This window comes from Pedobacter alpinus, assembly GCF_042684645.1.
In the GTDB taxonomy this organism is placed as follows: domain Bacteria; phylum Bacteroidota; class Bacteroidia; order Sphingobacteriales; family Sphingobacteriaceae; genus Pseudopedobacter; species Pseudopedobacter alpinus.
In genome coordinates this window covers 1-57671 of sequence record NZ_JBHULV010000017.1, presented here as the reverse complement: position 1 = coordinate 57671, position 57671 = coordinate 1, and the positions used below count along the sequence as shown (strand labels likewise).

Below are 57671 nucleotides of genomic sequence, written 5' to 3'. Positions count from 1 at the left end.
TTTATGTTAAATGCCAGTCTGAAATTTATCGGTATCTATCAAATTCACCATCTGGCAACTCTTTGGAGCTTATCGATATAGCTCATCTTTCGGCAGATATAATTAAAAAACTGAATATCGAAAAGTCTACGCAAACTTTCAGTACAAATAATACTGCACAACTTACTGATAAACATGGTTTTAAATGGACCGGAACAGCTGATGGACTAAAAGTTTTTGACCCTTTAACTCGTAAGCAACGCACTTTATATACCAAAGACGGACTGTCTAACAATTTTGTTCAGGCGATTATACAGGATCGTTCTCAAAACATTTGGATAACAACCAGCTATGGTATAAACAAGCTTCGCACAATGCCTAAAAGTGGAAAAATTTATATTACCAGCTTTGGTGCTAATTCTGGAACATTAGAAGGCGAGTATGTACAGGGCGCTGCTTTTGAAAGCAGTGATGGGCGGCTTTTTTTTGGTGGTATCAATGGGTTCAGTATATTGGAACCCAATCTACCTTCGATAGATAAACTTCCTTTTAGGCCAATATTTACCAATCTTTTTTTACGTGGGCAAAAAGTTGAGTTAGGAACTAGTTATGATGGAAGTGTCATTTTGAGCAAGAGCGCTCCTTATATCAAACATATCGACTTGGCTTATAACCAGACCTTTTTAACTTTCGAGTTTTCTGCGCTCAATTATCAAAATCTTTCCCAAACCTATTATCGATATCAGTTGGAAGGGATAGATAAACAATGGAGAGAAATTTTCAGCTCTAGGGCAGAAGATCATTTAAATACATCGGGCATCCTTAGGATAGCCTATACCAATTTGCCTCCTGGAAAATATAGGCTTAAAGTGATGGCATCCAATAATAACTTGGAGTGGAAAGGGCATGTTGCCTTACTAAATTTCACTATTCATCCGCCTTGGTGGAAAACCACTTTAGCTTATGTAATTTTCGTAGCTGTTGCAGTTTTACTAACCGTAGTAATTATCTATAGCTATTTACACAATGTCAGAAAAAGACTAGAACAAACCCATAGGGAAGAAATTTTGTTGATCCGTATCCGTAATTTGATCAATCAGCAATATTTACTTCATTCAGAAGACAAACCTTGGCTTAAAATTACAGACCAAGAGTTTAAAAATATTGAGCCGAACAGTACAAGCGCAGATATCCATAACCAAGCTGAAGCTGCATTTATAACAAAAGCAATGTCACTAGTAGAGAAAAACCTTGATGTTGCTGATTATTCTGTGGAACAGCTTAGTCGTGATCTTAACATGGACAGAACCGGACTTTATCGTAAACTCATTACTTTAATGGATAAATCGCCATCACTATTTATCAGAAATATCCGTGTAGAAAAAGCAGCTGAAATGATACTAGAAGGAAAACTCAGTATTGCCGAAATTGCAGATAGGGTAGGCTTTAGCAGTTCAAGCTATTTGAGTAAATGTTTTCAGCAACGCTATGGTTGCAAGCCGTCAGAGTATGTTAATCTATATAAAAATCAACATAGTTGATGTTTTTTGCAACCTAGTTGTTGTCTGGCTTTTGATCGGTTTGGCTACTTTTGATCATCAAACTAAACCAAATATAAAAGAGCAGATATGAAATTTCAGGTTAAAACAATTCTCTTTATCGTAGTCGCCTCATTCTTTATGACTACAAATCTCTGTGCACAGACAATTCAGCAAACCACCAATGGTCTCAATTTTTCTGCACAGGAAATGGACATCAAAATAGAGTTTTACGCTGAGCACACGGTAAGGGTCTACAAAACCCCTAAAGGTAAACCTTATCAAAAAAATAGTCTTTCTGTAGTGGGCATTCCAAAAAAAACGCAACTTACTTATTTAACAAAGGGAGATAGAACCATTGTTAAAAGCAATGCAGTTCAGGTTGAGGTAAATGTTGAAACTGGCGGTATTTCATTTTATGATATTGCAGGAAACAAACTGCTCAAAGACAAAGATTATGGCACACAGTTTTCGCCAATAAATGATGCAGGCACTCCATCTTATAAAGTTAGAAATGGTTTTTTGTTAGATAAAGATGAAGCTATTTATGGAGTTGGGCAGGTTTTAGATAATAAGTTTAACCGACGAAACTCTTCGCACCACATGCAGAACGAAAATATGTCTACCTATTCTCCGTATTTTCTATCGGTAAAAGGCTATGCTGTATTTTGGGATAATTATTCCATTTCACAATTCAATGATAATCCACAAGAACTATCTTTTGAGGGCCTAGGTCATTGTTCTGATTATTATTTTATGTACGGACAAAATGCGGATGGAGTAATTTCGAAGGTACGGGAATTAACAGGCAAGGCACCTATGTTACCTTTGTGGGCCTATGGTTTTTTTCAGAGTAAAGAACGTTACCATAATCAAGATGAAAGTTTAAATGTGCTAAAAAAATACCGTGATTTAAGAGTGCCATTGGATGTGGTTATTCAGGATTGGCGTTATTGGCCAGAATATAATAAATCTGACAGTGCATGGAATTCTCAAAGTTTTGACAAAGAACGCTTTCCTGATCCTAAAAAATGGGTTGATGAAATTCACAAACTGAATGCGAAATTATTGATCGTAACATGGCCGGGTTTTGGCCCGCATACAGCACAACGTAAAGAGTTTGATGAAAAAAAGATGATTATTAATTTTGATACTTGGCCACCAAATAGTGGCGCAAGACCTTACGATGTATTTAATCCTAAGGCCCTTGATATTTATTGGAGATACCTAAACAAAGGAATTTTCAATTATATCGGAAATGATGGCTGGTGGCTAGATTCTACTGAGCCAGATCACATCAATTTTAAGCCGTCAGATTTTGATTTACCTACATATTTGGGTAGTTACCGAAGTGTTAAAAATGGCTATAGCTTAATGCACAATAAAGGAATTGCTACAAACCAAAGAGCAGTAAACGATAAAAAAAGGGGAGTAATATTAACCAGATCTGGTTTTATAGGACAACAGCTTTACGGTTCTAACACATGGAGTGGAGATGTGAATTCTACTTGGGAAATGCTCGAAAAGCAAATTCCTGCTGCATTAAATTATACCTTAATGGGCATACCAAATTGGAACAGCGATATTGGTGGTTTTTTTGCTGGAAGATGGCGTAAGGATGGTGGAAACAAGAATCCAGAATTTCAGGAACTTTATGTACGTTGGATGCAGTTTGGCGCCTTTAGTCCAATGATGCGCTCTCATGGTACAGATTTGCCTCGTGAAATTTGGAACTTTGGCGATCGTGGCAGCTGGTGTTTTGATGCACAAGAGAAATTTATCAAACTGCGCTATAGCCTGCTTCCTTATATCTACAGTACCTCTTGGGATGTAAGCAATAACCATGGCACATTTATGCGACCATTGATAATGGATTTTGTGGATGACAAAAAAACGCATGAAATAGGTAATGAGTATCTTTTCGGTCGTTCTATTTTAGTAGCACCAGTAACTAAATATAAGACAAACCAATGGCCAGTATATTTGCCAAAAGGTAGTAAATGGTACAACTTCTGGACAGATGAATATGTAGAAGGAGGACAAACAATTCATACCAATGCGCCAATTGATGTGGTTCCTTTATACATTAAGGCTGGATCAATTATCCCGATAGGTCCTGATGTGCAATATTCAACTGAAAAAAAATGGGATAACCTAACTATTAGAATTTACGTAGGAGCAGATGGCGAGTTTTCGCTTTATGAGGATGAAAATGATAATTACAATTATGAAAAGGGAATTTACTCGATCATTAAATTTAAATGGGATGATACCAAAAAAATACTAACAATTGAAGATAGAGAAGGAAGTTTTCCTACTATGCTCAAGTCTAGAAAGTTTAATTTCACTTTAATTGGGGGCAATAAATCTGCTATGGGTAACAAGTTGAAAAAAAGCGCTACGTTATTGTACACAGGGAAAAACACAAAACTTAAATTTTAGTATCAACATATCTAGTAATAATTAGTAATTCAGAGTAAATGAAACATTTATGAGTTTGGCGCATCCGGATCTTAAAAAAGTTTTTGTGTTCTATCGCTTTCAGCATTGATCTACTATATCAAAGAATGGAAATTTTTTTTAATAGTTGTGTTTAACTGATGAGGTTGTAGAATAAATGTCGTTATGACGTTTAAAAAAATTATGTATATTTAGATTATTAAGATATGTTATCAGATATAACTCTAAATTATTACTGCTATTCATTACTTTAAATAACCAGATATTGCTTTAAAGTTTGCTCAAATGCCCAGCGCATTCAAAATTTAATAATTTTTTGCACACCGATATGAATATGAACACTATTAAACGATTTTTTTGTGGAATTTCATTCCTACTGTTTTTTTCTAGCGCTTATTCGCAAGAATTTAGCCTATCAAGCCCAGATGAAAAGTTGACTGTTAAATTATCACTAGACCAAGGTAAGCTTTACTATCAAGTGCTTTTGCAAGGCAAACAAATGCTAGAGAAATCTACTCTAGGTTTAAGAGGTGCACAAATGGACCTGTCTTCGGGTCTTGAGCTTACAGGAAAAACAGCAAGGAGCATAGATGAAACTTATACCGAACCTAAAATTAAAAAGAGTACGGTGCGCTATCAGGCCAATGAGCTCATCTGTAAATTTCAGAATGCCAAAAAAAAACAATTAGAAGTAATTTTTCGCGTTAGTAACAATGATATTGCTTTTCGTTATAGAGTGCCCCAAACAGGAGAGCCTGCAAACTTTATTATTGAAGAAGAGATGAGCGGATACAGGTTTCCAACTGGTACTACAACTTTTTTAACCCCACAGGCTACTCCAATGATAGGTTGGATGAAAACTAAGCCCAGTTATGAAGAAGAATATGTTCCAGATGCGCCAATGGCTACACCTTCAAAATATGGCGTGGGTTATACCTTTCCAGCATTGTTCCGTCTTGGAGATAAAGGTTGGGTTTTGCTTTCAGAAACAGGGGTAAATGGTTTGTACTGTGGTTCGAAACTTAGTGAGGCAAGCAAGGATGGTTCTTACAAAATAGCCTTTCCAGAAGCTGGCGAAAATAATGGCATGGGCCGAGCAAACCCAACTATACCACTTCCAGGCTATACACCATGGCGTACCATTACAGTGGGTAATAATCTTAAGCCTATAGTAGAAACCACAATTTCATTTGATGTAGTGGAGCCCCAATATGAAGCCTCAAAAACCTATACTTTTGGTCGTTCTACTTGGAGTTGGCTACTTTGGCAAGACAATAGTGTTAATTTCGAAGACCAGAAAAAGTTTATCGATCTGGCCGCTTCTTTAGGATATGAATTTACTTTGATAGATGGTTTGTGGGATAAACAGATAGGTCGGGAGAAAATTGAACAATTAATTGAATATGCCAAACAAAAGAATGTTGGGGTTGCACTTTGGTACAATTCTAACGGTTTTTGGAACGATGCACCACAAGGCCCTAAAAATAGGATGAATAGTGCTGTGGTACGTAGAAAAGAAATGGCATGGATGCAAAAAATGGGCGTAAAAGGCATTAAAGTAGATTTTTTTGGTGGCGATAAGCAGGAAACCATGAAGTTGTACGAAGAAATTCTATCAGATGCAAATCTGTATGGCATTACGGTAATTTTTCATGGTTGTACACTGCCAAGGGGGTGGGAAAGGATGTATCCAAACTTTGTAGGTAGCGAAGCAGTGTTGGCTTCTGAAAATCTGGTGTTTAACCAACAAGCAAATGAAAATGAGGCCTTTAATGCAAGCCTACACCCTTTTATCCGAAATGCGGTAGGGGCAATGGATTTTGGTCCAGTATTGTTAAACAAACGCCATAATAAAGATAACAATGGTGGAACCATAAGAAAAACCACCGAGACTTTTCAACTGGCTACTTCGGTACTATTTCAAACTCCAGTACAGAACTTTGGTATCACGCCTAATAATTTACAGGATGTGCCTGCTCATGTAATCGATTTTATGAAAAATGTTCCAACAACTTGGGATGAAACGGTATTTATAGATGGCTATCCTGGAAAGTATTGTGTACTGGCCAGACGTCATAAAGAAACTTGGTATATAACGGCAATCAATGCAGAGAAGAATGAAAAAAATCTCACGGTTTCTCTACCTATGCTTTTAGAGAAGCAGGTAACTATTTACTCAGATAGTGAAAATAGACAGTCGCAAATAGATAAGTTAACCATGGGAAATAAAAATCAGATCAAGCTTAAACTGCTACCTAATGGTGGAGCTGTGCTTATCGGAAATTGAGCTATCATCAACTCTACTACATATTCTTAAATAAAAAATAATGAGGTTGTTGCTTATTGTATTAGCTTTTTGCTATACACTACCGGTTTTTGGGCAGACAGAAGAAGCGAAATATTTATCCTTGCAAGAAGGACTATCTAGCCAACAGGTAATTGATATAGCCAACGATAAATATGGTTTTTTATGGGTTGGAACCGAGTTGGGATTAAACCGATTTGCCAGTAATTCATTTAAGCAATATTACAAATCAAAAAATGCAGACGGTCTTTCGGTTAATAGCAATGAGATCAATACCCTTCTATGTGATCAGGATAAGCTTTACATCGGTACTCGGTCTAACGGACTGAACGTTCTAGACTTGAAAACAAACAGATTTTCCTACTACCTTCATGACCCAAATGATCCAACTTCTATAGCAACCAATGATATTACCGATATAATTAAATCAAAGAGTGGTAAGTTATGGATGGCTACCTATCATCGCGGTGTTCAAAGATTTGATCCCAAAAAAAAGAAATTTGAGCATTTTGATAAAGACAATCTACCTTCTTTGGCCGAAAATAGTATTTGGACACTCACAGAGGATCGTGATGGTTTACTCTATATCGGACATGTATCTAAAGGCGTGTCAATCTTTAATCCAAAAAATAGAAGTGTTACGATAATCAACACTGAAACCACAGCTGGGCAAATTGCTGATAATGAAGTGAAATCTCTTTTTTGCGATAGCAAGAACAATATTTGGATTGGTACCCGAAAGGGATTGGCTGTATATAACAACTTAACCAAAAAAACAAAGCGCATCAGCCTTTCTAATAAGTCTAAAAAAAGAGAGGAGCCATTTGTACATTCAATCAAAGAAATTAATGGAGCAATCTGGGTAGGTACGCAATCATCACAACTTTTCATTGTTCACCCAGTTTATCATCTCTCTGGAGAATTTCAAAAAACTTCTAACATAGAGGTTAATTACCTTAGTACTGGCAATCATGCTTCTGTTCAAAACATCAACCTAGACCATTTTGGCAATGTATGGCTAAGTATTTATGGTGGTGGACTAGCTTTTTTGTCTCATAATCAACCATTTTTCGAGATGGTAGCCACCAAAGATATCAATCCTGGTGAAAATAAACCTTCAACCGTTACAGGCATACTGCATGACAATTCCAGCATGTGGCTGGCTACTGCGGGTGATGGCATTTTAAAGGTAAATGCCAATAAAGAGGTAGTTAAAATGACCATGGATAACAGTGGTATTGGAGACGATTTTTTACTTTCTTGTTTTCAGGACAGTAAAAAAAATAAATGGTTTGGTATGCAAAGGGGCGGAGTTTCGTTTTTCGATGCCAAAACCAAAAACTGGAAAACTATTAATGGTGAAGAAAAAATGTCGTCTGTTAGGGCAATTATAGAAGATGTAAAAGGAAATATCTGTTTTGCAGCCCAAGAGGGAATATTTATATATAATCCTACAACTAATATTTCACAAAAAATAGTTACAAATAAGCCCATGCTGGGAGATTACGCCCCTCGTACACTCTTAGAAGACAAGCGTGGATATTTATGGGTTGGAACCTATGGTCAGGGACTTTATATATTTGATCGTCAAAGGAAATTAATTAAAAGAATTTCAGCTGAAGAGGGGCTCGTTAGCAATACCATTAATCATCTTCTTTTAGACCGCAATAATAATATCTGGATTGCCACAAACGAAGGTTTGGCTGTTCAAAAATTCAACAAAGCTATTGGTCAATTGGAAACGATTAATTTGCAACAATCTGATGGTTGGCAGAGTGTAAATGCGCTGGCTCAAGATCGTAGCGGAAACATTTGGTGTACAACCAGAATGGGTTTGTTGCGTTATTTGCCTGCAGAAAAACGTGTACTTAGCTATGGGCATGCCTTTGGTTTGCCCTTGGGCGGTTTTACCAATAATAGTGCTGCCATACACAATGACGGACGACTGTTTTTTGGAATGCCAGCTGGGCTTTGCTATTTCGACCCACAAAAAATCCCATTGAACCTGCCAAAATCACCAATACGTATTAGCCGATTTATTGTATTTAATAGCGGAGAAAGTCATGTACAGTCTGAAAAATATCCCAGCCTTACCCAACAGATTAGTCTTAAAAATGAAGAGAATAGCTTTCGTATAGAACTTGCCGTTATGGATTATGCCCTAGATGAGTTTGCAGAGTTTAGTTATAAATTGCATGGATTAGACAATAACTGGTTCTTTTTAGGAAGTGAAAAAAATATAGATTTTAGAAATGTTCCATACGGAAAGTACGAACTTCGGATCCGTACTCGTCAAAAAAACGAAAATTGGTCTGATGAATATGAACACCTTTTTATCAATATTTCACCACCCTTTTATTTGAGTACCCCAGCCTTGGTTATATATGTAATTGTAATTGCATCTACCTTTTTTACATTACTATTCTTTTATGTTAAAAAAGTTAATGCCGAAGCACAGTTAAACATGAAAAAGCTTCAGTTAGAGCAGAATGGCATTCTTCACATGGAAAGAATGAACTTTTATACCAACATTACTCATGAACTTCGCACCCCTTTAACACTAATTTTGGGTCCATTGGAAGATTTGCTGCATCAGGGCAAATTGTTGCCTAAAAACAGGGATTTAGTAGTTCTAGTGCAAAAGAATGCCAATAGGCTTTTTTCATTGGTTAATCAGTTATTAGAATTTCGAAAGGTGGAATCTCAATATAAGCCTCTTGTACTTGGAGAAGGATTTCTATCAGAGCTTGTGGCAGAAATTGTAGGTAAATATGTTGAAGCCAATCATATTGAAAAGGTAAACATCAGCTTTACTCCTCCACAAGGAGATATCAAGACAAATTTTGATGGTGAGATTGTACAAATCATACTAGATAATCTGCTTTCCAATGCCTGCAAATTTACTTCTGAGGGAAAAGTTGAGGTTCTCCTCCGGTATGAACAGGATACTTTGAGCACCCGAGCGTTTATAGTTGTAAGTGATACAGGTTGCGGTATTGCTCCAGAACATTTAGGTAAAATATTTGAAAAGTTTTACCAAGTGCCCCGCTCGGTAAGTCATGGAACTGGTGTAGGCCTAGCTCTGGTTAAAGAACTAGCTGCCATTCATCAAGGAAAAATTACGGTGAGCAGTGAACTGGGTAAGGGAAGTGAATTTGCTGTGTGCCTGCTTACCAATGCAGTGGTTAGTTCGCAAACTGAGAAAGTGAGCTTGCAAGATGTTAAAAATCAGCAGTATAGTGTGGTTGAAAACCAACGTCCGCTTTTATTATTAGTTGAGGATGATAGAGATGTTCGGGAATATTTAATCTCGATCTTAAGCTCAAAATACGAGGTGATAAAAGCCGAAAATGGGATTGAAGGGATGGAACTTGCGAAAAATCATATACCAGAGATAATCATCAGCGACCTAATAATGCCCGATATGGATGGATTTGATCTTCTTGAGGCGCTAAAAGCAGAACGTGAAACCAGTCATATCCCTATGGTGCTGCTAACGGCTAAAGATACTGATCTGGAAAAGGAACGCGGATATGCACTAGGTGCAGATTCTTTCCTTTCAAAGCCAATCAGTCCACAATTGTTACATCGCAGAATAGAGAATTTGCTGAATAAGCAAAAAAGTATTTACAGTGAAGTTCTGGCACAACTTTCTGCTCACAGTGAGGCATCAGACCAAACTGTGGCAATCAACAATCCAGACCTTTGGAGAGAAAATATTTTTGTACAGGATTTTGTAAACTTAGTAGAAGATTGTATTCAGGATGAAATTCTGGATGCGGCCACCTTGGCCGATAAGATGAATATGAGCCAATCTACCCTTTATAGGAAACTCAAAGGGCTAACAGGAAAAAACATCAATCAATTGGTAAGAAAAGTAAGAATACAGAAGGCAGCTCAGCTGCTCAAATCTGGACAGTACAATATCACAGAAGTAGCATTGATGGTAGGTATCAATAGTTCCATTTATTTTAGGCAATGTTTTAAGGAAGAGTTTGGAGTGTTGCCTTCCGAATTTCAAAAAATGAGGCAATAGCTGATAAATAAGCTGATATTGACGAATTTATAGCTCAAAATTGACGGATATGTGTATGCCTAATAAACAGAGTTTCTCCTATGTTTGACATTGAAAACCAAATATAAACCCAGTTGTCAGCTAATTTTGGAATATCATTTTATAATGTCCTAATTTTTTGACGACTTCCTAATGAACAATATCGGTGCGGCGCTGCCATCATCTTTGATCAGCGATCTTGAGCCTCGCTAAACTGTAATCTCAAAAGGAAAAAATAGGAATATACTTGGATTTTATTTTATTAAACAACTTAAACCAAATATTAAAATGAAAATCCTAAAAATTTTATTTCTTTGTGTGGTATTATGGGCAGTGCCCACTTATTCATTCGCGCAACGTAAGATTACAGGGCAAGTGTTTGACGAGAATAAACAACCTATACCAGGGGTTACCGTTCTTGTTGAAGGCATGCCAGCTGAAATCACTAGTACCAATGAACAAGGCCGCTTCCAACTTACAGCCAGTAAGTCTGTTCTAATTGTAAGTTATATTGGTTTTAAAAACCAACGCATATCAATCGGCGACAAATCAGACCTGACTATTTATTTAGAAATTAATGATCAAAATCTAGATGAAATAGTGATAGTTGCCTATGGAAAACAGACTAAACGTAACATTACTGGAGCAGTAAGCAGTATTAAGTCGGAAGAGATTGTACGTACATCTTCTACAACAGCTGCTGGCGCACTTTCAGGTAAAGTACAGGGTATTTCTGTACGTGCGCAAGACGGTCGACCAGGAAGGGGGGCTGCCTTAGAAATTCGTAACATGGGAAATCCATTGTATGTAATTGATGGAGTAGCGTACGGAGGCCAAACAGGAACAGACTGGGTAGGTACCCAAAATGCTTCTGGTGCTGATATTTTTAACGCATTGAACCTAGAAGATATCGAAAGTATTTCTATACTTAAAGATGCCGCAGCAGCCGTATATGGTTTTCGTGCAGCAAGAGGGGTAGTGTTAATTACCACTAAAAAAGGAAGTAAGGATGAGGTTGCAAAAATAAATATCAATGGTTATCAAGGCTGGCAAAATCTTTCTCGTTTCCCAACAATGGCTAATGCAGCGCAGTACACTAAAGGTCAAGTAGAAGCCGCTCAGAACGAGAACAGAAATCCAATCTCGGTTTATACACCAGAGGAACTTAATAAATGGCAAGCAGGAACCGAACCAGGGTATCAGAGCTATGATTATAAGGATATGGTAATTCGTGATAACATTCCACAGCGCTACCTTAATGCAAACATTACTGGAGGTGCAAAAAAATCGAATTATTTCTTATCTGTTGGCCATCTTGACCAAGAAGCGATGATTAAGGATTTTTCTTATAAACGCACCAACTTACAGGCCAACCTAGAAGCCACCATTTTGGAAGGCTTAACCGTTGGGACCCAGATTTCTGGAAGACAAGAAGCAACAAGAGACGTAGGTTTGCCAGGTGGTGATGGTTACTTTTCTTCAATTTTGGCGATTTTTAGAAACCGTCCAACCGTGTCGCCTTACGCAAATGGCAATCCAGAATATCCGCAGCATGTAAATGATGTCGCATACAATCCAGCACTATTTGCTAGAGATATTGTTGGTTATAAAGATAACAATTACCTTAGCGGGAACGTGAACCTTAATACCGCTTACAAAACCAAGTTCGGATTATCGGCAAAAGCTACAGTTTCTTACAACTACACAAACAACAAGTTCGATGGTTTTCAATATACTTATGATGTTTATAGGTTCGAAAACAATAACTATAAACGCACTGGTGGTAGTGATGCAGGTTGGCGGTACAAAACCGACCGTTTAGCCGTTTCCAGATTCGCCCAGTTTCAAGTAGACTATGTTAAGCAAATTGGCGATCATGATTTTTCCGTGATGGCTGGTTATGAGCGATCGGACTGGGACAGAACGTACACATCTTTAGGTGCTAATCCTACAAATAATTATATACCATTGATTAGAGGAATTGCCAACCTAAATGATGTTGGTGACGACTGGTCTTATGAAGCAAGAGCTGGATACATTGGCCGTTTTAACTATAACTATAAGGGTAAATACTTACTCGAAATTCTTGGTCGATATGATGGTTCTTATCTTTATTATGAAGGTAAAGAATGGGGTCTTTTTCCAGGCGCAAGTTTGGGATGGAGGATCTCGGATGAATCATTCTTCAAGTCAATTAAAGGGGTTGTTAATGATCTAAAACTAAGAGTATCCGTTGGTCAAACAGGTTTGGAAGAAGGTGTTGTTATGCATGACTACCTTGCTGGATATAATTTTGGGGTTGGAAATGCTGTTTTAGACGGTACTTTATATCAAGGGATCCAGCCAAAAGCTATCCCTGTTAGAAACCTTTCTTGGGTGAAAAATACAAGTTACAACATAGGTATTGATGCAGCTTTTTTTAAAAACAAATTAACATTAACAGCTGATGCGTTTCAGATCATACGCACAGGTATTCCTGCGCAACGCTATGATGTTTTGCTTCCAAGTGAGATCGGATATGGGCTTCCTCGAGAAAACCTTAACAAAAACGGCTATTATGGCGTAGAGGGTATAATTACTTATTCTGATAAAGTTGGAGAACTTAACTATGTGGTAAGCGGTAACTTTACCTACTCTAGGTTCAAAAATCTAGAAAGCTATAAGCCTCGTTTTTCTAACTCGTGGAATGAATATAGAAGTTCGGCCGAAGAACGCTGGGGAGGCGTTTGGTGGGGCTATCAAGTTGCAGGGCGTTTTGAATCGGAAGAACAGATTCGTAACCACCCTATTAACAATGATGGAGCTAACAACAGGAACCAATTACCTGGTGATTTAATTTACGAAGATGTAAATGGCGATGGCGTGATTAATGACATGGATCAACGCCCAATTGGTTATCCTACAGGTTGGGCACCAATGATGTCTTTCGGGGGCCGAATTGGATTGAATTACAAAGGGATAGACCTTAATATCGATTTCGCAGGTGGTGCAATGCAGTCATGGAATCAAGATTATGAGTTGAGAAATGCTTTCCATGGCGGTGGAAACTCACCAGCTTACTTACTAGAAGACAGGTGGCACCGTGCTGATCCTTATAATCCAAACAGTGAGTGGATTCCAGGTTATTATCCAGCCATACGTAATGGTAATACTGGTCCTAATAGCAGAAACAGTGATTTCTGGTTAACCAACGTAAGGTACCTACGTGTACGAAATCTGGAACTGGCCTACAGTTTAAATCAAAAAATATCGCAGAAAATTGGAGCGCAAAAAATTAGGCTTTATGTCAACGGATCAAATCTGTTCTCATTTGATAACGTAAAAGGTTTCCAAATTGATCCAGAAATCTCTGCACCTGCAGCCGTTGTCTATCCTCAGCAAAAAGTTTTTATGGCTGGTTTTAATGTAACCTTTTAACAAACCGAGAAATAATGAAAAAATTATATATAACTATTGCTTTGTTATCATGTCTATGCATGAATAGCTGTAAGCATGACGAATGGTTCCAACGCGATCCAAAAACTACCATTACCGATGAGCAATTATGGAACGATCCAAAACTTATCACCTCATTATTGGCAAACTATTATAACAGGCTGCCAACTTTGCATGGTGTTTTTAACACTGGCGGCATGACCGAGTTGGATGATGCCATGTGGTCTGGCCATCGCGATCAAAATTGGAGAAATGATTTCCAGTTTGGCGATGATTACGGACGTTATTGGGATTATGGTTTTATTAGAGACATTAACCTGTCTTTAGAAAATTTAGAAACGCAAAGTATTACCTTAACTACTGCACAAAAAAATCTTTTCAGGGCCGAATTAAGATTTTTTAGAGCATTTGTCTATTTTGAAATGGTTAAACGCATGGGTGGAATTCCAATTATACAATCCCAAATGATCTATGATTTTAGCGGAGATCCCACGCCACTTCAAGTTCCAAGATCTAAAGAACACGAAGTTTATGACTTTATCTATAGCGAATTAGAGGCTATTAAAGAAGATTTGGCTGTAAATAACAGTAGTAAAACAAGAGCCAATAAATATGCAGCACTAGCACTTGAAAGTAGGGCAATGCTGTATGCGGGTTCATTGGCTAAATACAACAGTTTAATGGCTACTCCAATATCAACACCTGGTGGAGAAGTAGGGATTCCAGTATCAATGGCAAGTAATTACTATAACAAATCGTTAGCAGCCTCACAAGAGATAATTGCAGGTCCTTATTCACTTTACAACAGTAATCCAGATAAGGGGGCTAATTTTTACGATATGTTAAACAGAAAGACTGGAAATGAAGTTATTTTTGCAAAAGATTATGCTGTTGGTACTAAAGTTCACCGTTTTGCTTACGATAACATCATCAAAAGCATGACTGAAGATAACGAATCGTCATCTTCCATTTCGCCTTCTTTAAGTTTTGTTGAAAGTTTTAATTATTTAGATGGCTCTAAAGGAACTATTCGCGACCGTGATGCATCTGGAAATTACATCGCTTATAGCGGTATAGGAGATATTTTTACAGGTAGAGATGCAAGGTTATATGGTACAGTAATTTATCCAGGATCAACATTTAGAAACAACCCTGTAAGAATACAAGCAGGAGTTGCTGTGTGGAACAATGGTGCTTATCAACTCACTACTTCACCAGAATTAGGAAGAAATTATACTGATGGTCAGGTTTGGACAGGGTTTGATGGGCCACAAAATGACGCCATGGATGTAAGTAACACTGGGTTTTACCTCCGCAAATTTGTTAGTGATGCTTCTGCTGCAAGTACAAGAGGTACGAGTGCTTCAAACTGGTGGCCATGGTTTCGCCTCGGAGAAATTTATCTCAATGCAGCCGAGGCAGCTTTCGAATTGAACAGACCAGAAGCGCTTGGATATGTGAATTCGATTAGGGAACGAGCAGGATTTTCCGCTAATAGTCTAAACGCGTTGACCACAGATATTATCCGTAACGAACGTCGTATAGAACTGGCCTTCGAAGATCACCGTTATTTTGATTTAAAAAGATGGCGTATTGCTCATATCGTTTGGGATGGTTCTGAAAATGATGCGAATGCAGTTGTTAGAGGGCTTTACGGCTACAGGGCAGTAAGACCAGGACATCCAGATAATGGAAAGTATATTTACGAACGGGTTAGGCCAAACCGTTTCCGTCGAGCCAGATTTTTCCGTCTTGCAAACTATTATTCATCCATTGATCAAAATGTTTTGAACAACAATCCAAAAATTGTTAGAAATCCATTCCATTAATTTTATTGTATCATGAAAATCAAATTTATAATCTTAATAATAGCCACCGCCAGTACGTTACTGTCATCTTGCGAATATGATAATTTTACCCCTCCAGAATCAACCCTTTCTGGAAAAGTTGTTTACGTAGGAAATGCGGTAAATGTACGTAACAACGGACCAGTTTTAGAACTTTGGCAAGACGGTTTTGCACTAAGATCACCTATTGTTTTATCTTTGAGTCAGGACGGAACATTTGCTGCCAAATTATTTGATGGTAAATATAAATTAACCAGAAGAGGTAATGCCCCATGGTTGCAACAAGCTACCGATACTATCACTGTAAATGTAAATGGCAACACTGCTATTGATGTACCCGTTACCCCATATTTTAATTTAACAAACGATACCTACACCAAGTCTGGCAATACGATTTCTGCTCGTTTTGTAGTTGACAAAATTGTACCAACTGCAAACTTAGATCGCGTAATTGTTATCCTAAGTCGCTCGATACTTATGGATCACATCCCTCAAGCTGCAGGAAGAGGTCAGGTTATTGTAAATGTTAATACATCAACGATAGTATTTGGTAGTCAAAACTCAGTTACAACTGATGTCCCTGATGAACTAAAAAACCTAGATTTCGTATTTGCTAGAATAGGTATTAAATCAACCGTTTCTGGAGAGTACAATTATACACCAGTACAAAAAATAGCTTTAAAATAAATGAAATTTTTGGGATGGATGGACTATATAGTCTTCCATCCCTAATTAAAATAATAATTCCAAAGAAGAACAATTAGCTAATGATGAATAGAATTCGCTGTCTCCGACTGATCCTTATCTTTATCCTACAACTTACTTTTACAGCAAACCTGTTTAGTCAATCATACAAATCTGGACCTGCAGATAAAGATTTTGCAGGCTATTTGTTCACTTATTTTAAAGGTAACAAAATTAGTGATGAGGCAATTTGTTTCGCTATTTCTACCGATGGGTATAACTACAGGGCACTAAACAATAATGAACCCATCTTGGATTCTAAAATCATCAGTTCAACCGGGGGAGTAAGAGATCCGCACATTCTTCGTTCTGAAGATGGACGTTCATTTTATATGGTGGTAACAGACATGACCTCTTCAAAAGGCTGGGATTCAAATCGAGCCATGGTACTGATGAAATCTGATGATCTGATCAATTGGAAACACACCGTTATTAATATCCAAACAAGGTTTAAAGGCCACAAGGATTTGAAGAGAGTATGGGCACCGCAAACGATATACGACCCTGCAAAAGGTAAATACATGGTTTATTGGTCTCTGCAACATGCTGGTGGGCCAGATATCATTTATTACGCTTACGTAAATAAAGATTTTACCGACTTTGAAACTGAACCTGTAGTGCTTTTTAATCCGAAAAATGGTAAATCTTGCATAGATGGAGACATCATTAACAAAAATGGTCTATTTTATCTCTTCTATAAAACAGAAGGAAATGGAAATGGAATTAAACTTGCAATTACAGATTCATTAACTTCAGGGATATGGATAGAACAACCTGGTTACAAACAGCAAACCAGAGATGCTGTAGAAGGTTCTAGTGTTTTCAAACTAAACAATTCTGATAAGTATATCCTGATGTACGATGTATATGGAAAAGGAAAATATCAATTTTGCGAAAGTGTTGACCTAGATAAATTTAAGGTGATAGACCACGAGGTTAAAATGGATTTCCACCCACGCCACGGAACAATTATTCCTATTTCTCGTAATGAGCTTAAAGCGCTTACTGCTCGTTGGGGTACACCAGTAGGTATGCAGCTAACATTGAGAAAAAATCCTATTTTAGACGGTTTTTATGCAGATCCTGATGTGCTGTATTCCAATAAAACAAAAAAATATTATATCTATCCTACCAGCGATGGTTTTGATGGATGGGGAGGTTACTATTTCAAGACTTTTTCTTCTACAGACCTTACTACTTGGAAAGATGAAGGCGTAATACTAGACCTCAAGAAAGATGTAAGTTGGGCAGATCGAAATGCATGGGCACCAACCATCTTCGAAAAAAAAAGTAAGGGTGCCTATAAATATTTCTTTTACTTTACGGCCGCTCAAAAAATTGGGGTTGCAGTAGCCGATGACCCAGTTGGGCCATTTGTAGATTCGGGCAAACCATTGGTAAACTTTAAACCGGTTGGCGTAAAAGGCGGACAGGAAATTGACCCAGCCGTATTTACCGATCCAAAAAATGGTAAAAGTTATCTTTATTGGGGTAATGGCTATTTAGCTGTTGCAGAGCTAAATAAGGATATGATCTCTATAAAACCAAATACTACCAAGGTTTTAAATACGGATAAAACATTTAGAGAAGGCTGTTATGTGTTTTATAGAAATGGAATTTATTATTTCCTTTGGTCTGAAGATGATACCCGCAGCCAAAACTATAGAGTTCGCTATGGCACATCCAATTCGCCAACAGGACAGATTACAATCGCTGAAAATAATTTAATTCTTCAAAAAGATCCTAGTCAGGGCATTTACGGAACAGGACATAATTCAGTATTACAAATCCCAGGAAAAGATGAATGGTACATCGTTTACCATAGATTTAATTATCCTAATGGCCTAAATATGGGCGATGCAGCTGGTTTTAACCGCGAGGTTTGCATAGATCAGCTGTTTTTTGATGCTGAAGGAAATATCATACCAGTAAAGCCTACCAATTAATAATACTTATCCCTATGTTGCGATTGACGAAATACACTATACTTGTACTTGCGCTGAATTTGTTGAACAGTTTTAATCTTTTTAGTCAGCCAGGATTTGGCTTGGCTGAAAAGATAAATGATAATTGGCGTTTCCATTTAGGTGCCATTGATGAAAAAATATCCTTTAAAGATAATGACAGATCTTGGAGGCGGGTTCAATTACCTCATGATTGGAGCGTTAAACAGCCTTTGAGCCCTTCATTGGCGAGTGCATCGGGTTATCTTCCTGGTGGCTTGGGCTGGTATCAAAAAAAATTAATGATACCAAATAATGATCAAGGAAAAAAAATATACCTCTATTTTGAGGGGATATACAACCGTAGTGAGGTTTTCGTTAATGGGCAATCTTTGGGCAAACGACCTAATGGCTATATTTCTTTTAGTTACGAGATTACACCTTTTGTTAAGTTTGGGGAAGAAAATCAGATTGTAGTTAGGGTAGACCATACCCAGGATGCCGACTCTCGCTGGTATACTGGCTCTGGAATTTACCGAGATGTGTGGTTGGTAAAAGCTAATCCAATTCACTTAGAGCAATGGGGTGTATACGCTTATCCAGAATTAAAAGGCAATACAGGAGTGCTCCATGTGCAAACCGAGCTAAAAAATGATTTACCGAAGAATGCCAAGCTTTCCATAATTCAAGAACTTATGGATAAAGAAGGTGTGGTGGTAGCAAAAAAAAGTAATCAGCTTAACATCCCATCAGGCGCTAAGAATCAAATCAGAACAGACCTTACTGTAAACAATCCAAAGTTATGGAGTGTGGATCGCCCTAACCTTTACCTACTGCGTACCACTGTATATGAAGACAAAAAAATCATCGATCAATCTACCGTAACAACAGGTTTCAGAAGTATTAGCTTTAATGCAGATAGCGGTTTTTCACTTAATGGAAAGCAGATGAAAGTTAAAGGAGTCTGCCTGCATCATGATTCAGGAGTTTTGGGAGCAGAGATGTATCCAGAAGTGTGGCGTCGTAGATTGTTGACGTTAAAATCTCTTGGAGTTAATGCCATCAGAACAAGCCATAACCCTCAAGCTACTTCTTTATATGAACTATGTGATGAATTGGGTATTTTGGTAATGAATGAAGCATTTGATGAATGGGAATTTGCCAAACGTAAATGGATTGAGGGGTGGAATGTGGGAACTCCAGGTTTCCAGGGATCATACGATTTTTTTAAGGAATGGGGCGAAAGAGATCTTGCAGACATGGTTAAAAGAGATCGCAATCATATTTCAATATTCGCATGGAGCATCGGTAATGAAGTTGATTATCCTAACGATCCATATTCGCATCCGGTACTTGCAGGCAGCAAAGAAGGTGGCTTTACCCAGCCTATATTTGGAGGATATAAAAAGGATGCTCCTAATGCTGAGCGCTTAGGCGATATTGCCAAAAAATTAGCTGCTGTAGTTAGAAAATACGATACAAGTAGGCCAGTAACTGCTGGTTTGGCTGGTGTTGCCATGTCTAATGAAACCGAATATCCAGACGCTTTAGATATTGCAGGATATAACTATACAGAAAGCCGCTATCAGCAGGATCATAAAAAATACCCAAAACGTGTTATTTTCGGTAGTGAAAACCGCCATGACTTTAGTGCATGGAAAGCAGTAAGTGAAAATGAACATATTTTTGGACAATTTCTGTGGACGGGCATAGACTACCTGGGCGAATCAGGACGTTGGCCATCACGTGGCTTTTATTCGGGACTTTTAGATTTTGCAGGGTTTATTAAACCACGTGGCTATTTCCGTCAATCGCTTTGGTTAGATAAACCTATCGCTTATTTGGGAAGCTACCCACTTACAACAGGGGCTGTTGCAACAGATGTATGGTCTGTTTTAGAAGCAGAACAAGGCCAGCAAAAAGAAAGTGCACCTTCTATGGATGCATGGCCAATTTGGAACTATAGAAATGGTCAGCTGATTAGGATAGTTTGTTATACAAATGCAGAAACAGCAAGACTAGAGCTTAATGGTGAAATTGTAGGTCAAACTAAACCTTATGATCAAAAAAATGGCATCATTTACTGGGATATACCATACGCGGCAGGCAAACTTGAAGTTGTGGGGATGAATAAAGACGGGAAAGAAATAGTTCGCCACCATATACAGTCTAGCAAAAGACAACAGGCTATTAAAATAGCACAAGGTGATGAATTACAGCTAAAGGCTAAAGATGGTGTGGCACAGTTAGAGCTTCAAATCGTTGACGAAGATGGCATTCCTGTAGTTTTGGCAGACGATGAAGTTACCTGTGAGATTGTTGGAAATGCTCGTTTACTGGGTATGGAAGCAGGAAATAATTCAGATATGGCCGACTATAGAGATCATAAACTACGTGTTTATCATGGTAAAATGATTGTTTATATACAGACTAATGGAAAACCAGGCGAAGAAATAGATGTACGTTTTACCGCACCATGGTTAAACCAAGCTAGTATAAAGATAAAATTGCTTTGATATATTTTGTGAATTTATAAATATTGAAATGGCGGAGAGGTCTGTTTATTGATAAACAACTTGAGCAGGATTTTACGCTTGATCCGTGTTTTGAGTACGGGCAATAATTTAAAAAACGATTCTGGTAAGGTATCAATTGGTTATTCATTTTAAAAAACCTTTCTAAAAGTTTTCAATTTCTTTTAAACAAAAAAAGCCACCTTTTGGGTGGCTTTTTCGTTGTATTTAATCATCATCTATTGTGATCCCTCTGGGATTCGAACCCAGGACCACTACATTAAAAGTGTAATGCTCTACCAGCTGAGCTAAGGAATCAGTTTAAATAAGATGATAAAAAAAGCATCTCTTGCAGATGCTCTGTAAAATACTGGTGATCCCTCTGGGATTCGAACCCAGGACCACTACATTAAAAGTGTAATGCTCTACCAGCTGAGCTAAGGAATCATTACTTTAATTAATCATATCGATTTTCTAAAGTTGTGCAAAGATAGCGTTAATAGTAATGTGTGCAAATGATTTCATGTTTTTTTTTATTATACTTTGCTAACCTACTTAATATCAATGCAAATAATTTAATCTTTAATCCGTTTCATTTAACTTATTGATTTGCGGATAGAAAATCTTTAAATTTATAACAGAAATATATATGTTTTGTTTTCAAATTCATAAAAAAAATTACACTAATGGATGTTGAAACTTTAGCCAACAAATTCAGTAAAAAAATAAATTTAGAGGATGTAAAAAAATTGACTGCTTTAACCTTAAACAGAGAAATTAGCATAAACGATTTGTTTTCATTATGCTTGTATCAGCACCAACAAATTGCATTTAGAGCATCGTGGGTTTTAGAAAATGTTGCCGATTCTACAGTAAATGTCTTTGAAGAAGTTGTTCCTCAATTTTTAAACGCTTATCCGCAAATAAAAAATTTAAGTGTTAAAAGGCATTTTACCAAAATAATGATGATGTTGTATAAAACTAATAGACTTAATGAACAAAATTTTAATGCAGACTTATTAGAAAAATCTTTGACAGCAACGTTTGATTGGTTATTAGACCCAAAAACTCCTTTGGCAGTACAATGTAATGCACTCGATTTGGTTTTTGATTTCAGCAAAAAAGAAAATTGGGTGTTAGAAGAATTAAAAGTGATTTTGGAAAAAAAGTTAGTTACAAATTCGCCTGCTTTAAAATCAAGGTCTAAAAGATTATTAAAACGCATCAATTCAAAATAAAAACATAAAATTAAACAATGATTGAAACAGACTGGTTAAGCATAAAACAACAAGTGTTTGAAAAATGTGATATAGTATTAAATACCAAGGTTGAAGAATTACAAACTGATGTAGTGCAATTAAGATTAGGTATTGCAAATGATTCTAAAAGCAGCATGGGCGATAAATACGAAACAAGTAGAGAAATGATGCAACAAGAGATTAACAGGTTAGAACAACAAATAAGTATTAATAAGCAGCAACTATTTATGTTGAAAAGTTCGAAAACGGTTCAACAATCATCTCATATAACCAAGGGTAGTTTAGTGGAAACTAGCATTGGTAATTTTTTAATAGCGGCAAGTTTTGGGGAGTTAAAGTTGAAAGAATTCTCTTGTTTTGTTATTTCAGAAGCAGCACCAATAGCACAACTGTTAATGGGTAAATCAAATAACGAGCAAATTGAAATCAATAAAAAACAGGTTAATATTTTAAATGTGTATTAAATGGAGTTTACTTTAACCACCCCAGCATTGCTTTTTTCGGCAATTTCTTTATTACTGTTAGCTTATACCAATCGTTTTTTAGCATTAGCAAGTTTGGTGCGAACTATGAAAACGCAATATTTGCAAAATAAAGATGATAACCTATTAGCGCAAATGGCTAACCTAAGAAAAAGAATTTATTTGATTAGAAATATGCAAGCTTGTGGTATAATTAGCTTCTTCTTTTGTGTGCTTTGTATGTTTTTAATGTACTACCAGCAAATTTCATTAGCACAATATGTTTTCGGTTCTAGCCTTTTACTTTTAATGGTCTCCTTATATTTATCTTTTATAGAGATACAACTATCTGCAAATGCGCTTAAAATGGAATTGTTTAGTTTAAAAAAAGAAATTGATATTGCTGAAAGGTCAATTAAAAAATATATTGGGAAATAATTATTGCCTTGAGACTGATGTAGCAGACCTAATTCTTTAAGATTTTATAATAAATTAACTATACATGTACAGAGGTACTTATTCTAAAACGTAAAGCTAAAGCTTTAGCAATTGCCTCAAAAAGAGCAGTATCGTTTATTTCTACATCTTGATTTTTACTCAATTCCCAATTATTCATCTGCTTTTCAAAAAAATACGTTTTACCACCTAAAAAAACTTCTAGTTGTGCTTGGGTAGATGGTTTTTCGGTTAAAACCTGAAAAATAACGTCTCTTTTTTGGTGGTTAATACGTAGTAATATTGGCATAATATGAAGCGAATATATTTAGTAATTTATATTAACATTTAGCTTTTTATTAACAATTGTTAGTATGCTGATATGTAGGTGTTGTGAAAAGGGTTTAAACAAAAGAGGAGATTTTCTCAAATCCCCTCTTTATCAAATATTTATGATCTAGTTTTTAACTTTATCTAAATGGTGCTCAATACCACGTTTAATTTTCAATAAACAATCATGTATTGCCTTAGATATATCATCAGAAAGCGCACTTGCAAAAATAGGATCAATACCTTCCAATCTTGCTTCAATATTACATCTTTTATCGTCTGCACCAGATTTACCAGCATTTTCATCACTTAAGTGTACTTCAATACGAGTTAAATGGCTGTCAAAACGTTGTAGTTTTTCGTTAAATAAAGTTGTAACGTAATTGTTTAACAATTCTGTACCCTCAATGTGGTTGTCTGTATTTACTTGAATAATCATAATAATAAGTTTAGTGCTATTATCTCAAAATGTGTACCTATTTAAATTGTACTCTTCTAATTTATTAAAAAATATTTCAATAACTAAAGAAATCATAAATATGATATATTCATTACGCTGATACTCAAAAATTAGGCATCAATATTGGTTAAGTAGCAATAAAATATTATAACATGAATTTTAAACACATACTTACATTTTTTATTTTATCTTCTTTTATAATTGTGTCCTGTAATAAGGGCAGACATGAGGAGTTTGGTAGAGACTTAGCCAAGGCTTTTAAAAGCAAAAAGTACAAAGATTTTGATACAACAGCTTACAACGAGGTTTTTAAGGCAGAATTTAAAAAAATAAAACCTCAACTACATGACCCTATTTGGATTAGTAAAATTTATAAGGAGGAAGATAAAGGCTTAACATTATTAGGAGGTTTTTTAATTAATGGTGGTTTAGATAAATTACAAGAAAGCCTATTAAATTCAAGGTTTCATGGTTTAAATCCTGATTACTTTCATGCAGATAAAATAACTGATTTACTAAACCAAGTTAAAACCAAAAAGTTTAAAAAAGTTGAAGATAGTTATCCGCTGTTAGCACAACTTGAACTATATAGTGCAGATGGTTTAATTAATTATGCAGGTATTTTAAAATACGGTGCTGTTAATCCCAAAACAGTCTTAAGTAGATACTATGTAAGTGTAAAGCGGCCTGCTATTATTGAAGCTAAACAAGCTTTAGACCAAATAGATTTAGTGAAATTTTTAGAGAGCATACAGCCAAAAAATGGTTACTACCAGCGTTTAATGAATTTATTAATAAACGATGACAAATCTGAAAATACTGCAAAATTATCTACAGAAGACAGAGAAAAAGTTTATTTATCATTGGAAAGACTTCGTTGGCCAATTCAAGAATACAAAGGTAAATATCTCTTAGTAAATATTCCTGAGTATAAATTAAGATTGATAGAAGATAATACTACCAATTTGCAGATGAAAGTTTGCGTTGGTAAAGTAGGAGGGCATGAAACTCCAATTTTAAGTGGAATGATTGATAGAATGCAGGTGAACCCTGTTTGGAACATACCAGAAAGTATTGCAAGTACAGAGATATTAGGTGCTTTACAAAAAGACCCATACTATTTAGAAGCAAAAAATATGGTTGCTTATAAGAATGGCGAATTGATAGAAGCTTCTAACGTAGATTGGAGCAACGTTAACATTAGTGAGTATTCTTTTAAACAAAATCCTGGAGCTGATAACTCTCTAGGGCAAATAAAATTTATTTTCCATAATCCTTACGCCATTTATTTACACGATACTCCAGCTAAAGCTATGTTTAAACAAGATATGAGGGCGGTTAGCCATGGTTGTGTGAGGGTTGAAAAACCTATGGATTTAGCTGCTTTTTTATTAAATGATAAAGCTAAATCAGATAGAATTTTAAAAGAAACTGAGACCGTAATAAAAGGTCAAAAAGTTGACGCAAGATGGGTAATGGTTAAAGATAAAATACCTGTATTTATATCATACTATACCGCTTGGACAGATGATGACGGGAATTTAATAAGTTCTAAAGATGTTTATGGGTACGATAAATTATTATCCCCTAAGTTTAAACCTTTTATGGCTAGTTTATAAAAAAACAAAAAAGGAGTTTGATTTCAAACTCCTTTTTTGTTTTAAGAAATGGTAAATTATTTTTTATCGAAGTCTAATCTTACCGAAAAAACATTACTATAAAGGCCATCACTTTGGTTACCTATATTGGTTAGTGCATAATCAATAGAAAAGTTTTTTATTTTTAAACCTAATCCTAAATTAGGTTGAAAAACGAACTGTTGTGTTCCATTAAAATCAGTTGTTTTTTGAATATTTCCAACTCCACTACGTAAAAAAATAAGTTTTTTGAAGTTAGCTTCAATCCCAATAGTTGGGTCAACACTAACAGGGTTAGCTGATACAAGAACATTTCTTCTTCCATCAGTAGTTAAATTAATGTTTGTCTCCGCGGTTATTCCAAATTTATCGTTAATGTTTGTATCATAAGCCAAACCTAAAACAATACGAGGTAATGTAGTTTCAGTTGAGTTATTTGGTATATCATTGCCAGTAGCAGTATAAATGCTAGAAAACTTGTCAGGATTATAACTCCAGGCATTAAAAGTTGTGGTAATATCTCTACCAACTGCTGCAAAAGTAAATTTATTTAATCTGTATTGTGCGCCAATATCAATACCAAATCCCCACGATTTTCCGTACTCTCCAACTTTTCTATGTATTACTTTAACATTTGCACCGTAGCTTAAACCATTTTCATCTTTTTTTCTTTTGCTTCTGGCATAACTAAACAAAAAAGCATAATCTGCAGCAGAAAAAGACTTTACACGGTCGTAATTAATGTTGCCATCTGCATCTATTAATTCAGAGGTGTCTGGTATATCGTCAACCCCAAAACGAATTAAAGATGCTGCAATTACAGCAGTATTATCAGCAATAAATGTAGAAAAACCAGCATAATCATATTTAGCAACACCAGAAAAATATTCTGAATGCATTAAGCTGGCTTGACTTTGAGATTTCATATTCATTAACCCAGCTGGATTCCAATACCCAGAAGTAACATCATTTGTAGATGCTACAACAGAGCCAGCCATTCCAAATGCCCTTGAACCTATACCTATCTGTAAAAATTCGTTAGAATATTTTCTTGTTTGTGCTTTTAACACAATTGGTAAACCAAGAAAACAAACAATAAAAAGGCGTTTAATCATTAATTTAATTCTGCATCAATTTGGTCAAATATAATTATAAAATTTTCTCGTAAACTGTTTTTGTAATTTATTAAGCATTCTGTTAATAAAATTTCTTGTTCTGGTGTAAAAGGTTGATCCCAAATACGCAAACAAATTCTTTTTAAAGCATAAGTAATTTTATCTGTTAGTGCGTAGCTAAACAAGTATTTTTCCTTTTTAAAAGTTTCAAAAAACTTTAAAAACAGTTCTTGATTGTCAATTTTATTTAGGGTTAAAAAAGTAGATATTTCGTTAACGTTTATTTCATCTAAATATTGGTAAAACTTGTTTGGGTTAACAATATCCTCTGTTATTAACAAACTGTCTAATATCAATTCTAAACTAATATGGCCTAAAAAAAAAGGCTTTACTGGTGAACCTACAATACTTTCTCTAATTAATATTTTAATTTGATGTTGGTGTGTTCGAAAAAAATCAGAATTATGAAATAACTTATCTACTTCTAAATGCCTTCTCCAACCTTTCAAAATAGATTTTTGTATAGGTTTACTATTGAAAAGGATTTCATTTTTTTCTGGATGGATATTCCAGTTTTTGTTTACATTTTTTATCAAATCTGGCATTACTATTCCTAAAACTTCATAAGCATTGGTATTCGAGCGGTCAAAATAATAGTGAGATAAAAAATTCATTAACAGTTTTTTGCGATTTGAACTTTAATTAGATGCAAAGCATTTAAAAATCATTATATCTTTGCGATTTCTAAGATAATACAAATTTTAAATAAATAGAACATGAATTTTGTTGAAGAATTACGCTGGCGAGGTTTGCTGCATGATATTATGCCCGGTACAGAAGAAGAATTAGCTAAAGGGATGACGGCCGGTTATATTGGATTTGACCCCACCGCAGATTCTTTACATGTGGGTAGTTTATTGCAAATTTTAACTTTAGTGAGGTTTCAACAAGCGGGGCATAAGCCTTTTGCTTTGGTTGGTGGCGCTACCGGCATGGTTGGTGATCCTTCGGGGAAATCTCAAGAGAGAAACTTACTTTCTGAGGATATTTTAGACAAAAACCTTAAGGGAATACAAAGCCAATTAGAACGTTTTTTAGATTTTGATTGTGGTAAAAACAGTGCTCAAATTGTAAATAATTTTGATTGGTTTAAAAATTATAGTTTTTTAGATTTTATACGGGATGCCGGTAAGCACATTACGGTAAACTATATGATGTCTAAAGATTCTGTAAAAAAACGTTTAGAGAGCGAAATTGGGATGTCTTTCACTGAGTTTTCTTACCAATTGATACAAGGATATGATTTTTACCATTTATGGAAACATAATAATTGTGTGCTGCAAATGGGAGGGTCTGACCAGTGGGGGAATATTGTTACAGGTACCGAGTTTATTAGAAGAAAAGACGGAGGAAAAGCTTTTGCATTAACTTCTCCGTTAATTAAAAAATCTGACGGCACTAAGTTTGGTAAAACAGAAGGTGGTAATGTTTGGTTAGATGCTAAGAAAACCAGTCCGTACCAATTTTACCAGTTTTGGTTAAACGCGTCTGATGATGATGCGGTTAATTATATTAAGATTTTCACTTTTTTTAATCAGGAAGAAGTGGAAGCTTTAGTTGTAGAACATCAAGTTGCGCCACATTTACGTTTGTTACAAAAGGCATTGGCGAAAGACTTAACACAACGTGTGCATGGCGCCGATGCTTTAGAAACAGCATTAAAAACCACTGATTTTTTATTTGGGAATGGTGCTATTGATTTCTTAAACTCAATGGATGAAGAGAGTGTATTACAAGTTTTTGAAGGAATTTCTCAGTTTACGGTTTCAAAAGATGAGTTTGCAATGGCTTATGATGTGTTGACTTTGTTGGCGGATAAAACTTCTATATTTCCATCAAAAGGAGAAGCTAAGAAAATGATTACCGGGGGTGGGGTTTCTTTTAATAGAGAAAAATTAACTAGTCCAGATTTTACTGTTGATCAATTGCAAATGATTAATAATCAGTTTTTAGTGGTACAAAAAGGAAAGAAAAACTACTTTTTAGTTATTGTGAAATAAATTTTATAATCAGACATATATAATTTATGTTTGTATATATGTCTGATAGTAATAAAAAACTCCTAGAAGAACCTATAGCTGTTTACGCCACTGGTTTATATGATTCCGCCGTTCAAATGGTAGCATTATTTGGTGGTGCGTCAGCTTTAAATTTAAAATCAAATGTTCTTTCTGATTTTGATTTGTTAGAGCTCGCCCGTAGAGGCTTACCCAAAAAAGCGATGTTGGGTTTTATAAAAAAAATTTCTTTAACTATTCAAGAGTTTTCGGGTATTATGCATATTAATGAACGTACTTTTCAGCGTTTTGAAGATGATGCTTTTATTAAAACGGAATATTCTGAAAAAGCAATTGAATTGGCAAGGTTGTACGCTAAAGGAGAAAATGTTTTTGGTTCTTTAGATAAATTTAAAAAATGGATAAAAACGCCTTCTTATGTTTTTAAAAACAATAGTCCATTTTCTTTATTAGATTCATCGGTAGGTTTTGGTATGGTTTATAATGAGTTGGGGCGTATAGAGCATGGTATATTTTCTTAAATGGAATTATTTAGATTAGGTAAATCTAAGTATGCAAAAGATTTCAGTGGAGAAGGTGCCCGTATTTATGGTGGTAGGTGGAATTCTGAAGGTGTGCCAGCTGTATATTTTGGAAGTTCAAGGTCTTTAGCTGTTTTAGAGGTTTTAGTTCATTTACCAACAGATTTAGTTCCTGATAATTTTTGTATGGCACATTTTGAAGTTGACGTTCCGTTTAAAGAAATATTGTTAAAAGATTTACCCACCAATTGGAACGATTATCCTTTTTTGAAACAAGTTCAACTAATTGGAAATCAATTTTTTAAAGATAATCAATTCTTGTTATTGAAAGTTCCATCAGCTTTGGTACAACATGAGTATAATTACATTGCAAACCCTTTGCACCAAGACATTAATAAAATAAAATTGACTGAAAATTTGAATTTTAGTTTTGATAAGCGATTATTATAATTGAATCAATATGCCAATAATTAAACTTGAAACGCATATTGAAGCTGAACTTGAATTAGTTTTTGACCTTTCAAGAAGTATCGACTTACATAAAATATCTACCTCAAAAACTAATGAACAAGCAGTTGCAGGAATAACTTCTGGGCTAATTGGCTTAAATGAAGCTGTAACATGGAGAGCAAAGCATTTTGGATTTTATCAAAATTTAACCTCAAAAATTACAGAATTTGAAAGACCAAATTTCTTTACAGATGAAATGCAAAAAGGAGCTTTTAAATATTTTAAACACCAGCACTTATTTACAAAACAAGATGATATCACTTTAATGATAGATGTTTTCGACTATCAATCACCTTTTGGTATTTTAGGAAAAATGGCAGATAAACTATTTCTTCAAAAATATATGACCAATTTACTGATGGAAAGAAATAACATCATTAAAGAATTTGCAGAAACAGATAAGTGGAAAGAGGTGTTGTGATTCTTTGTATAAAGGAACTGATACATTAAATTCCGATACCAATTACCTAAACAATCATCAAATTACAGCCTCTAATATCGCTATTGTCAAATCTTCCCAGCACCTCAAAACTCCCGTTATCGTATGTTTTACCTAAATCTTGGGTTGCAATAAAAGAGCAAGAGTGAATATTTGCTAAGTCAATTACGTTAATTCCACCAGCTCTTTGGCTTTTCAATAATGTTAAAGGGTCGTTAGTATCTCTTATCAAAACTTTCATCCAAGGAGGGCAATCAAAAACTCCATCACCTTTAGAATAAGCTTGCGAAAGCAGTTCAGTCATACCGTATTCAGAATGTATTTTAGAAACACCAAAGCCATCACTAAGTGTTTTATGCAATTCTTCCCTAATCATTTCTTTGCGTTTACCTTTCATTCCGCCAGTTTCCATCACCACCATTTCGGGGAAATTTAATTGATACGCTTCAATAAAATCTAACAAAGCATAGGTAACTCCAATTAAAATAGTAGGTTGTTTTTTTGTTTTTAAATCAATTAAAATATCAAATAGATTTTGGTGATTGTATAAGAAAAAACCACTATTTTGATGTTCAGATTTTTTAATTAAATCTTCAACCATATAAATTAAAGACGAACCTTCTCTTTCTAAATAATTAGGTAAAAGTGCTAAAATACAAACTTCATTTATTTTTCCGTAAAAATGCTCAAAACCTTTTAAATAGCTTTTCTCATAAATTTCAATATCATGCACATAATGTTTGCTTGTAAAATCGCCAGTTGTACCAGAACTTGAGAAAACTACATCAGCAAAAGCTTTATCTTCTATAATTGAATGTGTTTTAAATAAAGAAACCGGTAAAAATGGAATGTTACTATAATGCTTTATGTCGTCTGAACATATTTTTAATGCGTTTATAAACTCCGTATATACAGGAATGGTTTGAGATTGTAATTTAAAGGCATCCAAACAAGCGTCGTTAAACTCGTTTTCGTTTTGGATGTTAAAAATATTCATGCCCAAAGGTAATAAATAGGCATTTTATTAACCTAATAATTAATTTTTATTTGGTTGGTATTGGTAAACAATTTGAAAAGTCTCTTTTCTAAGACTCGGAGAAATTTCCCCAATTTTTAAATCTTTCTTTTGCGGGGTGGGTTCACATACATAATAATTTTCTCCTTTATAACTTATAGGTGTCCCAATTGGTTTATCAAATTTTACAGCTATAGTAATATGGGTAGGGTATAAAAGCGTAATCATTGGTAAATTATAAATTTCTTTTACCAAGTAAAAGAACAACGCAGCCCTATCGTCACAATCGCTATAATCGCTAAATAGAGTTTGCTCTGGCGATAAGCGTTTTTCTTTTCCGTAAATATCATTATCATTTTCATATAAAAAAGCGTTACGGGTAAAGCGCATCAGGTAATCAACCCCTTTCTTTTGTGTTAGTCCTTTTATGTTCTTTTTTAGTAAAGGAATAATAGAGCTGTATGTTTCCTTACTTAAGGGGATGTTAAAGTACGATTCAAAATCAACTATAGGATAATTTTTAAAAAGCGTTTGTAAATTGCTACTCAATTTTACATTAAAATAATATGCTTTTTCGCGATAATTAAAGGTTAAAAGTTTGCCTTTATAATCTGCAGGATTTAAATCTGGTATTTGGGTTACTTTATAGGAGAAAGAATTTATAGCTTCTTTTATGTAAATACCAATTGGAACTACCTTATCCGTTAAATAATTTGCATTTTTAAAATCGTGAAAGTTTAAGCATACAAACTGTTTTTTGTTTGATGTGAAAAATGGGATATCGCTTATATCCTCATCGCTCCAAACATAAAACAATAATTGATGATCATTACCTATCGCTAAACGAGTATCATAACCAGATTTTACTAATAAAAACCATTTGTAAAGCGTGTAACGTTCGTAATTATCTTCTTTCGGACTTATTTGTTGTACAGTTTTTCTAACCAATTGGTAATAAAACCAATCATTCAATTGGTTTTCATTTTTATATTGAACCAAAGTGTTTACTAAACTTTGGTAGTTTGAATCATTAACTTTATTATAAAACTGATGAATTGATTTTTCAGAAATCTTATCTTTAAAATCAACATTGAAGCTAGAATCGGCAACAATATTAAAGGTTTTGTTATAAAACTGAAAAGCAATATTTTGCCCTTTAGCTATCATTGATGTAAATAATAAGCTAATTAAAATAATTGAGGCAATATGTTTAATCTTAATTTTCAGGCTGTTAATAATTTGTTTAAATTAAATTTACAAAAAATTAATATTAAATTAACAGTAATGGTTTGATATATTTTATTTGAAAACCATATTTTGACATTAAATAAACTTAATCATGTTTAATTAGCAATCTTCTTTGCATTATTTAAATAAATATTTCAAACAATGAATATTGATTTCATTTTTATAGATTTGATTCTAAAATAATTGTATTTCTATTTTGAGCATCAGTGTAAAAGCATTAAGTAAAAATTACGGAACGCAGAAAGCCGTAAATCATATTTCATTTGAAGCAACACCAGGTAAAATATTGGGTTTTTTAGGTCCAAATGGTGCCGGAAAATCTACTACCATGAAGATGTTAACTTGTTATATTCCTAAATCAAGTGGCGAAGCTAAAGTTTGTGGTTTTGATATTTCAACAGACGCTTTAGAGGTTAGGAAGAACATTGGCTACCTACCAGAAAGTAATCCGCTTTACCATGAAATGTATGTGAAAGAATTTTTATTTTTCGTTGGCGAAATTTATCAACTTAGAGATTTAAAAGCTAGAGTTAATGAGGTAATTGAACTTACAGGATTAAAAAAAGAACAGCATAAAAAAATTGGTCAGTTATCTAAAGGCTATAAACAAAGAGTTGGCTTAGCGCAAGCAATTATTCATAATCCTAATGTTTTAATTTTAGATGAGCCAACATCGGGCTTAGATCCAAATCAACTGATAGAAATTAGAGCTTTAATAAAGGAGTTAGGTAAAACTAAAACCGTAATTCTATCTACGCATATTATGCAAGAGGTTGAAGCTATTTGCGACGAAATCGTAATAATTAATAAAGGAGAAATTGTAGCTAAAGATACTTTACAAGGACTTTTAACTACCCACGGCGAAAAAAGTTTAGAGCCAATTTTTGTTAAACTCACTAAAGATATTTAATACCAGGTTTTATAAAAGCCAAATCAAAAATTAAAAAAACACATGTTTACCATTTATAAAAAAGAACTTTACGCATACCTAAGCTCCTTAGTTGCCTATATTACTATTGGTGTTTTTTTGGTGGTTTTAAGTTTATTTCTTTGGGTTTTTCCTGATACAAGTGTGTTAGAATATGGCTATGCTGGTTTAGATAGCTTGTTTAATACCGTTCCGTATTTATTTATGTTTTTAATTCCGGCAATAACCATGCGTACCTTTGCAGAAGAGAAAAAAGAAGGCACTTTTGAACTTTTAGCAACTAGGCCTTTAACAGATTGGCAAATTGTTTTAGGTAAATTTTTTGCAGCGTTAACATTGGTGCTTTTTGCTTTAATTCCAACAATTGTATATTATATTTCTGTTTATGAATTAGGTGTTGTAAAAGGGAATATTGATAGCGGAGCTGTAATAGGCTCTTATATTGGGTTATTATTATTAGGCGGATCAATGGTTGCTATTGGTGTTTTTGCCTCATCTTTAACAAAAAATCAAATTATAGCATTTACCATTGCAGTGTTTTTAAGTTTTTTTGCTTTTAGCGGGTTTGATTCTGCCAGCCAGATTTTATCTCTCCAAAAGTTTGATAGTATATTAATGAATTTAGGTATTAACGAACATTACCAATCAATTAGCAGGGGTGTTTTAGATTCTCGTGATTTAGTGTATTTCTTAAGTTTTATGTTGTTGTTTTTATTGGCAACTAAAACATTTTTAGGAGGTAGAAAATGGTAAACAGGCAAAGAAATAAAGATTTAGGGCAATTATTAATTGGCTTTGCAGCAATTGTTTTGTTTAACTTATTGTCGCAAGTTGCGTTTACCCGTATAGATTTTACAAAAGAAAAAAGATATACCATATCGCCAATAAGTATTCAAATTTTAAACGATTTAAAAGAACCAGTTAAAATTACCGTGTTTTTAGAAGGTGAGTTTCCAGCCGGTTTTAAGCGATTAAGAAATGCTACCAAAGATTTATTGAATGATTATAAATCTTACGCTGGCAATAATTTGCAATTTGAATTTGTAAACCCAGTTGAAGGTAAAAATCAACAAGAGCAAGAGGAGATTTATCAAGAACTAAACGCCAAAGGAATTGAACCAACAAATTTAAGTGTAAAAACGGATGCTGGTTTAAGTCAAAAGGTAATTTACCCCGCGGCAATGGTTAATTTTAAAAACCAACAAATTGCGGTAAAGTTATTACAAAACAGAATTGGCATAACACCAGAAGAGGTGTTAAATAACTCTATTCAGAATTTGGAATATGCTTTTTCTTCGGCAATAAAAAAAGTAACTTCTGGCGGTAAACCAAGAGTAGGTTTTACAGAAGGACATGGCGAATTAAGCGATTTGCAACTGCAAGATGCTATGATTTCTTTGGCAGACGGTTATGAAGCAGGACGTATAAATTTAGAAACTATTACCCAAAGTGGTTTAGAAAAACTGAGAGTTATGGTAATTGCAAAACCACAAACAGGTTTTTCAGAAGCAGAAAAATATAAAATAGATCAGTTTTTAATGCGTGGCGGTAAAATTATTTGGACAATTGACCAAGTAACAGCCGAGTTAGATAGCATGAGAAAAGCAGCAAGGGGAGAGCAGTTGGCTTTTCAGAAAAAACTGAATTTAGACGACCAATTATTTACTTACGGTATAAGAATTAATTATGACTTAGTAGGCGATATGAATTGTGCACAAATACCAGTAAACGTTGGCGAAGTAGGAGGGCAGGCACAAATTCAGCTAGTACCTTGGTTATTTTATCCTATAATAATGCCGGTAAGTGTGCATCCAATGGTTAAAAATTTAGATGGTATTAAAACAGAATTTTTAAATACAATTGATACAATTGGGATGGCTAATCTTAAAAAAACGATATTATTAACCACCTCACCTTTTAACAGAGAATTAGCTGCGCCAACTATTGTTTCATTAAATATGATTGAAGATACGCCAGACCCAAAACTTTTTCAGAGTGAACCTAAAGCTGTAAGCGTATTGTTAGAAGGTAATTTTAAATCTAATTTCATGAATAGAGCTATCCCAGAAGGGGTAGGTTTTAATACTCAAACCATCAATAAAAGTAAATTTACTAAAATGTTAGTATTTAGTGATGGAGATGTTTTTAAGAGCCAAATAAGTGAACAAGATGGTTCTGTTTTTCCGCTTGGATATGATAGATTTAGCCAGCAAACTTATGGTAATAAAACTTTTTTATTAAACGCAGTTGATTATCTTACAGATGATTCTGGTTTAATAGCGTTACGATCAAAAGAAATTAAATTAAGATTGCTTGATAAAGGAAAATTGGTAGCACAAAAACTAAAATGGCAGCTTATAAACACCTTAATTCCGTTAATAATGTTAATACTTTTCGGTATTTTTCAACATATTTACCGTAAGCGCAAGTATGCAGCTTAAAATTCATATTTTTGATTTTAAACATAGCAAAATAATAAACATACAATAAAGATGAGATTCATTGTTTCTACGTCAACATTATTAAAACATTTACAAGCAGTAAGTGGAGCATTAAGCAATAGCGCTGTTTTGCCAATCTTAGAGAATTTCTTGTTCGAAATTAAAGAAGGCAGCTTAACCATTTCTGCTACAGATTTACAAACAAGTATGACAACTTCTTTAGCTGTAGAATCTAAAGAAGGAGGTAAAATTGCTGTTCCGTCTAAAATATTATTAGATACTTTGAAAACATTAGCAGAGCAGCCAATTGCTTTTTCTGTTGATGATAACACTTTTGCAATTGAGATTAGCGCAGGAGATGGAAAGTATCGTTTAAGCGGAGAAAATGGAGAAGATTTCCCTAAAATACCAACGGTAGATGATGCTTCTTCGGTAAACTTGCCAGCATCTGTTTTAGCAGAAGCAATTAATAAAACAATTTTTGCAGTTAGTAACGATGAGTTGAGACCAGCAATGACAGGTGTTTTTTGCCAACTATCCCCACAAAACGTGACTTTTGTAGCAACAGATGCTCATAAACTAGTGAGATACAGAAGAAACGATGCTAAAGCAGATACTGCAACTTCATTTATTTTGCCTCGTAAAGCTTTAAACTTATTAAAATCTTCTATCCCATCAGAAGATATTAATGTTTCTATTGAGTACAACTCAACAAGTGCGTTCTTTAAATTTGCTAACATTAATTTAATTTGCCGTTTAATTGATGAGCGTTACCCAGATTATGAAGCGGTAATTCCTCAAAACAATCCAAACAAATTAACTATTGAAAGAAGTTTGTTTTTAAACTGTTTAAAAAGGGTTGTTATTTTTGCTAACAAAACTACACACCAAGTACGTTTAAAAATTAACGGCAGCGAGTTAAATATATCATCAGAAGATATTGATTTTGCTAACGAAGCACATGAGCGTATTGGTTGCCAGTTTGATGGCGAAGACATGGAAATAGGTTTTAACGCTAAATTTTTAATAGAGATGTTAAATAATTTATCTGGAGAAGAAGTAACTATTGAAATGAGTACGCCTAACAGAGCAGGTATATTATTCCCAACCATTAAAGATAAAAACGAAGATATTTTAATGTTGGTAATGCCTGTAATGCTGAATAACCACGCTTAAAAAATTGTAATATAAAAACAGGATGGCTTAGTATATTTGCTAAGCCATTTTTGTTTAAAATATATTAGCTATAGATGATTCCGAAAATATCCAATTCTTCTTTTAAGTATTTATTCAGTCTTTTATTAATTGCTGTAAGCATAGCATTTAATTCTTGCAAACTTGAAGAAGTTAATCCATTATCAGGAGAAGCAAAAATTCGAATTATAAATGCATCACCAGAGGCAAATCAATTTAGTTTTTTTATAAATGATACTTTAAAAACAGGGCAAGCTTTAAATTACGGAGAGGCAAGTCCCTATATTAATATATCTGCTGGTTCAAATTCTGTTTATACCAAACTAGATAACAGTATATTAAGTAATACTAATTTGCGACTTTTCTTAAGCAACAATACAAATTACACCTTATTTTTAGCGGGCAAAGCATCTAAAGACTCTCTTATTTATGTCTCTACTTCAGATAATTTAAGTTTTGGTTCAGACACAACTGCTACTGTAAGGTTTATTAATGTTTCACCTAATTCCCAAAATCTAAACTTGGTTTTTCAAACATCTTTAGTTGATAGCGTTAATGTAATTAGTTCAATTAATTACCGTTCAGCATCCAATTATATAAGAATAAAGCCAAACATTTATTTTTTGCGAATAAAAAGAACAGGAAGTAGCGCATCTTTAGCCAACCTTGATGGTTATAATTTGCAGGCCGGTAAAGTATATACATTTTGGGCTAAAGGGTTAGTAAACACTACCGGCACTTTTGCTTTAAATATAGGATCTCTGACAGACAATTAGTCGAAAATAAATAGTTTTAAAATAGATGTTTTACTTGTAGCTATTGTTTAGCTTTGCAAAAAAAAATAGTAATGGAAATATTAACACAACTAATAGATTTTATCCTTCACATAGATGTTCATTTAAGTGAAATTATTAGAGATTATAGAGTTTGGACATACTTAATTCTTTTCATAATCATTTTTGCAGAAACAGGTTTAGTTGTAACTCCTTTTTTGCCCGGAGACTCTTTGCTAATAGCTGCTGGCGCATTGGTTTCTGTTGGCGATACAGGCATGAATGTTAACTTACTTGCAATACTTTTAATTATTGCTGCCATATTGGGGAATACAGTTAATTATGAAATAGGTAGGTATTTTGGTGTTAGAGTATTTAAGCCTGGTAATAAAATACTTAAGATTGAATATTATGAACAAACCCAAACTTTTTTTTTAGAACATGGTACTAAGGCAATCATTTTAGGAAGGTTTTTACCTGTTTTAAGAACGATTGTTCCTTTTGTTGCCGGTATAGGAAAGTTAGATAGAAATCGTTTCAACTTCTTAAATATAGTTGGAGGCATAATATGGATTGGCTTGTTATTATATGCAGGCTATTTTTTAGGCAGATTTGAGTTCTTTAAAAAGAATTTTTCGGCCATTATTTTAGTAGTAATTGTGGTAACTCTTTTACCTGCTGTTTATGCAGCTGTTGCAAGTAAATTTTCTAAAAAAGTGGTTTAAAATTTATTTTTTTAAACAACAAAAGCCATGATTTATCGTGGCTTTTGTTGTTTAAAGGCTTTATAGTAAAATACTAACTATCGTTTTTCTCTAATAATTTTATTAAAACAGCAAAGTCTTTTGGGTACTCAGCTGTAAAAGTTCTAGTTTCGTTTTCTGCAATTTTGAAAGTTACTTCTCTAGAGTGTAAAGCAAAACGTTTCATAATAGGTTGTTCAACCTCATTTTTGCTTAATTTAAAGTTTCTTTTAATTTTTGATAAAAAAACCGGTTTACCATCATACATTTCATCGCCACTTATTGATGCCCTTTGTGTAGCCAAGTGAATTCTTATTTGGTGCATACGCCCGGTAACAGGCCTGGCTTCAATTAAAGTGTAGTGCTTAAAGAATTTTATTGATTTAAAATAAGTGTCGGCTCTTTTACCTTCACCTCTACTAATCATCACATTCCCTTTTCCTGCATTTAAAATTGGTAAATCTACCAATACATCATTAAAAACATGAGTGCCATCTACAACAGCATGGTAAACTTTCTTTACTTCGCGATGTTCGAATTGCATAGACACAAACCTGTAAGTTTCTGGGTTTTTAGCGATAATCATTGCTCCAGATGTTTCTTTATCTAACCTATGGCAAATCTGTGCATCTTCATGGTACTGCTTTGCTAATCTCAATATATTTACATCGCCACCCTCTCTTTCATCCAAAGATGCTATAAATGGGGGTTTGTTTACCACAATTATATGTTCGTCTTCAAAAATAATGAGATCTTGTAGTTTCGGGATTTTCATAAGTGCCAAAGATAAGTTAAAAGCTTAAAATTTGTTAAAAGATGTGATTTAATATTGATTACAAAAAGCTTATAAAACAGTTAAGCTCCAAACGGGGAGAATGGAGCTTAAACTAACCAATTATAAACCTAAATTAAACGAAAGGACATTTAAATAAAGTAATGAGTTATAACTCGAATTACTTGGTGTAAAGGTAACACTAAGTGAGTTTAGTATTGTCACAAAATTGTCATGTAATTGTTAATTAATTAATACTTCTTGTTAAATTTTGTTAAATATATATCAATTTACATTAAATCTTGCGGATTTGCTAAGTGCTATGTTTGCATTTAAACTTTTAATTTAATTTAACTTGTTGATAATCAAAGGAAAGTTAGTTGTTCTAAAATTTCTTTAAAAAATTATAAATTCTTAAATTCAAAATTTGTTATAAATTGCTAAAATGGGTGATGAGTTTGTTAGGATCGGGATAAAAAATATGGTATGCCCAAGATGCATATTGGCTTTAGAAAATGGTTTAGAGGTTATTAACTGTAATTTTAATGAAGTTAAATTAGGTTTTGTAAATATAAATAGGAGTTTTCCTATATTGAAAATACAAGAAATGTTATTGAGTTTAGGTTTTGAATTAATAACAACCCACGATCAAAGATTAGTTGGAAGTATAAAAACCAAACTTATAGAATTACTTCAAGTAAACGAAAATTTAAGAAGCGAAAAACTATCTGTTTGGCTATCTAATGAATTGAGTAAAGATTATCATTATCTAAGTAATTTGTTTTCTGATACAGAAGGAAAAACAATTGAACGCTATTTTATCAAACTCAGAGTAGAAAAAGTTAAAGAGTTTTTAGTGTACAATGAATTAAATTTAAAGGAGATTGCTTTCAAATTAGGTTTTAGCAGTGTCGCTCATTTATCGGCGCAGTTTAAAAAAGAAACTGGTTTTACTACCACTCATTTTAAAAAATTAGGATTAAATAAGCGCTTGTTTATTGACGAATTATAACAAATTATTTGAAATGAAATTATATTAAAATTAGCTGAAACCGTTAGCTTTTTAAGCCTTAATAAACTCCCAAAATTTTTATTCTACCAATAATATAAAAATTTGTTAAATTTAAATGTTTATATGCTTTGTGAATGATTAGAGTTTTTGTGTTCTTAAGTTTTCTATTAATGCTATCCTTGCAATCTTTCGTTTTGCTAGATGATGTTAAAACTGCCGGATTATATAAGTTACCAAATGGAGTTACAAGTAAAGATTATCAAAAAAACAAACTCATTATAAAATTCAAAAAAAATCCTATAGAGGCAGACTATAAACAAATAAATCAGCAATTACTCTCTTCTAATAAAGCAATAATAATCACCTCTGCTATGTCTGTTTTTAAACAAACTAGCACATTAACAGACCAGCAAAGTATTGACATTGTTGGTTTAAATAGAATTTATGAGGTGGATTTTGAAAGTGATTTGCACATTGAAAATGTAATTAGCGAAATTTTAAAAAATTCGAATATAGAATATGCAGAGCCAAGTTTTGTTTATCATACTTTTGCAGACCCTAACGATACTGGTTTTGCGATAGGAAGACAAAATTATTTGCAACAAGTAAAAGCATTAGAAGCTTGGAACATTCAGCCCAATGCTAATGAGGTTGTAATAGCCATTGTAGATTCAGGTTCGGATTTACAACATGAAGATTTAGCCAATAACATACATTATAATTTAAACGATCCCATAAATGGTATTGATGATGATGGCGACGGATATATTGATAACTATATGGGATGGGATTTTGTTGGTGCTACAGCTGAAAAAATTATAGAAGATAATAATCCTGATATTCCAGCAGATTCTTTAGACCATGGAGTGCATGTTAGTGGTTTAGCTTCTGCAGTTACAAATAATAATATTGGTATTGCAAGTATAGCCCAAAATGCAAAATTAATGATATTAAAAACTGGAGCTGATAATAGTTCGAGTTCTATATATAAAGGCTACGAAGGAATAGTTTATGCAGCAAACCATGGTGCAAAAATCATCAATTGTTCTTGGGGTGGCCCTGGAGGTGGTGCTTATGGTCAAGACGTTATAAATTATGCAGTTAGTAAAGGCTGTTTAGTAGTAGTTGCAGCAGGCAATAAAGGAACCGATGAACTTTTCTATCCTGCTGCATATTCGGGTGCTTTTGCTGTAGCAAATTTACAAAGCAACGATGTTAAGTCGGTAAGTTCAAGTTATGGATATCATGTAGCAATTGCAGCGCCCGGTTCTGGTATCTACAGTACATTAAATAACAACCAATATGGTTATAAAAGTGGTACATCTATGGCTACCCCAATTGTTGCCAGTGCAGCAGCATTGGTTTTGGCAAAAAATCCAGCTTTAACTGGTTTTCAGGTTGGCGAAATATTAAGGCTAAGTACAGATGATATTTATAGCAATATTCCGGAAAATGCAAATTTTAATAATAAAATAGGTAGCGGCCGATTGAATGTTTTTAAAGCTTTACAAGCTACCCAAAGCCCAGCTATTAGGTATCAAAAAATTAGTATTGAAGATGCTTCAAATGGTGCCTTAGCAGCTGGCGATACATTAAATTATTATTTCGATTTGAAAAATGTTTTAATGACCACAAATAATATTGAAGTAACTTTAACCACCAATAATCCTAATGTTAAAATTATTTCTGGAGTAAAAAACACTGGAAATTTCTCTACACTTGAAACAAAAATTTTAGGTCCATTTAAAATTTTTGTAAACCCTAATACACCAGAAAACACAACTATTTTATTCAAACTAGGTTATAGCAATACTTCTGTAAATTACAACGCAAGTGAATTTTTTACAAGTAATGTAAATCTTGATTATCAAAATATTACTGTAAATCAATTATATACTACAATTACTAGTAATGGTAGGGTAGGTTATAGTTCAGCAAATGCTCACAATGGTTTGGGTGTGCTTTATAAAGATTTTTCAACGCTTTATGAGGGTTCTCTAATGATAGGTGTTTCAAATACTCAGGTTTCTAATAATGTACGTTCAAATAATGGTGGTACAGATAACGATTTTAAAAAGATAAAAGGCGTAGCTAGAATTCAGAATACTTTAGCAGCTTACGAAGGCGTAGCCCAATTTAATGATACTTTAAGTACAAAACCTATTGGTTTAAGCGTAATTAATAAACAAATTGCTTTTAAAACTAAACCAGACGATAAATATGTAATTGTTGAATATGAAGTGATAAACAACAATAAGACAGCTTTAAATAATGTTTATGTTGGATTGTTTACAGATTGGGATGTTGATGAGAGTTCGCGTAATATTTTAAAGTATGATGAAAACAATAAATTAAGTTATGTTTACGCAACAACACCTTTAACACCTTATGTTGGGGTTAAATTGCTTTCTAATAATGCTAATCCATTGTTTTATCCGATGTCTTACCAAGTAGCTACAGATTTACTTTACGATGGTAGTTTTACTGTTGCAGAAAAATATCAAACATTAACAAGCGGTATAAAAGCTACATCATTAGGAGGCGAAACTGGTTTGGATGTGATGTGTGTAGTTGGAAATGGGCCATATAATATTTTGCCTAATAAATCTATAAAAATAGCCTTCGCAATTATTGCTGGCGATAATTTGGATGATATTACTCAATCTGCTTTAGCTGCCCAAACTAAATATATAGAACAAAAGATAGTTTTAGAAAGTGGCTTTAGCATTTCTCAAAATTATCCAAACCCTGCAAAAAAGCAAACCAATGTAAACATTAATTTACCAGAAGATGGTTTAACAACTTTAGAGATTTTTGATAATTTGGGTAAAAGAGTTAAAACGGTTTTTGAAGACGATTTAAAGAAAGGAATTTATACTTACTCTATGGATTTAAGCAATATGAAAACTGGAATTTACTTTTACAGGTGTACTTTAAATGATAAAGAACAAATAAAGAAAATGATAGTTGTAGAATAATAGTTGGTGTTTTATCAATCGTTATTATTATAACATACTCGGCACCTTGGTTCGTAATTTTCTTTCTCGCCTAATAAAAATTGATTTTTATTTTCGACCAATCTGTAGCTAAATAGGGCAGGGCCACCACATCTTACGCAAACAGCATGTACTTTAGTAACATCCTCTGCAATAGCTAATAAAGAAGGAATAGGTCCAAATGGTTTACCTTCAAAATCCATATCTAAACCGGCAATAATTACCCTAACTCCTTTATTTGCCAATTTCACACAAACATCTGGCAATTCATCGTCAAAAAACTGGGCCTCATCAATACCTACAATTTGTGTATTGCTTCCATACAATAAAATAGAAGATGAATGATCAACAGGAGTGGAATTAATAGAGTTTAAATCGTGAGAAACAACGGCGTTTTCATCATATCGGGTGTCGGTTTTAGGTTTAAAAATTTCGACTTGCAATTTTGCAATTTGAGCCCTTCTTAACCTTCTAATTAATTCTTCTGTTTTACCAGAGAACATGGAGCCACAAATTACTTCAATACTTCCACCAAATTCATTTCTTCTTCTCAATCTATCGTCATTAAACATAAACTCACACAAATTGCGTTAAACCTTTCGGCTAATATCAGAATTATATGTTATTTTTGATAGCGTATTTACCAACATAAATACACAAAATTTACGTTTACAAATCATGATGAATAAGGCGCAGATACTAAGAAAGATAGGAAACATCATTCAAGAACTAAATGAGCAACACGAATATTTAACTAGTGCTAGCAAAATCAATTTGTTAGAATTAGAATTGTTTACCGCTAATGCAGATTTTTTAATAGACCATATTGAGATTTTAAAAAAATTGAATGAAAGGCCTGAAATTAAAAGTATTGAAGATATTGTAAATGCGCCAAAATTAATACACGAAGAAGCTACAAAAAGTGTAGATACAGTTATAAAACTAACTGAAGAACCACAAGAAGAACCAAAACAAAAATTCAATTTTTCTTTTGAAGAACCAACTGAAATGGTTTTTGATTTTGAAAAAAGAATAGCAGTTGAAGAAGTTTTTGATAGAGATTTAAGCGAAGCTGAGTTGAAGGTTTTAGAAGAAAAAAAATCTGAAAAAGATTTCTCAACACTTAAAACAGCACAGTTTCCTGAGATTGTTGAAATAAAGCTAAAAGATGATGTTGTTGAAGAAGAAAAAGGTCCAGAACCTTTTTTAGTGATAAAGGATGAGCCAGTGATGGAAGCTATAAAACCAGAGCCAGCAGAACCAGCAGTTGTTGAAAAAATACAACAAGCGGAGGTAATTATTCAAAATGAAGCAACTCCTAAAATAGCTGATAACGAAATTAAGCGTTTAACATTAAATGAGATGTTATCTTCAAAATTAAATAAAACAGGGTTAGGAGCTAAAAATACACAAAGTACAAAAAAAGTTGATGATTTAAAAGCAGCGATTAGTATTAACGATAAAATGGTTTTTATTAAGGAACTTTTTAACGGTTATAATTTAGCTTATAGTGAAGCAATTGAAATATTAAACAGGTTTGATAATCAAGAAGCGGCTGATAATTTTTTGCAGAAAAACTATGCTGTTAAAAATGATTGGGAAAGTAAACAAAGTACTGTTAATAGGTTTTACGAGTATTTAGGTAAGAAGTTTTTATCTTAATTTTCTTTAACACTTCTTGCTTATTTATCATTCAAATTAATGCCTCTTCCTAAAAAAGTTACAGCAAAAAAAACAAACACAAAACCACGTACACCCCGGAAAAAGAAAGTTTCTAAAAGTAAATTTTCTGCAAAGTTTAAAGTTGTTTTAATAATAATTGCGTTATTAGTTTTATCTCCGTTTTATTATGGTAAGGTTATAAAAACAGTGGTTTCTACCAGCAGATGGTTCAGAGATTTGTTTGTCTTTGATGAATATCCACATTACGAGAAATTTGGTATCCGTATTCCTCGTAAATTTTATGTTCATGGTATAGATGTTTCTTACTATCAAGGTAAAATTGATTGGGAAAAAGTGAGCATGATGGATTATAATGGTATTAAAATATCATTCGCTTTTATAAAAGCCACTGAAGGTGTAACATTAGTTGATTCTTACTTTCAAAGAAATTGGCGAGAAAGTAAAAAAAATGAAGTGATAAGAGGAGCCTATCATTATTTTAAACCAAAAAAATCTGGTTTATGGCAAGCTCGCTTTTTTTTACAAACGGTAAAAATGGAATCGGGAGATTTACCACCAGTAATTGATATTGAAGAAACTGCTGGTTTGTCGAAAAATGAGTTAATCCCGAATATTCAAGACTTTTTAAACGAAATAGAAAAGAAAACTAAGATTAAGCCAATTATTTATACAGGTTATCAGTTTTATAAAGATAATTTGAAAGGAGAATTTGACGATTATCCTTTATGGGTTGCTCATTATTACCAGCCTAAATTGAAATTTAAGAAAGAAACACGTTGGGAATTTTGGCAACACGCTGATAATGCAAATATTGATGGAATTAACCATAAGGTGGATATGAATGTTTTTAACGGACAAGAAGAAGATTTAAGTGCATTATTAATTCAAAATAGTAAATAACGTTCCATAAAATGATTTTTGAACAAGAATTTTTAGTTTTAAATCAGAAACCGAGAGGTTTTCATATCATCACTAGCCAGATTTTGGGAGTTATTCCTCAAATAGAAAGCATAAAGGTTGGGATGCTACAAGTATTTATCCAACATACTTCTGCATCGTTAAGTATAAATGAAAACGCCGACCCTACAGTGAGACAAGATTTTGAAATGTTTTTTAATAAAACCGTAAAAGAAAGAGACCCTAATTATCTACATGATTATGAAGGAGACGATGATATGCCTGCACATTTAAAATCTGCTTTATTGGGTTCTTCTGTTACAATTCCAATAAGAAATGGAAAGTTGGCTTTAGGTACCTGGCAAGGTATTTATTTTTGCGAACATAGAGATGCTGGAGGCAAAAGAAGTTTTGTAATTACTGTTTGGGGCAAAGGTTTTTAGGTTTCTATAAATCATACATATATAGGATTAAAATTTCATTTTTAACCTATAAAAAAAGCCGTTTCTCTTTAAAAAGAAACGGCTTTTGATTTTGCTTTCGGCTTTAGCCTTATGCTTAATGTTATTTAATAAATAATAATTCTCTGAATTTAGGTAATGGCCAAATATTGTCATCAACCATTAATTCTAATTTATCAACGTGGTAACGTATTGGCTCAAAGTAAGCTTTAACTTTCTCATCGTAAGCAATTGCTTTATCTCTAGAATCTTCAATTACGTTAGCTAATTTACGTTCTTCAATCATTGCGTGTACATTATCTTTAATAAAGTTGATGTGCTTAGATAATTCTTTAACAATTAATAATTGAGAGCTGTAACTTTCTTCGTCTAAACCAATATCTTTTAAACCTTTTATATTAGTTACTAAAGTTGTTTGGTAAGAAATTGCTGCTGGTAAAATAACGTTAGTAGCAAGTTCGCCAATAACACGACCTTCAATTTGAATTTTCTTATAGTAATCTTCCAATAAAATCTCATGACGAGCGTGAGCTTCTCTTACACTAAATACACCAGTATCTTGAAATAATTTAGTTGATTTTTCAGTTACTAAAGCATCTAAAGCCTTTGGCGTAGTTTTAATGTTGTTTAATCCACGAGTCTTAGCTTCTGCAGCCCACTCATCGCTGTAACCATTACCTTCAAAACGAATTGATTTAGATTCTTTGATGTATTTTTTAAGGATAGTTAAGATAGCAACATCTTTTTTATCACCTTTTTTAATTAATTTATCAACTTCGTTTTTGAATTTAACCAACTGATCTGCCATAATCATGTTTAAAACAGTCATAGGGTTTGATGAGTTAGCAGAAGAACCAACAGCTCTTAATTCAAATTTGTTTCCGGTAAAAGCAAACGGAGAAGTACGGTTTCTATCTGTGTTATCCAATAAAATTGAAGGAATTTTTGGAATGCTATGCCACATTGTACTTTCTTCCTTAGCTTTTTTGCTAATTCTTGAAGTTTCAATTTCGTCTAAAACATCACTCAATTGGCTACCTAAAAACATAGATATAATTGCAGGAGGTGCTTCATTAGCTCCTAAACGGTGATCGTTATTTACAGATGCAATAGATGCTCTTAATAAATCTGCATGTTCATGTACTGCCTTTATAGTATTAACAAAGAAAGTTAAGAACATTAAGTTGTTTTTAGGAGTTTTTCCTGGAGCCAATAAATTTTTACCAGTATCAGTAATTAAAGACCAGTTATTATGTTTACCAGATCCGTTTACGCCAGCATAAGGTTTTTCATGCAATAAAACTTTAAAATGGTGTCTTTTAGCAACTTTGTCCATTAAATCCATCAATAATTGATTATGATCTATGGCTAAATTGATTTCTTCATATAAAGGAGCACACTCAAATTGAGAAGGAGCAACCTCGTTATGACGAGTTTTTAAAGGAATTCCTAATTGTAAAGCTTCTGACTCAAAATCCTGCATGTAAGCAACCACTCTTTCTGGTATAGAACCAAAATAATGATCATCTAATTGTTGGTTTTTTGCAGATGAGTGACCAAACAAAGTTCTACCTGTCATTAATAAATCTGGTCTTGCATTAAATAATGCTAAATCAACCAAAAAATATTCTTGCTCAATACCTAAAGATGCATTTACTTTATTAATGCCTTTATCAAAGAAATGACAAACATCAACAGCAGCTTTATCAACAGCAGTCATTGCTTTTAATAACGGAGCTTTAAAATCTAAAGCTTCACCTGTGTAAGAAACAAAAACTGTTGGGATACAAAGTGTTTTACCAAAAATGAAAGCAGGAGAAGATGGGTCCCAAGCAGTATAACCTCTAGCTTCAAAAGTACTTCTAATACCTCCGTTTGGAAAACTAGATGCATCTGGTTCTTGTTGCACTAATGCACCGCCAGAAAATACTTCAACTGGAGTTCCGTCAGAGGCAGGTTCAAAAAATGAATCATGCTTTTCAGCGGTTGTACCAGTTAATGGTTGAAACCAATGCGTATAATGTGTAACACCTTTGCTCATAGCCCAAGATTTCATTGCAGAAGCAATATGCTCAGCTACATCTCTTTCTATAGGTGTACCATTTTCTCCAGCATTTACAATAGCTTGATAAGCCTCTTTAGACATAAAGGCTTTCATTTTTGGTTTATCAAAAACGTTTGCGCCAAAAAAGTCAGAAATTTTTGATGATGGTGTCTTCACTTCGGGTATAGTTCTTCCTAATACTGATTGAAGCGCTTGAAATCTAATTGTTGACATTGTTTAGGTGTTTATTTAATTATTAATAGCTATTTATATATATAATGGTTAAAAATAAGACGTTTTTTCCGAATTATCCTAAATTTTTTTAAAAAAAATTACATCAGTCATGTTTTTTGTTAAAAATTCGTTTAAATTTTTGATGTTTTTTTATAAAATATATCAAAATCCGACTTTTTTATTGCTAAAATTTTAGAAACAGGGTTTTTGCTTTCCTTTTTATTGCCATTTAAGATGTTTTAATTTTAAAGATAATTTAAAAATTATGGATTTGTATTAAAAATATTAGAATTTGATGCAGTTTTTTTAGTGTTTTTTTGATTTTATATTAAAAATATAGTAAAATGTTATAAAAATTTTGATGTTTTTGTCAAAATATAGACTTTAGTCGATGTAAAAATGATAATATATTGATTAATTATTAAGAGATATATAAAACTTTAGCAATATTATTAACACATATATTAATTTTAACTAAAAACCCTAAACAATTTAAAATGGAAAATTCATTACTTTTAATCCAAAGCGTCCTGACGATAATGGATGCGAAATTATTAACAGTAGCGATGCTTGCTCCAATGCAAGAAGTTGCAGAAACAGCTGAAGCTGCAAAAGAAGTTTTTATGAACGCCAGTAACGTATGGATGATGGTATGTGCGGCATTGGTATTTATAATGAACTTAGGCTTTGCAAGTGTTGAAGCCGGATTCTCTCAAACAAAAAACACAGTTAACATTTTATTCAAAAATGCAATCACACCAGTAATAGGTATTTTATTATATGCATTGTGTGGTTTCAATTTAATGTACCCTGGTTTTGGTGACGTACCAGGATGGTTTGGCTTTGCAGGTTTTGGATTGTCTTTACCAGAAGGAGGAAACACAGCAGCTTATGCAGCAGGATATCCTTACTATACAGATTTCTTGTTTCAAGCAATGTTTGCTGCTACAACAGCTACAATTGTTTCTGGAGCAGTTGCAGAACGTATTAAATTTAGTGCTTACCTAATTTTTACAATTTTCTTCGTAGGTGTAGTTTATCCAATTTGTGGTAGCTGGCAATGGGGTTATGGAATGGTTTCTTCTTGGGGATTTCATGACTTTGCAGGTTCTACTTTAGTTCACTCTGTTGGTGGATGGGGTGCATTAGCAGGTATCATTTTATTAGGTCCACGTATTGGTAGGTTTGCAGGAAAAGGAAACCCTTTCCCAGCTTCTAACTTAGCTTTTGCTACTATCGGTGTATTTATCCTTTGGTTAGGATGGTTTGGTTTCAATGGCGGTTCTGTTTTATCATCAGACCCTGCTTTAACTTCTTTAGTTTTAACTAACACAACTTTAGGCGCTTGTGCTGGTGCAGTTGGTGCTTTCATTTTAGCAACTATTTTATTAAAAACTTACGATTACGGAATGGTATTAAACGGAATATTAGCTGGTTTAGTTGGTATTACCGCTGGTGCCGATGTGGTTTCTCCAATGGAGTCTATTTACATAGGTTTTATCGCTGGTATTTTAGTAGTGCTTGCAGTACAATTATTAGAAAAATTAAAATTAGATGATGTTGTTGGTGCAGTTCCAGTACACTTAGTATGTGGTGTGTGGGGAACTTTAGCTGTAGGCATTTGGGGTACCGATATGAGTTTTATAGCTCAATTAAAAGGAGTTGCTGTTTACGGTGCTGCCGCTTTTGGTGCTTCTTTCATTCTATTTGCAGCGCTTAAATATACAATGGGTATAAGAGTATCTGTAGAAGAAGAAACTGAAGGTTTAGATATTCACGAACATGGAGTTCACGCTTACACAACATCAGCTGTAGGAAATAAAGGATAAAAGTATTTGGTAGATATGCAATTGCATATCTACCAAATTTTATAATTAACAATCAACAAACAAAACCCCTAAACAATAATAAAAATGAAAAAACAATTAATAACGCTAGCTGCTTTAATAGCTGTAACATTTGGTGCTAAGGCACAAACTGATTCTACATCTACACCTTTAGAAATCTCTGGTTCGGTAGATGCTTATTATAAATATGATTTTGCTAAAACTGCTAATATTGGTACAAGTTTCGCATCAGATCAGAATTCTGTTTCTTTAGGTATGATTGATATCGCTTTGAAGAAAACAACTGGTAAAGCCTCATTTGTAGGTGAAGTATCATTTGGTCCTAGAGGTCAAGGTCAATCAATTTTACCACAAGAAGGAATTGGAGAATCATTCCACATTCAAAACTTATATGCAACTTATGCATTTACTGATAAATTTAGCATGACTGCAGGTTTTATGGGGACATTTGTTGGATACGAAGTAATCTCTCCAGTAGGAAATTTCAATTACTCAACTTCTTATTTATTCACAAATGGTCCATTCCAAAATGCAGGTATTAAAGCTAATTATGCTATATCTGATAAAGTTGGTGTAATGGTAGGTTTATTCAATGATACTTGGAACACTTACATCGCAAATCCATCTTTTGGTGTAAATACCCTTGGTGCACAAATTTCATTAGCACCAGTTGAGGGTTGGAATGCATATTTAAATGTTTTATCTGGATCTGAAAGTGGAACAATTTTAGATTTAACAACTGCTTACCAAATTTCAGAAAAATTTAAATTAGGATTAAACGCTGCTGATTGGTCTGGTGTTGGTGATGACGAAGGTTATACTGGTGTTGCTTTATACCCATCTGTATCTATTACTGAGTCTTTTGGTTTAGGCTTAAGAGGCGAGTATTTCAAATCTAAAAAGAACGCAACTGCTCTTTTTGGATTGCCAGTAGCAGACGAATCTGTAACTGCCTTAACTTTAACAGCAAACTTAAAAAGTGGTGGCTTAACTTTTATTCCTGAGTTCAGATTAGACAATGGTTCTACTACTCAGTTTTTAAAATCTAATGGCGCTGCAACAAAATCAGCATCTCAATTCTCTTTAGCTGTAGTTTACGCTTTTTAGTATTAAATTGGTTTAAAAAAAAGCTGTCTCAAATAGGAGGGCACTGAAAAAGTCCTTGTGAAAAAATGTCGTGTTAAACATTGAGAAAAAACGGCATATAAGGCCTCTTAGAATCGTCTAATTGCAAAATAAAATTTAGGAGATTGCGAATATCACAAAGAAAAGGGCTTATGGGATAAAAAATTCATAAGCCCTTTTTTAATGGGTAGTTTTTCAGTGCCCTCTCAAATAGAGACAGCTTTTTTTATGCTTTAATTTTTTATTAAACGCTAAATTATTTCTAAAGCCTAAATTCTAATTTTATACATTCCACTAATTAATGTACAAGTCTGTTATAAAGTTTTTTTAACTATTTAAATTAACAACAGCTCATTAAGCAAGCTATTTCTAAATTTCAAATCACTTCCGCTAATCAAAACAAAAAAGAATTGTAATACCCTATTTGATATTAAGCTAATTTTATGAAATTTGCGTTTTAATTCGCAATTCACACATTGGAAATTTATATCGGTTACGTTTTTTTTATTTTACTTCAAGTTTGTTTTATAGCACAACTTTATTTTCTATTTTTTGTACAAAGAAAATTCACTTTTTTTTCTCCCAATTCAAACAATAATCTCGGAGATAAGCCAGCAGTTTCTGTAATAATTTGCGCTAGAAACGAAGCAAACAATTTAAAAGAATACTTACCATTTGTATTAGAACAAAACTATCCAAATTTTGAGGTAATTGTAGTTAACGATTGTTCTTACGATAGGAGTGAAGAGGTTTTAAGGGATTTTGAACTAAAATATCCGCATCTTAAAGTAGTGAAAATTGAGGAACACCCAAGGTTTAAAACTGCAAAAAAATTCGCTGCAACTTTAGGTATTAAGGCAGCAAAAAACGAAATCTTACTATTTACAGATGCCGATTGCAAACCAGCATCTGAAAATTGGATAGATTTAATGGTGGCTAACTACAATAATCCAGAAGTAGAAATTGTTTTGGGTTTTTCTCCATACAATAAGTACAGAGGCTTTTTAAACGCTTTAATTAGGTACGAAACATTTCAAACTGCTTTAAATTACCTTTCGTTTGCCATAAGCGGCATGCCATATATGGGCGTTGGTAGAAATTTATCGTACAAAAAATCTTTATTTTTTAAAGGAAAAGGGTTTGCATCTCACATGCACATCACTTCTGGCGATGATGATTTATTTGTCAACCAAAATGCTACAAAAAACAACACCGTTATAGAAATTAACAACAATACATTTACCAATAGCGAACCTAAAAGAACTTGGCTAAAATACTGGAAACAAAAAACCAGACATGTTAGTGCTTCAAAAATGTATAAAAGAGAACATCGTTTTAAATTAACATTACAAGCTTTATCTGCGTTAGGTTTTTATTCTTTCTTCATTCTTAGCTTAATTTTTAAAGTAGCTTTCGAAGCAGTTTTAGCAGTTTTTGTGTTAAGATTTGCTTGTCAGTTATTTGTATTTTACAAACCGATGGAAAAACTAAAGAATAAAGATTTACTTTGGTGGTTCCTGATTTTAGATCCTTTTTATTACATTTATTTAATAGCTTTAAACATTGCAGGTATTTTTATTAAAAAAACAATATGGAAATAAATCCTAATTTTTCTGATAACGCAAAAAACGACTTTATTTTGGTAGAAAAAGCCAAAGAAGGTAACCAAAAAGCGTATGCAGAATTAATGCAGCGTTATAAAGATTCTATATTTTTTATGGTTCTTAAAATGGTTAATAATAAGGACGACGCTATGGATATAACCGTTACTACCTTTGCAAAAGCATTCGAAAATTTAGAAAAATATCGTCCAGATTATGCTTTTAGTACTTGGTTGTTTAGAATTGCCACTAACGGAAGTATAGATTTTATAAGGAAAAAGAAAATCTCAACCACCTCAATAGATGGGATGAGTTTTGATGGTTCGGAAGATAAAGTTTTCGAAATAAAGAGCGATAGTTTAAATCCCGAAGAAACATCAATAAAAAAGCAACAAACAGAACAACTTAAAGAAATTATTGATAAACTGCCACCTCGTTACAAAACTTTAATTATTCTTCGTTATTTTGATGAATTGTCTTACGAAGAGATTTCAGAACAATTAGACTTGCCTTTAGGTACTGTAAAAGCACAATTGTTTAGAGGACGAGATTTATTGTCAAACGTACTTAACCGCAGAAAAAAGAGCCTAAAAAGTGACTTCTAAACTAATTCAAAAATATTTTCCAAATTTATCTAATCAGCAAATTAAGCAGTTTGACCAATTGTTTGAGCTTTATCAAACTTGGAATGCCCAAATAAACGTAATCAGTAGAAAAGATATTGACTTACTTTATGAGCGTCATATTTTACATTCTTTAGGAATAGCTAAAGTTTATAACTTTTTGCCAAATCAACATGTTTTAGATGTTGGTACTGGCGGTGGTTTCCCTGGTGTGCCTTTAGCTATTTTGTTTCCAGAAACTAATTTTGTTTTGGTAGATTCTATAGGTAAAAAAATAAAAGTAGTTAATGAGGTCTCTACCACTATTGGCTTAACCAATTTAAAAGGTATTCACAGTAGGGCAGAGCAGGTTGACCAAGATTTTGATTTTATAGTTTCAAGAGCAGTTACACAGCTAAAAGATTTTTATCCTTGGATAAAAGGAAAATTCAAGAAAAAATCATACTCAGATTTAAAAAACGGAGTGCTTTATTTAAAAGGAGGCGATTTAACAGAAGAACTTAAAGCCTCACAACTTAAAAGCATCAAACTTTTTCCTTTAACAGATTTTTTTGAAGAAGAGTTTTTTGAAACCAAATATGTGGTTTACTTTCCAGCTCAATAAATTAGGCAATGCTGCATAACATAGCAATTACAATGGTTAAAGGTATTGGTGATATCACTATAAAATCTTTAATTGGTTATTGCGGTAGTGCAGAGGAGGTTTTTAACACCAAACAATCAACATTAGAAAAAATACCCGGCGTTGGGCCAAAAATCGCAAAAAATATTGTTACCCACAGTGCTTTTGAAAGGGCAGAGCAAGAATTAAAGTTTGTTGAGAAATTTAAAATACAGCCTTTATTTTTTACAGATGCTGATTATCCTAAAAGATTAAGGAACTGTAATGATTCTCCTGTATTAGTATACTTTAAGGGAAATGCAAATTTAAATAATCAAAAAGTTATAGCTATAGTTGGTACACGTAAAGCCAGTAATTATGGTAGAGCATTTTGTGAAAAATTAATTGATGGCTTAAAAGAGCACCAGCCAATAATTATTAGCGGCCTAGCTTACGGAATTGATGTTGCAGCTCATAAAGCCGCATTGGCTTATAATCAATCAACAATTGGAGTTTTAGGCCACGGCTTAGATAGAATTTATCCTGCTTTACACCGTTCGGTTGCAGAAAAAATGTTAGAAAGCGGGGGTTTAATTACAGAATTTCCTTCTTTAACCAATCCAGACAGGCAAAATTTCCCAAAAAGAAACAGAATAATTGCCGGTATGGTCGATGCTGTGATTGTTGTAGAAGCTGCCAAAAAGGGTGGCGCATTAATTACAGCCGAAATAGCAAATTCTTACAATAGAGATGTTTTTGCTTTACCCGGTAAAATAGATGATGAATTTTCTGAAGGTTGCAATTTTTTAATAAAAACCAACCGAGCCAATTTGATTACCTGCCCTAAAGACATTGAATACATTATGGGATGGCAATTAGAAAATACTTTAAAACATAAAGAAACACCTAAATTATTTGTTGAGCTAAATACCGATGAAAAATTAATTTTTGATATTATTAAAGAAAGTTCAGTATTAAGTATTGATGATTTACAGATAAAAGCAAACATGCCTCAAAGTAAATTAGCCATGCTACTATTAAGTTTAGAAATGCAATCTGTAATTATTGCATTGCCAGGTAAGGTTTACCGCTTAAATTAAACTAGTGTTTTTAGGATAATCGTAAAAAACCAAACTTCCAGTGCCTTTACTTACCATTTTCCAACTCTCAAAAGGCAAATCAATTAAAGCCATCCCACAAGTAGGTATATTAAATAAATCAGCATCGGTTAAATAGATAACCAAATCTGTAATTGCATTATTATGCCCAAATAAAGCAATGTAATCATCATCATCATTTAACTCAGTAACAACATTTAATAAACTTTTTAATGATGCTTCGTAGATATCTAAATTCAATGTAATGGTATTAATGTCCATTTTCCATTCTTTGGCAAAAATTTTAGCAGTAGTCAAAGCTCTTAGTGCTGGACTGCTTACAATTTTATCAGGAATAATTTGTTTTACATAAATCCTTTGTCCCATTTCAGGAGCATTTTCTAAACCTCTTTTATTTAAAGGCCTGTCAAAATCCCTTAAACCAATATCAGCCCAATCAGATTTTGCATGTCTTACTAGTAATAGTTTTTTACTCATGATTTTGATAGGTAGTAGGTGTTTTATAAATTATAATCAATTAGTATTTTTTAACTAATGGATATTTATTGAAGATATAATATAATTTTTTTATGATTAAATTTGGATAAAAATGAGTTTACGTGTGTAAATATAAGGATAAAAATTAAGTTAACCGAGATGATATATGCATAATATATTCCGATATCGGCATTTGAAAAATCTTGAAATCTATTCTTTAGTAAAAGGTTGAGGGTGTACTTATTAATATAAAGTTAATATATCGAATAGTAAAATTTTCACTCATAGTTTTTAATTGATTTATGTGATAATTAACAATATAATGGGTTAGGAAATCTGAATATTATTGTCGAAATTATATTAGCACTAATTGTCTATCTGGAAAATTCTCAAAATATTATCTTGAAATATGGCGAAATTTGTTTTATAGGAAGAAAAAAACAGATCAAGCGGAAAAAGTTGGTAGATTTCAATTTAGGCAAAATATTTTTGAAAGTCTGAACAGGAATTATTTGATATCTCTTACACCTCTGGATGTTGATCTAAATGTGCTGAATTTAGTATTGAAATATCCCACCGAGCATTTGTTGATAAGTTGATAAGGAATAGAGTATAGACAATAGTTTGCTTGGACTGACCTAGAAAAAGTTTTAATAAATTCAATTCAACAATTCTCGACATCATTGTGCCATAGTCTCCAAGTGTTTGAATAAATGTTTTTTACCCATACATATCTTAAAGATATTCCAAATTTTTTTCGGGATGATCCAAAGCTTTCTTTGAAACTTTATATAATTTAATCAATAATTTGGCTCTTAGATTTTGTGATTTAGTGGATTTTTTATGATGGGATACTTGTGCATAAGATACTGGCTTTGCAATCTAATCAGCAAGATAAGGCACAAGTTTGGGCATAATAAATCGATATCGATTTTCCTATTCAATATAGGGGATAGGATAACGTAATAAATGAGATGAAACACGTAAAGAAAACGATTGGATTGAAAATTTTTAAAAAAAATCTTATAAAAAAACAATGTTTTCTTAAAATTGTTCAAATTATTTTTCGCTAAAAACAAGTATAAAATCTCATAGATGGCAGTTAAAGTCATTATATGACAAAGAATATAAATGTTCATCCAAACATATTACGAAAATTAAAGTTTGCAAATGAACACTATTTTTAATGAGTATTTCAAAATATTTATTAGCTTCGCCCAAATTTTAAAAATTTATACATTTAAACCGTTCTAACTATTAAAAACTATGAAAAAATTAAAATGTGGGTTAATTATGTTAATGATAATTGCTTTTGGCAGTTGTAAAAAGGATGAAAATAAAACTAAAATCGGCGACAAGAATGAAGTAAAAAACATAGGAGTTATTAAAGTTCAAGCATCTAGAGATGGAGTTTGGGATGTTTTGGGTTATGGATATGATGTAACTGGCGATTATGCAAATATTAATGATACAAAATTACCAATAATTGATGTTACAAGATTAAAATCTGAAAGACCTGACGTAATTGGAACCTCCCCTGGGGATCAGCGTTATGGATTACTGAAATACGGTGAAAACGCTGAAGATTATTCATCTGATCTTTCAAGAAATTTAAAGGCAACCACAGATTTTAAGGTTTTCAAAGGAACATTAACTTCAAGTTTCGGATTAACCCAAAAGTATAATAATAAAGATATATATGCTCAGGGTCAACGCATTTAAATTTGATTAAAGATTTTTATTAGATAGTCGTTATCCCATCCTGCCTTAAGTCT

General features: G+C 33.4%; 45 protein-coding genes and 2 tRNA genes (1 of these 47 running past the window's edge). 35 read left to right on the top strand and 12 right to left on the bottom strand.

All coding sequences use genetic code 11. The features are described 5' to 3' along the window. The 9 genes from ACFSSE_RS06065 to ACFSSE_RS06025 form a co-directional block, all read left to right on the top strand. Nucleotides 1-1520: the 3' portion of a ligand-binding sensor domain-containing protein gene (locus ACFSSE_RS06065; protein ID WP_379041073.1), read on the top strand. The gene continues 1084 nt to the left of window position 1, outside the view; the window shows 1520 of its 2604 coding nt (coding positions 1085-2604); the start codon falls outside the window, past its left edge; the stop codon is at nt 1518-1520. An 87-nt stretch (nt 1521-1607) separates the two neighbouring features. Next, nucleotides 1608-3959: a glycoside hydrolase family 31 protein gene (locus tag ACFSSE_RS06060; protein WP_379100794.1), complete on the top strand. Its 2352-nt coding sequence runs from the start codon at nt 1608-1610 to the stop codon at nt 3957-3959. Between the two features lie 346 nt (nt 3960-4305). Then, nucleotides 4306-6264: a glycoside hydrolase family 97 protein gene (locus ACFSSE_RS06055; protein WP_379041076.1), complete on the top strand. Its 1959-nt coding sequence runs from the start codon at nt 4306-4308 to the stop codon at nt 6262-6264. Nucleotides 6265-6304: 40 nt separating this feature from the next. Further along, on the top strand, nt 6305-10318 hold the full coding sequence (locus tag ACFSSE_RS06050) for a hybrid sensor histidine kinase/response regulator transcription factor (RefSeq protein ID WP_379041078.1): 4014 nt from the start codon (nt 6305-6307) through the stop codon (nt 10316-10318). Between the two features lie 306 nt (nt 10319-10624). Then, on the top strand, nt 10625-13753 hold the full coding sequence (locus tag ACFSSE_RS06045) for a SusC/RagA family TonB-linked outer membrane protein (RefSeq protein WP_379041079.1): 3129 nt from the start codon (nt 10625-10627) through the stop codon (nt 13751-13753). Between the two features lie 59 nt (nt 13754-13812). Next, a complete protein-coding gene (locus ACFSSE_RS06040; protein WP_379100791.1) occupies nt 13813-15600 on the top strand; it encodes a RagB/SusD family nutrient uptake outer membrane protein in 1788 nt (595 codons plus the stop codon). A 12-nt stretch (nt 15601-15612) separates the two neighbouring features. Then, entirely contained in the window at nt 15613-16305 is a 693-nt protein-coding gene (locus ACFSSE_RS06035; protein WP_379041082.1) for a DUF3823 domain-containing protein, read from the top strand. Nucleotides 16306-16385: 80 nt separating this feature from the next. After that, complete coding sequence (locus tag ACFSSE_RS06030; RefSeq protein ID WP_379041083.1) at nt 16386-18308, top strand: family 43 glycosylhydrolase; 1923 nt, start codon at nt 16386-16388, stop codon at nt 18306-18308. Between the two features lie 23 nt (nt 18309-18331). Beyond that, nucleotides 18332-20821, top strand: a complete 2490-nt coding sequence (locus ACFSSE_RS06025; protein WP_379041085.1) for a sugar-binding domain-containing protein — start codon at nt 18332-18334, stop codon at nt 20819-20821. Nucleotides 20822-21063: 242 nt separating this feature from the next. Here the strand turns inward: ACFSSE_RS06025 and ACFSSE_RS06020 are convergent. Next, nucleotides 21064-21136, bottom strand: a tRNA-Lys gene (locus ACFSSE_RS06020). A gap of 53 nt (nt 21137-21189) precedes the next feature. Further along, nucleotides 21190-21265, bottom strand: a tRNA-Lys gene (locus ACFSSE_RS06015). A 239-nt stretch (nt 21266-21504) separates the two neighbouring features. Between ACFSSE_RS06015 and ACFSSE_RS06010 the strand changes: the two genes are divergently transcribed. Genes ACFSSE_RS06010 through ACFSSE_RS06000 form a run of 3 tightly spaced genes read left to right on the top strand, consistent with a single transcriptional unit; the run spans nt 21505 to nt 22976 of the window. Next, nucleotides 21505-22056, top strand: a complete 552-nt coding sequence (locus tag ACFSSE_RS06010; RefSeq protein WP_379041086.1) for a hypothetical protein — start codon at nt 21505-21507, stop codon at nt 22054-22056. A gap of 17 nt (nt 22057-22073) precedes the next feature. Beyond that, on the top strand, nt 22074-22541 hold the full coding sequence (locus ACFSSE_RS06005; RefSeq protein ID WP_379041087.1) for a hypothetical protein: 468 nt from the start codon (nt 22074-22076) through the stop codon (nt 22539-22541). Beyond that, a complete protein-coding gene (locus ACFSSE_RS06000; RefSeq protein ID WP_379041089.1) occupies nt 22542-22976 on the top strand; it encodes a DUF2721 domain-containing protein in 435 nt (144 codons plus the stop codon). Nucleotides 22977-23034: 58 nt separating this feature from the next. On the opposite strand, the gene ACFSSE_RS05995 is transcribed toward ACFSSE_RS06000, so the two are convergent. Together ACFSSE_RS05995 and ACFSSE_RS05990 are read right to left on the bottom strand one after the other, a co-directional pair. After that, complete coding sequence (locus ACFSSE_RS05995; RefSeq protein ID WP_379041091.1) at nt 23035-23283, bottom strand: hypothetical protein; 249 nt, start codon at nt 23281-23283, stop codon at nt 23035-23037. A gap of 147 nt (nt 23284-23430) precedes the next feature. Further along, on the bottom strand, nt 23431-23742 hold the full coding sequence (locus tag ACFSSE_RS05990) for an HPF/RaiA family ribosome-associated protein (protein ID WP_379041092.1): 312 nt from the start codon (nt 23740-23742) through the stop codon (nt 23431-23433). A 173-nt stretch (nt 23743-23915) separates the two neighbouring features. Here ACFSSE_RS05990 and ACFSSE_RS05985 point away from each other — a divergent pair, with 173 nt between their 5' ends. Continuing rightward, a complete protein-coding gene (locus ACFSSE_RS05985; protein WP_379041093.1) occupies nt 23916-25382 on the top strand; it encodes a L,D-transpeptidase family protein in 1467 nt (488 codons plus the stop codon). A 56-nt stretch (nt 25383-25438) separates the two neighbouring features. Here the strand turns inward: ACFSSE_RS05985 and ACFSSE_RS05980 are convergent, their stop codons facing one another. Together ACFSSE_RS05980 and ACFSSE_RS05975 are read right to left on the bottom strand one after the other, a co-directional pair. After that, on the bottom strand, nt 25439-26515 hold the full coding sequence (locus ACFSSE_RS05980; RefSeq protein ID WP_379041095.1) for a putative type IX sorting system protein PorV2: 1077 nt from the start codon (nt 26513-26515) through the stop codon (nt 25439-25441). Next, nucleotides 26515-27189, bottom strand: coding sequence for a hypothetical protein (locus ACFSSE_RS05975; RefSeq protein ID WP_379041097.1), 675 nt, complete (start codon nt 27187-27189; stop codon nt 26515-26517). The genes ACFSSE_RS05980 and ACFSSE_RS05975 overlap by 1 nt, the downstream gene beginning before the upstream one ends. Nucleotides 27190-27291: 102 nt before the next feature. Here ACFSSE_RS05975 and tyrS point away from each other — a divergent pair, with 102 nt between their 5' ends. Genes tyrS through ACFSSE_RS05955 form a run of 4 tightly spaced genes read left to right on the top strand, consistent with a single transcriptional unit; the run spans nt 27292 to nt 30045 of the window. After that, nucleotides 27292-28575 (top strand): tyrosine--tRNA ligase, encoded by a 1284-nt coding sequence (tyrS, locus tag ACFSSE_RS05970; protein ID WP_379041098.1) that lies wholly within the window; start codon nt 27292-27294, stop codon nt 28573-28575. Nucleotides 28576-28601: 26 nt separating this feature from the next. Then, nucleotides 28602-29114, top strand: coding sequence for a type II RES/Xre toxin-antitoxin system antitoxin (gene parS / locus ACFSSE_RS05965; protein WP_379041100.1), 513 nt, complete (start codon nt 28602-28604; stop codon nt 29112-29114). Beyond that, nucleotides 29115-29564, top strand: coding sequence for an RES family NAD+ phosphorylase (locus ACFSSE_RS05960; protein ID WP_379041101.1), 450 nt, complete (start codon nt 29115-29117; stop codon nt 29562-29564). Between the two features lie 10 nt (nt 29565-29574). Beyond that, nucleotides 29575-30045: an SRPBCC family protein gene (locus tag ACFSSE_RS05955; protein WP_379041103.1), complete on the top strand. Its 471-nt coding sequence runs from the start codon at nt 29575-29577 to the stop codon at nt 30043-30045. Between the two features lie 46 nt (nt 30046-30091). Here the strand turns inward: ACFSSE_RS05955 and ACFSSE_RS05950 are convergent, their stop codons facing one another. After that, nucleotides 30092-31060, bottom strand: coding sequence for a LuxE/PaaK family acyltransferase (locus ACFSSE_RS05950; protein ID WP_379041104.1), 969 nt, complete (start codon nt 31058-31060; stop codon nt 30092-30094). Between the two features lie 39 nt (nt 31061-31099). Then, on the bottom strand, nt 31100-32245 hold the full coding sequence (locus ACFSSE_RS05945; protein ID WP_379041106.1) for a hypothetical protein: 1146 nt from the start codon (nt 32243-32245) through the stop codon (nt 31100-31102). Between the two features lie 277 nt (nt 32246-32522). Here ACFSSE_RS05945 and ACFSSE_RS05940 point away from each other — a divergent pair, with 277 nt between their 5' ends. The 6 genes from ACFSSE_RS05940 (at nt 32523) to ACFSSE_RS05915 (ending at nt 38387) form a co-directional block, all read left to right on the top strand. Further along, complete coding sequence (locus tag ACFSSE_RS05940; RefSeq protein WP_379041107.1) at nt 32523-33236, top strand: ATP-binding cassette domain-containing protein; 714 nt, start codon at nt 32523-32525, stop codon at nt 33234-33236. Nucleotides 33237-33278: 42 nt separating this feature from the next. Next, nucleotides 33279-34007: a gliding motility-associated ABC transporter permease subunit GldF gene (gene gldF, locus ACFSSE_RS05935; RefSeq protein WP_379041108.1), complete on the top strand. Its 729-nt coding sequence runs from the start codon at nt 33279-33281 to the stop codon at nt 34005-34007. After that, nucleotides 34001-35695: a gliding motility-associated ABC transporter substrate-binding protein GldG gene (gene gldG / locus ACFSSE_RS05930; protein ID WP_379041110.1), complete on the top strand. Its 1695-nt coding sequence runs from the start codon at nt 34001-34003 to the stop codon at nt 35693-35695. The genes gldF and gldG overlap by 7 nt, the downstream gene beginning before the upstream one ends. 51 nt (nt 35696-35746) lie before the next feature. Beyond that, entirely contained in the window at nt 35747-36871 is a 1125-nt protein-coding gene (gene dnaN, locus ACFSSE_RS05925) for a DNA polymerase III subunit beta (RefSeq protein ID WP_379041112.1), read from the top strand. 74 nt (nt 36872-36945) lie between these two features. Further along, nucleotides 36946-37665, top strand: a complete 720-nt coding sequence (locus ACFSSE_RS05920; RefSeq protein WP_379041114.1) for a DUF4397 domain-containing protein — start codon at nt 36946-36948, stop codon at nt 37663-37665. A gap of 71 nt (nt 37666-37736) precedes the next feature. Further along, nucleotides 37737-38387, top strand: a complete 651-nt coding sequence (locus tag ACFSSE_RS05915; protein ID WP_379041116.1) for a DedA family protein — start codon at nt 37737-37739, stop codon at nt 38385-38387. A gap of 73 nt (nt 38388-38460) precedes the next feature. Here ACFSSE_RS05915 and ACFSSE_RS05910 read toward each other — a convergent pair whose 3' ends face one another. Then, nucleotides 38461-39180 (bottom strand): RluA family pseudouridine synthase, encoded by a 720-nt coding sequence (locus ACFSSE_RS05910; RefSeq protein WP_379041118.1) that lies wholly within the window; start codon nt 39178-39180, stop codon nt 38461-38463. Nucleotides 39181-39658: 478 nt separating this feature from the next. Between ACFSSE_RS05910 and ACFSSE_RS05905 the strand changes: the two genes are divergently transcribed. Together ACFSSE_RS05905 and ACFSSE_RS05900 are read left to right on the top strand one after the other, a co-directional pair. Further along, entirely contained in the window at nt 39659-40189 is a 531-nt protein-coding gene (locus ACFSSE_RS05905) for a helix-turn-helix domain-containing protein (RefSeq protein ID WP_379041120.1), read from the top strand. A gap of 170 nt (nt 40190-40359) precedes the next feature. Next, complete coding sequence (locus ACFSSE_RS05900) at nt 40360-43167, top strand: S8 family serine peptidase (RefSeq protein WP_379041122.1); 2808 nt, start codon at nt 40360-40362, stop codon at nt 43165-43167. A gap of 14 nt (nt 43168-43181) precedes the next feature. Here ACFSSE_RS05900 and ACFSSE_RS05895 read toward each other — a convergent pair whose 3' ends face one another. After that, nucleotides 43182-43757 (bottom strand): thymidine kinase, encoded by a 576-nt coding sequence (locus ACFSSE_RS05895; RefSeq protein ID WP_379041124.1) that lies wholly within the window; start codon nt 43755-43757, stop codon nt 43182-43184. A 106-nt stretch (nt 43758-43863) separates the two neighbouring features. Between ACFSSE_RS05895 and ACFSSE_RS05890 the strand changes: the two genes are divergently transcribed. From ACFSSE_RS05890 to ACFSSE_RS05880, 3 genes are read left to right on the top strand one after another with little or no spacing between them, the layout of a single operon-like run. Further along, entirely contained in the window at nt 43864-44847 is a 984-nt protein-coding gene (locus ACFSSE_RS05890) for a hypothetical protein (protein WP_379041126.1), read from the top strand. A gap of 39 nt (nt 44848-44886) precedes the next feature. Next, nucleotides 44887-45768: a glycoside hydrolase family 25 protein gene (locus tag ACFSSE_RS05885; protein ID WP_379041128.1), complete on the top strand. Its 882-nt coding sequence runs from the start codon at nt 44887-44889 to the stop codon at nt 45766-45768. A gap of 11 nt (nt 45769-45779) precedes the next feature. Then, on the top strand, nt 45780-46208 hold the full coding sequence (locus tag ACFSSE_RS05880; RefSeq protein WP_379041130.1) for a secondary thiamine-phosphate synthase enzyme YjbQ: 429 nt from the start codon (nt 45780-45782) through the stop codon (nt 46206-46208). A 121-nt stretch (nt 46209-46329) separates the two neighbouring features. Here the strand turns inward: ACFSSE_RS05880 and ACFSSE_RS05875 are convergent, their stop codons facing one another. Continuing rightward, the gene (locus ACFSSE_RS05875) at nt 46330-48504 is read right to left on the bottom strand and encodes a glutamine synthetase III family protein (RefSeq protein WP_379041132.1); all 2175 of its coding nucleotides are present in this window, start codon (nt 48502-48504) and stop codon (nt 46330-46332) included. Between the two features lie 497 nt (nt 48505-49001). On the opposite strand from ACFSSE_RS05875, the gene ACFSSE_RS05870 reads away from it, so the two are divergent. The 6 genes from ACFSSE_RS05870 to dprA all read left to right on the top strand — a co-directional run bounded on the left by ACFSSE_RS05870 (nt 49002) and on the right by dprA (nt 55401). Then, complete coding sequence (locus ACFSSE_RS05870; protein ID WP_379041134.1) at nt 49002-50333, top strand: ammonium transporter; 1332 nt, start codon at nt 49002-49004, stop codon at nt 50331-50333. 84 nt (nt 50334-50417) lie between these two features. Then, nucleotides 50418-51458: an outer membrane beta-barrel protein gene (locus ACFSSE_RS05865; protein ID WP_379041136.1), complete on the top strand. Its 1041-nt coding sequence runs from the start codon at nt 50418-50420 to the stop codon at nt 51456-51458. Nucleotides 51459-51952: 494 nt separating this feature from the next. Beyond that, entirely contained in the window at nt 51953-53077 is a 1125-nt protein-coding gene (locus ACFSSE_RS05860; RefSeq protein ID WP_379041138.1) for a glycosyltransferase, read from the top strand. Next, nucleotides 53068-53682, top strand: a complete 615-nt coding sequence (locus ACFSSE_RS05855; RefSeq protein WP_379041140.1) for an RNA polymerase sigma factor — start codon at nt 53068-53070, stop codon at nt 53680-53682. The genes ACFSSE_RS05860 and ACFSSE_RS05855 overlap by 10 nt, the downstream gene beginning before the upstream one ends. Next, entirely contained in the window at nt 53672-54304 is a 633-nt protein-coding gene (rsmG, locus tag ACFSSE_RS05850) for a 16S rRNA (guanine(527)-N(7))-methyltransferase RsmG (protein ID WP_379041142.1), read from the top strand. The genes ACFSSE_RS05855 and rsmG overlap by 11 nt, the downstream gene beginning before the upstream one ends. A gap of 8 nt (nt 54305-54312) precedes the next feature. Continuing rightward, nucleotides 54313-55401, top strand: coding sequence for a DNA-processing protein DprA (gene dprA, locus ACFSSE_RS05845; protein WP_379041144.1), 1089 nt, complete (start codon nt 54313-54315; stop codon nt 55399-55401). Here dprA and ACFSSE_RS05840 read toward each other — a convergent pair. Further along, the gene (locus tag ACFSSE_RS05840) at nt 55393-55896 is read right to left on the bottom strand and encodes a SixA phosphatase family protein (protein WP_379041146.1); all 504 of its coding nucleotides are present in this window, start codon (nt 55894-55896) and stop codon (nt 55393-55395) included. The genes dprA and ACFSSE_RS05840 overlap by 9 nt on opposite strands. Nucleotides 55897-57162: 1266 nt before the next feature. Here ACFSSE_RS05840 and ACFSSE_RS05835 point away from each other — a divergent pair. Then, nucleotides 57163-57618, top strand: coding sequence for a hypothetical protein (locus ACFSSE_RS05835; protein WP_379041148.1), 456 nt, complete (start codon nt 57163-57165; stop codon nt 57616-57618). Nucleotides 57619-57671 lie beyond the last annotated feature (53 nt).

Excerpts from the sequence above, each read along its gene's own strand:
- ACFSSE_RS06060 (WP_379100794.1), top strand. The coding sequence starts at position 1,608 with ATGAAATTTCAGGTTAAAACAATTCTCTTTATCGTAGTCGCCTCATTC.
- ACFSSE_RS06055 (WP_379041076.1), top strand. The coding sequence starts at position 4,306 with ATGAATATGAACACTATTAAACGATTTTTTTGTGGAATTTCATTCCTA.
- ACFSSE_RS06050 (WP_379041078.1), top strand. The coding sequence starts at position 6,305 with ATGAGGTTGTTGCTTATTGTATTAGCTTTTTGCTATACACTACCGGTT.
- ACFSSE_RS06045 (WP_379041079.1), top strand. The coding sequence starts at position 10,625 with ATGAAAATCCTAAAAATTTTATTTCTTTGTGTGGTATTATGGGCAGTG.
- ACFSSE_RS06040 (WP_379100791.1), top strand. The coding sequence starts at position 13,813 with ATGAATAGCTGTAAGCATGACGAATGGTTCCAACGCGATCCAAAAACT.
- ACFSSE_RS06035 (WP_379041082.1), top strand. The coding sequence starts at position 15,613 with ATGAAAATCAAATTTATAATCTTAATAATAGCCACCGCCAGTACGTTA.
- ACFSSE_RS06030 (WP_379041083.1), top strand. The coding sequence starts at position 16,386 with ATGATGAATAGAATTCGCTGTCTCCGACTGATCCTTATCTTTATCCTA.
- ACFSSE_RS06010 (WP_379041086.1), top strand. The coding sequence starts at position 21,505 with ATGGATGTTGAAACTTTAGCCAACAAATTCAGTAAAAAAATAAATTTA.
- ACFSSE_RS06005 (WP_379041087.1), top strand. The coding sequence starts at position 22,074 with ATGATTGAAACAGACTGGTTAAGCATAAAACAACAAGTGTTTGAAAAA.
- ACFSSE_RS06000 (WP_379041089.1), top strand. The coding sequence starts at position 22,542 with ATGGAGTTTACTTTAACCACCCCAGCATTGCTTTTTTCGGCAATTTCT.
- ACFSSE_RS05995 (WP_379041091.1), bottom strand. The coding sequence starts at position 23,283 with ATGCCAATATTACTACGTATTAACCACCAAAAAAGAGACGTTATTTTT.
- ACFSSE_RS05990 (WP_379041092.1), bottom strand. The coding sequence starts at position 23,742 with ATGATTATTCAAGTAAATACAGACAACCACATTGAGGGTACAGAATTG.
- ACFSSE_RS05985 (WP_379041093.1), top strand. The coding sequence starts at position 23,916 with ATGAATTTTAAACACATACTTACATTTTTTATTTTATCTTCTTTTATA.
- ACFSSE_RS05980 (WP_379041095.1), bottom strand. The coding sequence starts at position 26,515 with ATGATTAAACGCCTTTTTATTGTTTGTTTTCTTGGTTTACCAATTGTG.
- ACFSSE_RS05975 (WP_379041097.1), bottom strand. The coding sequence starts at position 27,189 with ATGAATTTTTTATCTCACTATTATTTTGACCGCTCGAATACCAATGCT.
- tyrS (WP_379041098.1), top strand. The coding sequence starts at position 27,292 with ATGAATTTTGTTGAAGAATTACGCTGGCGAGGTTTGCTGCATGATATT.
- parS (WP_379041100.1), top strand. The coding sequence starts at position 28,602 with ATGTTTGTATATATGTCTGATAGTAATAAAAAACTCCTAGAAGAACCT.
- ACFSSE_RS05960 (WP_379041101.1), top strand. The coding sequence starts at position 29,115 with ATGGAATTATTTAGATTAGGTAAATCTAAGTATGCAAAAGATTTCAGT.
- ACFSSE_RS05955 (WP_379041103.1), top strand. The coding sequence starts at position 29,575 with ATGCCAATAATTAAACTTGAAACGCATATTGAAGCTGAACTTGAATTA.
- ACFSSE_RS05950 (WP_379041104.1), bottom strand. The coding sequence starts at position 31,060 with ATGAATATTTTTAACATCCAAAACGAAAACGAGTTTAACGACGCTTGT.
- ACFSSE_RS05945 (WP_379041106.1), bottom strand. The coding sequence starts at position 32,245 with ATGATAGCTAAAGGGCAAAATATTGCTTTTCAGTTTTATAACAAAACC.
- gldF (WP_379041108.1), top strand. The coding sequence starts at position 33,279 with ATGTTTACCATTTATAAAAAAGAACTTTACGCATACCTAAGCTCCTTA.
- gldG (WP_379041110.1), top strand. The coding sequence starts at position 34,001 with ATGGTAAACAGGCAAAGAAATAAAGATTTAGGGCAATTATTAATTGGC.
- dnaN (WP_379041112.1), top strand. The coding sequence starts at position 35,747 with ATGAGATTCATTGTTTCTACGTCAACATTATTAAAACATTTACAAGCA.
- ACFSSE_RS05920 (WP_379041114.1), top strand. The coding sequence starts at position 36,946 with ATGATTCCGAAAATATCCAATTCTTCTTTTAAGTATTTATTCAGTCTT.
- ACFSSE_RS05915 (WP_379041116.1), top strand. The coding sequence starts at position 37,737 with ATGGAAATATTAACACAACTAATAGATTTTATCCTTCACATAGATGTT.
- ACFSSE_RS05910 (WP_379041118.1), bottom strand. The coding sequence starts at position 39,180 with ATGAAAATCCCGAAACTACAAGATCTCATTATTTTTGAAGACGAACAT.
- ACFSSE_RS05905 (WP_379041120.1), top strand. The coding sequence starts at position 39,659 with ATGGTATGCCCAAGATGCATATTGGCTTTAGAAAATGGTTTAGAGGTT.
- ACFSSE_RS05900 (WP_379041122.1), top strand. The coding sequence starts at position 40,360 with ATGCTATCCTTGCAATCTTTCGTTTTGCTAGATGATGTTAAAACTGCC.
- ACFSSE_RS05895 (WP_379041124.1), bottom strand. The coding sequence starts at position 43,757 with ATGTTTAATGACGATAGATTGAGAAGAAGAAATGAATTTGGTGGAAGT.
- ACFSSE_RS05890 (WP_379041126.1), top strand. The coding sequence starts at position 43,864 with ATGATGAATAAGGCGCAGATACTAAGAAAGATAGGAAACATCATTCAA.
- ACFSSE_RS05885 (WP_379041128.1), top strand. The coding sequence starts at position 44,887 with ATGCCTCTTCCTAAAAAAGTTACAGCAAAAAAAACAAACACAAAACCA.
- ACFSSE_RS05880 (WP_379041130.1), top strand. The coding sequence starts at position 45,780 with ATGATTTTTGAACAAGAATTTTTAGTTTTAAATCAGAAACCGAGAGGT.
- ACFSSE_RS05875 (WP_379041132.1), bottom strand. The coding sequence starts at position 48,504 with ATGTCAACAATTAGATTTCAAGCGCTTCAATCAGTATTAGGAAGAACT.
- ACFSSE_RS05870 (WP_379041134.1), top strand. The coding sequence starts at position 49,002 with ATGGAAAATTCATTACTTTTAATCCAAAGCGTCCTGACGATAATGGAT.
- ACFSSE_RS05865 (WP_379041136.1), top strand. The coding sequence starts at position 50,418 with ATGAAAAAACAATTAATAACGCTAGCTGCTTTAATAGCTGTAACATTT.
- ACFSSE_RS05855 (WP_379041140.1), top strand. The coding sequence starts at position 53,068 with ATGGAAATAAATCCTAATTTTTCTGATAACGCAAAAAACGACTTTATT.
- dprA (WP_379041144.1), top strand. The coding sequence starts at position 54,313 with ATGCTGCATAACATAGCAATTACAATGGTTAAAGGTATTGGTGATATC.
- ACFSSE_RS05840 (WP_379041146.1), bottom strand. The coding sequence starts at position 55,896 with ATGAGTAAAAAACTATTACTAGTAAGACATGCAAAATCTGATTGGGCT.
- ACFSSE_RS05835 (WP_379041148.1), top strand. The coding sequence starts at position 57,163 with ATGAAAAAATTAAAATGTGGGTTAATTATGTTAATGATAATTGCTTTT.